Annotated in this window: 52 protein-coding genes and 1 pseudogene (2 of these 53 cut by a window edge); 15 read left to right on the forward strand and 38 right to left on the reverse strand. The window is 48.0% G+C overall.

The annotated features are described in order from the left end of the window. Together uvrA and BN102_RS08495 are read right to left on the reverse strand one after the other, a co-directional pair. Window positions 1–760, reverse strand: the beginning of a protein-coding gene (gene uvrA, locus BN102_RS08490) for an excinuclease ABC subunit UvrA (RefSeq protein WP_036787909.1). 2108 nt of this gene lie to the left of the window's left edge; only the first 760 of its 2868 coding nucleotides appear in the window; its start codon is at window positions 758–760; the stop codon falls past the left edge of the window. 490 nt (window positions 761–1250) lie between these two features. Further along, the gene (locus BN102_RS08495; RefSeq protein WP_036787813.1) at window positions 1251–2075 is read right to left on the reverse strand and encodes an alpha/beta hydrolase; all 825 of its coding nucleotides are present in this window, start codon (window positions 2073–2075) and stop codon (window positions 1251–1253) included. A 236-nt stretch (window positions 2076–2311) separates the two neighbouring features. Here BN102_RS08495 and BN102_RS08505 point away from each other — a divergent pair, with 236 nt between their 5' ends. After that, on the forward strand, window positions 2312–4060 hold the full coding sequence (locus BN102_RS08505; RefSeq protein WP_019208705.1) for an amino acid ABC transporter substrate-binding protein: 1749 nt from the start codon (window positions 2312–2314) through the stop codon (window positions 4058–4060). After that, window positions 4060–4752 (forward strand): porin family protein, encoded by a 693-nt coding sequence (locus BN102_RS08510; RefSeq protein ID WP_019208706.1) that lies wholly within the window; start codon window positions 4060–4062, stop codon window positions 4750–4752. The genes BN102_RS08505 and BN102_RS08510 overlap by 1 nt, the downstream gene beginning before the upstream one ends. Window positions 4753–4774: 22 nt before the next feature. Here BN102_RS08510 and BN102_RS08515 read toward each other — a convergent pair whose 3' ends face one another. The 3 genes from BN102_RS08515 to BN102_RS08525 all read right to left on the reverse strand — a co-directional run bounded on the left by BN102_RS08515 (window position 4775) and on the right by BN102_RS08525 (window position 6495). Beyond that, window positions 4775–5224 carry a DUF4293 domain-containing protein gene (locus BN102_RS08515; RefSeq protein ID WP_019208707.1) on the reverse strand — a complete coding sequence of 150 codons (450 nt, stop codon included), beginning with the start codon at window positions 5222–5224 and terminating at the stop codon, window positions 4775–4777. Between the two features lie 72 nt (window positions 5225–5296). Beyond that, the gene (locus BN102_RS08520) at window positions 5297–5632 is read right to left on the reverse strand and encodes a DNA-directed RNA polymerase subunit omega (RefSeq protein WP_019208708.1); all 336 of its coding nucleotides are present in this window, start codon (window positions 5630–5632) and stop codon (window positions 5297–5299) included. A 17-nt stretch (window positions 5633–5649) separates the two neighbouring features. After that, entirely contained in the window at window positions 5650–6495 is an 846-nt protein-coding gene (locus tag BN102_RS08525) for an outer membrane protein assembly factor BamD (RefSeq protein ID WP_019208709.1), read from the reverse strand. Window positions 6496–6654: 159 nt separating this feature from the next. Between BN102_RS08525 and uvrB the strand changes: the two genes are divergently transcribed. Then, complete coding sequence (uvrB, locus tag BN102_RS08530; protein ID WP_019208710.1) at window positions 6655–8697, forward strand: excinuclease ABC subunit UvrB; 2043 nt, start codon at window positions 6655–6657, stop codon at window positions 8695–8697. Window positions 8698–8771: 74 nt separating this feature from the next. On the opposite strand, the gene BN102_RS08535 is transcribed toward uvrB, so the two are convergent. From BN102_RS08535 to BN102_RS08630, 20 genes are all read right to left on the reverse strand, one after another. Further along, complete coding sequence (locus BN102_RS08535; protein WP_019208711.1) at window positions 8772–9374, reverse strand: IMPACT family protein; 603 nt, start codon at window positions 9372–9374, stop codon at window positions 8772–8774. A 1-nt stretch (window position 9375) separates the two neighbouring features. Further along, complete coding sequence (locus BN102_RS08540; RefSeq protein WP_021311363.1) at window positions 9376–9864, reverse strand: 3'-5' exonuclease; 489 nt, start codon at window positions 9862–9864, stop codon at window positions 9376–9378. A gap of 114 nt (window positions 9865–9978) precedes the next feature. Next, complete coding sequence (locus BN102_RS08545; RefSeq protein ID WP_019208713.1) at window positions 9979–10896, reverse strand: DMT family transporter; 918 nt, start codon at window positions 10894–10896, stop codon at window positions 9979–9981. 186 nt (window positions 10897–11082) lie between these two features. Next, complete coding sequence (locus BN102_RS08550; RefSeq protein WP_019208714.1) at window positions 11083–12330, reverse strand: DUF1015 domain-containing protein; 1248 nt, start codon at window positions 12328–12330, stop codon at window positions 11083–11085. Between the two features lie 61 nt (window positions 12331–12391). Next, the gene (locus BN102_RS08555; RefSeq protein WP_019208715.1) at window positions 12392–13312 is read right to left on the reverse strand and encodes a 3-phosphoglycerate dehydrogenase; all 921 of its coding nucleotides are present in this window, start codon (window positions 13310–13312) and stop codon (window positions 12392–12394) included. Window positions 13313–13323: 11 nt separating this feature from the next. Continuing rightward, on the reverse strand, window positions 13324–14400 hold the full coding sequence (gene serC / locus BN102_RS08560) for a 3-phosphoserine/phosphohydroxythreonine transaminase (RefSeq protein ID WP_019208716.1): 1077 nt from the start codon (window positions 14398–14400) through the stop codon (window positions 13324–13326). A 131-nt stretch (window positions 14401–14531) separates the two neighbouring features. Continuing rightward, a complete protein-coding gene (locus BN102_RS08565; RefSeq protein ID WP_019208717.1) occupies window positions 14532–15851 on the reverse strand; it encodes a DEAD/DEAH box helicase in 1320 nt (439 codons plus the stop codon). Between the two features lie 514 nt (window positions 15852–16365). Next, a complete protein-coding gene (locus tag BN102_RS08570) occupies window positions 16366–16947 on the reverse strand; it encodes a porin family protein (RefSeq protein ID WP_019208718.1) in 582 nt (193 codons plus the stop codon). An 85-nt stretch (window positions 16948–17032) separates the two neighbouring features. Further along, window positions 17033–18307, reverse strand: a complete 1275-nt coding sequence (gene nqrF / locus BN102_RS08575) for an NADH:ubiquinone reductase (Na(+)-transporting) subunit F (RefSeq protein WP_019208719.1) — start codon at window positions 18305–18307, stop codon at window positions 17033–17035. A gap of 17 nt (window positions 18308–18324) precedes the next feature. After that, window positions 18325–18951 (reverse strand): NADH:ubiquinone reductase (Na(+)-transporting) subunit E, encoded by a 627-nt coding sequence (gene nqrE, locus BN102_RS08580; RefSeq protein ID WP_019208720.1) that lies wholly within the window; start codon window positions 18949–18951, stop codon window positions 18325–18327. A gap of 27 nt (window positions 18952–18978) precedes the next feature. Next, window positions 18979–19614 carry an NADH:ubiquinone reductase (Na(+)-transporting) subunit D gene (locus BN102_RS08585; RefSeq protein WP_019208721.1) on the reverse strand — a complete coding sequence of 212 codons (636 nt, stop codon included), beginning with the start codon at window positions 19612–19614 and terminating at the stop codon, window positions 18979–18981. A 14-nt stretch (window positions 19615–19628) separates the two neighbouring features. Then, window positions 19629–20306 carry a Na(+)-translocating NADH-quinone reductase subunit C gene (locus tag BN102_RS08590; protein WP_019208722.1) on the reverse strand — a complete coding sequence of 226 codons (678 nt, stop codon included), beginning with the start codon at window positions 20304–20306 and terminating at the stop codon, window positions 19629–19631. Between the two features lie 12 nt (window positions 20307–20318). Next, on the reverse strand, window positions 20319–21506 hold the full coding sequence (locus BN102_RS08595) for an NADH:ubiquinone reductase (Na(+)-transporting) subunit B (protein ID WP_019208723.1): 1188 nt from the start codon (window positions 21504–21506) through the stop codon (window positions 20319–20321). Between the two features lie 22 nt (window positions 21507–21528). Then, window positions 21529–22878: a Na(+)-translocating NADH-quinone reductase subunit A gene (locus tag BN102_RS08600; protein ID WP_019208724.1), complete on the reverse strand. Its 1350-nt coding sequence runs from the start codon at window positions 22876–22878 to the stop codon at window positions 21529–21531. A 224-nt stretch (window positions 22879–23102) separates the two neighbouring features. Next, window positions 23103–24479 (reverse strand): C1 family peptidase, encoded by a 1377-nt coding sequence (locus tag BN102_RS08605; protein WP_019208725.1) that lies wholly within the window; start codon window positions 24477–24479, stop codon window positions 23103–23105. Window positions 24480–24933: 454 nt separating this feature from the next. Next, complete coding sequence (locus tag BN102_RS08610; RefSeq protein WP_019208726.1) at window positions 24934–26385, reverse strand: tryptophanase; 1452 nt, start codon at window positions 26383–26385, stop codon at window positions 24934–24936. Between the two features lie 493 nt (window positions 26386–26878). Continuing rightward, a complete protein-coding gene (locus BN102_RS08615) occupies window positions 26879–27280 on the reverse strand; it encodes a rhodanese-like domain-containing protein (RefSeq protein WP_019208727.1) in 402 nt (133 codons plus the stop codon). Between the two features lie 7 nt (window positions 27281–27287). Next, on the reverse strand, window positions 27288–28703 hold the full coding sequence (locus BN102_RS08620) for a DUF1080 domain-containing protein (protein WP_021311357.1): 1416 nt from the start codon (window positions 28701–28703) through the stop codon (window positions 27288–27290). 5 nt (window positions 28704–28708) lie between these two features. Next, complete coding sequence (locus BN102_RS08625) at window positions 28709–29101, reverse strand: DUF4891 domain-containing protein (protein ID WP_019208729.1); 393 nt, start codon at window positions 29099–29101, stop codon at window positions 28709–28711. Window positions 29102–29107: 6 nt separating this feature from the next. Beyond that, window positions 29108–29749, reverse strand: a complete 642-nt coding sequence (locus tag BN102_RS08630) for an HdeD family acid-resistance protein (protein ID WP_019208730.1) — start codon at window positions 29747–29749, stop codon at window positions 29108–29110. Window positions 29750–29930: 181 nt separating this feature from the next. Between BN102_RS08630 and BN102_RS08635 the strand changes: the two genes are divergently transcribed. Beyond that, window positions 29931–30194 (forward strand): YtxH domain-containing protein, encoded by a 264-nt coding sequence (locus tag BN102_RS08635; protein WP_035455907.1) that lies wholly within the window; start codon window positions 29931–29933, stop codon window positions 30192–30194. 267 nt (window positions 30195–30461) lie between these two features. After that, window positions 30462–31508 (forward strand): annotated as a pseudogene (locus tag BN102_RS08640) (asparaginase). 29 nt (window positions 31509–31537) lie between these two features. Here the strand turns inward: BN102_RS08640 and BN102_RS08645 are convergent. After that, window positions 31538–33631 carry an outer membrane beta-barrel family protein gene (locus BN102_RS08645; RefSeq protein WP_019208734.1) on the reverse strand — a complete coding sequence of 698 codons (2094 nt, stop codon included), beginning with the start codon at window positions 33629–33631 and terminating at the stop codon, window positions 31538–31540. 159 nt (window positions 33632–33790) lie between these two features. Here BN102_RS08645 and BN102_RS08650 point away from each other — a divergent pair, with 159 nt between their 5' ends. Together BN102_RS08650 and BN102_RS08655 are read left to right on the forward strand one after the other, a co-directional pair. After that, on the forward strand, window positions 33791–35335 hold the full coding sequence (locus BN102_RS08650; protein ID WP_019208735.1) for a sensor histidine kinase: 1545 nt from the start codon (window positions 33791–33793) through the stop codon (window positions 35333–35335). Between the two features lie 3 nt (window positions 35336–35338). Further along, window positions 35339–36034: a response regulator transcription factor gene (locus tag BN102_RS08655; RefSeq protein WP_019208736.1), complete on the forward strand. Its 696-nt coding sequence runs from the start codon at window positions 35339–35341 to the stop codon at window positions 36032–36034. Between the two features lie 288 nt (window positions 36035–36322). Here the strand turns inward: BN102_RS08655 and nhaD are convergent, their stop codons facing one another. The 10 genes from nhaD to atpD form a co-directional block, all read right to left on the reverse strand. Next, window positions 36323–37675: a sodium:proton antiporter NhaD gene (gene nhaD / locus BN102_RS08660; RefSeq protein WP_019208737.1), complete on the reverse strand. Its 1353-nt coding sequence runs from the start codon at window positions 37673–37675 to the stop codon at window positions 36323–36325. Between the two features lie 160 nt (window positions 37676–37835). Continuing rightward, window positions 37836–38717 carry a F0F1 ATP synthase subunit gamma gene (locus BN102_RS08665; RefSeq protein ID WP_019208738.1) on the reverse strand — a complete coding sequence of 294 codons (882 nt, stop codon included), beginning with the start codon at window positions 38715–38717 and terminating at the stop codon, window positions 37836–37838. A gap of 2 nt (window positions 38718–38719) precedes the next feature. Continuing rightward, the gene (atpA, locus tag BN102_RS08670) at window positions 38720–40306 is read right to left on the reverse strand and encodes a F0F1 ATP synthase subunit alpha (protein WP_019208739.1); all 1587 of its coding nucleotides are present in this window, start codon (window positions 40304–40306) and stop codon (window positions 38720–38722) included. A 49-nt stretch (window positions 40307–40355) separates the two neighbouring features. Beyond that, window positions 40356–40910, reverse strand: a complete 555-nt coding sequence (locus tag BN102_RS08675) for a F0F1 ATP synthase subunit delta (protein WP_019208740.1) — start codon at window positions 40908–40910, stop codon at window positions 40356–40358. A 6-nt stretch (window positions 40911–40916) separates the two neighbouring features. Continuing rightward, a complete protein-coding gene (gene atpF, locus BN102_RS08680; protein WP_021311306.1) occupies window positions 40917–41417 on the reverse strand; it encodes a F0F1 ATP synthase subunit B in 501 nt (166 codons plus the stop codon). A 6-nt stretch (window positions 41418–41423) separates the two neighbouring features. Further along, the gene (atpE, locus tag BN102_RS08685; RefSeq protein ID WP_035455814.1) at window positions 41424–41678 is read right to left on the reverse strand and encodes an ATP synthase F0 subunit C; all 255 of its coding nucleotides are present in this window, start codon (window positions 41676–41678) and stop codon (window positions 41424–41426) included. Window positions 41679–41717: 39 nt separating this feature from the next. Then, window positions 41718–42791: a F0F1 ATP synthase subunit A gene (atpB, locus tag BN102_RS08690; protein WP_019208743.1), complete on the reverse strand. Its 1074-nt coding sequence runs from the start codon at window positions 42789–42791 to the stop codon at window positions 41718–41720. Beyond that, complete coding sequence (locus tag BN102_RS08695) at window positions 42784–43218, reverse strand: hypothetical protein (protein ID WP_156810963.1); 435 nt, start codon at window positions 43216–43218, stop codon at window positions 42784–42786. The genes atpB and BN102_RS08695 overlap by 8 nt, the downstream gene beginning before the upstream one ends. Window positions 43219–43230: 12 nt before the next feature. After that, complete coding sequence (locus tag BN102_RS08700; RefSeq protein ID WP_021311290.1) at window positions 43231–43488, reverse strand: ATP synthase delta/epsilon subunit beta-sandwich domain protein; 258 nt, start codon at window positions 43486–43488, stop codon at window positions 43231–43233. Between the two features lie 11 nt (window positions 43489–43499). Beyond that, window positions 43500–45029, reverse strand: a complete 1530-nt coding sequence (gene atpD, locus BN102_RS08705) for a F0F1 ATP synthase subunit beta (protein WP_019208746.1) — start codon at window positions 45027–45029, stop codon at window positions 43500–43502. A gap of 338 nt (window positions 45030–45367) precedes the next feature. Between atpD and BN102_RS08710 the strand changes: the two genes are divergently transcribed. Genes BN102_RS08710 through BN102_RS08720 form a run of 3 tightly spaced genes read left to right on the forward strand, consistent with a single transcriptional unit; the run spans window position 45368 to window position 47918 of the window. After that, window positions 45368–46978, forward strand: a complete 1611-nt coding sequence (locus tag BN102_RS08710; protein WP_019208747.1) for a 4Fe-4S binding protein — start codon at window positions 45368–45370, stop codon at window positions 46976–46978. A 14-nt stretch (window positions 46979–46992) separates the two neighbouring features. Then, window positions 46993–47406, forward strand: coding sequence for a DUF1893 domain-containing protein (locus BN102_RS08715; RefSeq protein ID WP_019208748.1), 414 nt, complete (start codon window positions 46993–46995; stop codon window positions 47404–47406). Between the two features lie 2 nt (window positions 47407–47408). Next, window positions 47409–47918, forward strand: coding sequence for a hypothetical protein (locus tag BN102_RS08720; RefSeq protein ID WP_019208749.1), 510 nt, complete (start codon window positions 47409–47411; stop codon window positions 47916–47918). Between the two features lie 838 nt (window positions 47919–48756). Here the strand turns inward: BN102_RS08720 and BN102_RS08725 are convergent. Both BN102_RS08725 and BN102_RS08730 read right to left on the reverse strand, forming a co-directional pair. Further along, entirely contained in the window at window positions 48757–49392 is a 636-nt protein-coding gene (locus tag BN102_RS08725) for a 3'-5' exonuclease (protein ID WP_035455904.1), read from the reverse strand. Beyond that, a complete protein-coding gene (locus BN102_RS08730; protein WP_019208751.1) occupies window positions 49392–49967 on the reverse strand; it encodes a DUF5063 domain-containing protein in 576 nt (191 codons plus the stop codon). Before BN102_RS08730 ends, BN102_RS08725 begins: the two co-directional genes overlap by 1 nt. A 118-nt stretch (window positions 49968–50085) precedes the next feature. Here BN102_RS08730 and BN102_RS08735 point away from each other — a divergent pair, with 118 nt between their 5' ends. The 5 genes in view from BN102_RS08735 to BN102_RS08755 are tightly spaced (at most 25 nt apart) and all read left to right on the forward strand, a layout consistent with a single transcriptional unit that may run on beyond the window. Continuing rightward, on the forward strand, window positions 50086–52527 hold the full coding sequence (locus BN102_RS08735; RefSeq protein ID WP_036787916.1) for an FtsK/SpoIIIE family DNA translocase: 2442 nt from the start codon (window positions 50086–50088) through the stop codon (window positions 52525–52527). A gap of 5 nt (window positions 52528–52532) precedes the next feature. Then, the gene (gene lolA1, locus BN102_RS08740) at window positions 52533–53147 is read left to right on the forward strand and encodes an outer membrane lipoprotein periplasmic chaperone LolA1 (protein WP_019208753.1); all 615 of its coding nucleotides are present in this window, start codon (window positions 52533–52535) and stop codon (window positions 53145–53147) included. Between the two features lie 25 nt (window positions 53148–53172). Beyond that, window positions 53173–54120: a thioredoxin-disulfide reductase gene (gene trxB, locus BN102_RS08745; protein WP_083867236.1), complete on the forward strand. Its 948-nt coding sequence runs from the start codon at window positions 53173–53175 to the stop codon at window positions 54118–54120. A gap of 17 nt (window positions 54121–54137) precedes the next feature. After that, window positions 54138–56969 (forward strand): M16 family metallopeptidase, encoded by a 2832-nt coding sequence (locus tag BN102_RS08750; protein ID WP_036787823.1) that lies wholly within the window; start codon window positions 54138–54140, stop codon window positions 56967–56969. A gap of 14 nt (window positions 56970–56983) precedes the next feature. Continuing rightward, a protein-coding gene (locus BN102_RS08755) for a DUF5687 family protein (RefSeq protein ID WP_021311336.1) crosses the window boundary here: on the forward strand, window positions 56984–57671 show its start. The gene runs 797 nt beyond the window's last position; 688 of the gene's 1485 nt are visible here — the first part of the coding sequence; it begins with the start codon at window positions 56984–56986; its stop codon lies off the right edge, out of view.

A 57671-nucleotide genomic window follows, 5' to 3' on the forward strand; every position in this document is an offset into this window, starting at 1 on the left:
TCAACCGCTTGCTGTAATGGCGAACTTGGCCGGTATCCACATTCAGAATCATCAGCAAGCCTTCGCCCTGCTTCATCGCAACGGCCACGCTGTCGGCTAACCGTTTATCGTCTCTCTCGCCTACCGTCAATTTATCGACGACTATCTCTATATCGTGATTCTTGTAACGATCCAATTTCATCCCATGGAGCACTTCTCTTATTTCCCCGTCGATCCGGACGTAGAGGTAGCCCTTTTTGCGAATCTGTTCGAACAATTCCCGATAATGCCCCTTCCTCGAACGCACTGCGGGGGACATTATATAGATCCGTTTACCGATATAATCGCGATGAATCAGGTCGAGGATCTGCTCTTCCGTATACTTCACCATGCGTTCGCCCGACAGATAGGAATACGCTATTCCGGCCCTGGCGTAAAGCAGACGGAGGTAATCGTAGATCTCGGTCGTCGTGCCTACCGTCGAACGGGGATTTTTGTTCGTCGTCTTCTGCTCGATGGAGATCACCGGACTCAAACCGGTAATTTTATCCACGTCCGGACGTTCCAATCCCCCCAAAAAGTTTCGTGCGTACGCCGAGAAGGTCTCGAGATACCGGCGTTGACCTTCTGCGAAAATGGTATCGAAGGCAAGCGAAGACTTGCCGCTGCCGCTCAATCCGGTGATGACCGACAAGGCGTTTCGCGGTATCCGAACATCTATGTTTTTTAAATTATGTACGCGGGCTCCGTATACGTCAATATAGGCTGTTTCTTTATCCATATCCCATTTTTGAACCGGTAAAGGTAATGCAATTCGTAAACAGAAACAAGATTTCTCTTGATATTCTTTAGAAAACAGAAGTGAAGAACGGCAACGGAAAACACGGTACAGCGGACGGGTATGAAAAAGGATTTTCAGTGCCGCCGTTCCGATCAGCAGCATCTGAAACGGAGTTTTACTCCCGCTGACAGGGGCAGCAGCGTTTAAAACGGATTTTCATGCACGACGATCCAATCAGCAAGACCTAAAATGGATTTTTACCCAAAACTACTCGATCAGCAACGCTTAAAACGGATTTTTATGCATGCCGATTCTGTCGGCGGTACCTAAAATGGAGTTTAGCCTCCGCTGATCGGATCGACAGCGTCGAAACCGGATTCTTACCGTCGGCTACCGCCACGGCAGGAAAAAACGAAAGAGAGATCCCCGTTCGCTTTTGACCGAACGGCTTCTCGTCTGCAACAACATGTTTTTCCCTGAGAATCAACGTTTATTTCAGCTTCTTATCCATCCATACGGCTACGATTCCGGCCGGAATGCCTTCGAGGTCGGTAAATGTGTGATCGGCACCGGGAATGAGCGACAACTCGCATCGTTTGTAGAAATAAGGCAGGTACTGGCTGCACGAATAGGGTACGGATCGGTCGCCCGTACCGTGTATGGCTATCACGTCTCCCTTATACTTCTTTGCTGCTTCGAAGAGTCGAAGCCCTTGTCCGGCCAGGATATAATTCCTGCCGAGGGTAACCTTTCCGTCGAACACGCTCACTTCTTCCGGTACATTCAAGGGATCGAAGCGGGTACCGAAGCAAATTCCCTGCAACAGATTGTCGTGAATCATCAGTGCCGGCGCAAGCAAGGCAACCGTTTTGATCTGCTTTTTCCCAAGCTCGGAACTGAGCAGGATGGAGACGACGCCTCCCTGCGAATGACCGAAAATACCGATCTTTCCGATAAAGGGCAAGCTTTCGGCGAATCCGACTATCCGGCGGGCATCTTCCACTTCGTTATCGATGCTCATCCCTCTCATGGCGCCATCGCTCTCCTCGTGTCCGTTGAAATCGAACCTTATTGAGGCGATGCCGCGAGCGGCCAGGCTGTCGGTCAAGGCAATATGTATTTTCTCATTCTTGTTACCGGTAAACCCGTGAAAGATGATGACGACAGGGAGCTTTTTCCCATCCGAATTAGCGGGAATCGTTATGAACCCGCGAAGTATTCCTACGGCTCCCTGAATCTCGACAGGTTTCGTTTGGGCGTTCGTCGTCTGTACGAAATACGCCATCAGGGCAAAAAATAGAGTGCTTAATTTCATTCCGATTATGTATTAATTACTTAGTTACGCATACAAAAATACATAAAAGCAAGTGGTTGTACAAGAAGATACCTCGAAGTCGGATATTTTTTAAATTTATCTGTATCGACGATCGAAACGAACGAAATTCTTCGAAGCTAAACTCTTCGGCAAGTTTCAGCGGAATTATATCGAATAAAGGGGGATCGGCGTCGATTTTTTTTATAATTTTGTCCCAAGAATAAACAGTAATGCGCATGAAATTCTTAAAAACGTTATATGCTGTCGCCGTGCTGGCCGTCGCACCACTGGTTTCGTCGGCCCAACCGCAGGAGTCGGATCATTTTTTCCTGCACACGATTGCCAAAGGGCAAAGCCTTTATTCCATCGCGAGCATGTATCGCCTCAGCGTAGAAGACATCGTAAAGCTCAATCCGGGCAGCGAACAAGGTATCAAAGCGGGAGAAACGTTAAAAATCCCCCAGCAGACGGCACAGACGAAACAAATTTTCCACACGATACAGGCGGGCGAAACGCTATATAAGTTGACCGTCGAATACGACGTCTCGGCCGGCGCCATCTGTCTGGCCAATCCGGGATTGAGCGCAAGCAACTTCCGGGCCGGTCAGGTAATCGTCATCCCCGCGGCAAACGCCTCCCAAGAGGCGGAGGTGCAACGGAAAGCCGATACGCCACGCTCGCTCGAAAAACAGGAATCGAAATGGCAGGATATACACAAGGTGAAACGCGGTGAGACCCTGTTCAGCCTCTCCCGCCAATATCATATTACGGAAGAGGAGCTATTGGCTGCCAATCCGGAACTGAAAAAAAAGAAACTAAAAAAAGGTTCCTTCCTGGCCATCCCCTATCCTAAAAAGGAGACGGAGGAAACGAAGCATACGCCCACGAACGACGAATTATTCAGCAAGAACAAAAAAGAATTCAAGATACTGTCGACAATCAAGACGGCCGTCATCCTCCCGTTTGCGGCCGATGGCAGGATGGTGGAATATTACGAAGGCTTCCTGTTGGCCGTCGACAGTCTGAAAAAGAGAGGGACGTCGTTGGATATCTACACGTACGACAGCGGGACGACAAACGCCTCGCTGGATCGCATCCTCCGTAAGGACGAGATGAAAAAGATGGATATCATCATCGGTCCGGCGAATGCGGAACAGATCAAACCTCTGACCGACTTTGCCGAACGGCACAAGATCCGGATCGTAATCCCCTTTACCTCGAAGGATAATGAGGTATTCCACAATCCGTACGTCTTTCAGATCAATACGCCTCAATCGTACCTGTATTCGGAAGTGTACGAACATTTTATCCGCAAATTCGACCGTGCGAACGTCATATTCCTCAACGCCAACGATACCGACAAAGACAAATCGATCTTTATCAACGGACTGAAAAGCGAATTGAAAGAAAACCAAATAAAGTATACCGAGCTGAAGGGCGACCATATCGTAGCGGAATCGATGCTGGCCAGCATCGACTCGACGAAGAGCAACGTCTTCATCCCGCTGTCCGGTTCGAATATCGCCTTGATCAAGTTATTACCTCCGCTGCTCCTGTTGACCAAAGAGCATCCGACCTACCGGATTCACCTGTTCGGGTATCCCGAATGGCAGACTTACACGAAAGACTATCTGAGCGATTTTTATGAGTTGGACACCTATTTCTATTCCTCCTTCTACACGAATAATCTGTTCCCCGAAGCGATCAATTTCTCCTCTTCTTTCCGAAGATGGTACGGCAAGGAAATGGCGAATACCTATCCCAAATACGGAATGTTGGGCTTCGATACCGCGTATTACCTGCTATACGGCCTGTCGCGTTACGGAAATAAGGTGGAAGATTATTTGGGCAAGTACAGCGTAACTCCTATCCAGACAGGATTCAAGTTCGAGCGCGTGAACACGTGGGGAGGATTCATCAATAAGAAAGTCTTCTTCGTCCATTTTTCCAAATCCGGCGAACTGACTAAAATAGATTTCGAATAATGAAAAAGGTCTGTACCCTATTATTGACGATCGCTTCGCTCGTTTCGCTCCCCGTTCGCGCCCAATTGGGAGAAGAGAAAAGCATCTTTTCTGTCGGTATCAATGGCGGAATGAACATGAGCTCCGTCAACTTCGATCCGAAAATAAAACAGAACAAGCAAAACGTTCGTTCGGGTGGCTTGACGATCCGTTACATCTCGGAGAAATACTTCAGCATGATTTGCGGAGTCCAATTGGAAATCAACTATTCACAGCGCGGTTGGAACGAAAAGATCGAGGATGGAACCGAAAACACGTACAACCGAATCATGAATTACATCGAAATTCCCTTTCTGGCACATCTGGCTTTCGGCAGCCATGTCAGAGACAAAGGCTTACAATTCTTCCTGAACGCAGGGCCGCAGATGGGCTTCTTTTTAAACGAGAAAGAAAAGATGAGCGACGGATGGGATACTTCCGCCCGATCGCCCACGGCTCAATACGGGAAAAAGGCAGAAAATAAGTTCGATTATGGCATCGCAGGAGGCACGGGCTTCGAATTGAATACGAAGATAGGACACTTCATCGTCGAAGGTAGATATTACTACGGACTAAGCGACTTTTTTAAGAACAGCAAGAAAGAGTATTTCGGCCGTTCGGCGCATTCGTATATGGGAATACGGGCCGCCTACCTATTCGATATCTTCAAGTGAACGTTCCGTATCTGTCGGAAAACTACCGCAAATGATCGTACGCCTTTACCAAGACTTCGTCTTTCCCGATAGCGCGAATGGCTAACCAATCCAGAACGATGGCGATAAAAGGCAGGCATACGCTCCAAGAGGGATGATAGGTCGCCTCGCCTTTCAACATACATATGAAGACGATCCACGTAATGTAGTAGAAAACAAGCAGAATAGCGTTGAAAATGCTCAAGCGTATCTGCAACATTCGCCTTTTGAACAGGAAAATAGCGATCAAAGCGATGAGGACGACCAGCAGGAGAATAGCGAACAGGGCCCACGGCGCATGACTGACCGCTCCGTCCGCAGAAACGATTGACAGATTAGTAAATTCGGTGAGGGAGTTATCCGCACCGATAAAGAATCCCACCGGGAGACACATACTGACGATAGCCAAAATGGAAACCGCCAACAAATAAATGGATTGTATTCGCTGTATCATATTTATCGACTACATAGTTTAAGAAGGCAAAAGAACAGACCGCTTCGACGAAACACCTTTCGGAAGTCTTCCCTATTGAAATTTATCCTTCTCCTTCGCTGGATTCCGGTAGTAAATCTTACCTTCCATATACTCTTGCGTAGCGATCAGGGCCGGTTTCGGCAACTTTTCGTAATAACGCGAAATCTCGATCTGTTCTCTATTTTCGAAAATCTCTTCCAAATTATCTGTATAGGAAGCGAATTCCTGCAATTTTTTCGACAGTTCGTTTTTCATTTCAACAGCAATTTGATTCGACCTTTTACCGATAATTGCCGCTGTTTCGTAAATATTACCGGTGTCGTGCCACATATCCGCCATGTTACGAACGACGGTATTGGTGGGGGCATTTGTCTTTTTATAATCCATAATACTTTGGTTTTGCTTTATTCTTCGTCATTTAAATTATCTACGTACTTGCTGGCATCGTGATAGATACCTTCGACTTCCTTTTTATATTTGCTTTCGGGAAATTCGTTTACAAAAGAATAATATTCGTCTATCACATCGCGCATTCGTTCGGGTTTCTTCTCCAGGATGCTCGCATTGGCCATATCGTGTTTGGCACGGAGCACCAAGACGGATAAGTCTTCGCGCAATTTCGTATAGGGATAATCCCGCAAAGCATTCTGCGCGGTGACAATGGCGGCCAAGTAATTGTTGCCGGTCGTCGTATAAGTAGCGTTGCCGGTATACATACCCAAATCATAATATAATTTAGCTGCCATATAATCTTTAATAACCAATTTATCCTGAAGTTCGAAAATCAATTGCTGTACTTCGGCATGGTACGAACTGGAAGGGAAATACTCGAGAAACAATTGTAATTCCTGAATGGCCTTATAAGTCCCCGACTGATCCAGACGAGGTTCGGGAGTATCCAAATACAACGCCTTGCCCGAATGATAACGAGCCTGTTCGGTGTACACGCCGTGCGGATAAGTGGTATAGTAGGTATTAAAATAATGAGAGGCCGTTTGGTAATCGGCTTGATTATAATACGTCATGCCCAACATATACAACGATTCTTCCGCCCTGTCGCTGCCTTTCATAACGGTAACCAAACTCTCTAACAGGGTGGCAGCCTTCGAATACTTGCCTTGCCCGAAGAAGCTCTTCGCAGCTTCATATTGATAGTCGGCATCCGTACTCTTCAATATTTTGTTATATTCTCCGCACGATGACAAGACGCTGCAAGCCATGATGAGAGCGAATAGGGTATACTTTCTCATGTGATACAAATAATGTGCAAATTTACCCCATTCGAACGAATAATACAAAATATGGACTGTTTTTTAATGCTAAAATATGAATTCGAATCTTTTTTTATCGCTAACGGATACTAATCATAGAAAATAGCTGTAACTTTATCCCTTGCTAAACGAATGCTTATGAATTTCGAACTCATATCCGACTATAAACCTACCGGCGACCAACCCGAAGCGATCGAACAACTGACAGCAGGTATACGCCATGACAGCCCTGCGCAGACTTTATTGGGCGTAACGGGATCGGGGAAAACCTTCACCATCGCCAACGTCATTCGGAATGTAAACAAACCGACGTTAGTGTTAAGCCACAACAAAACGCTCGCAGCTCAATTGTACGGAGAATTCAAGTGTTTTTTCCCCAACAACGCCGTAGAATACTACGTATCCTATTACGATTATTACCAACCGGAGGCCTATCTGCCCAATTCGGATACTTACATTGAGAAAGACTTGGCCATCAACGACGAAATCGACAAGCTGAGATTGGCCGCCACTTCCGCCCTTCTCTCCGGTAGGCAGGATGTGATCGTCGTTTCTTCCGTTTCCTGTATCTACGGTATGGGAAACCCTGCCGACTTCTATAATAACGTCATCGAAATCAAAAAAGGGAGGAAATTGGATCGAAACGTATTCCTCCGTCGATTGGTAGATAGCTTGTATGTGCGGAATGATCTGGATTTGAATCGAGGTAATTTTCGGGTAAAAGGCGATACGGTCGACGTCTATTTAGCGTACAGCGACAATCTGCTCAGAGTGGTTTTCTGGGATGATGAAATAGAAGAGATCGAAGAGGTGGAGCCTGTTTCGGGAATGAGATTGACTTCTTTTGAGGAATATAAAATTTATCCTGCCAATCTGTTTATGACCACCAAAGAAAGTCAGTTGCAGGCTGTCTATCACATCGAAGACGATTTAAAAAAAGAAGTCGCTGAGTTGGAAGAAACGGGTAAAGCGTTGGAAGCAAAACGGTTGCGGGAAAGGGTAACATACGATATGGAAATGGTTCGGGAATTAGGCCATTGCTCGGGTATAGAAAATTATTCGAGATACTTCGACGGCCGTGCTGCCGGCACCCGACCTTATTGCCTGCTGGATTTCTTTCCGGAAGATTTTTTAATAGTGATCGATGAAAGTCACGTCAGCATCCCTCAAATCCAAGCAATGTACGGCGGAGATCGGGCGAGGAAAGAAAATTTGGTGAAATATGGCTTCCGGATGAAATCTGCTTTCGACAATCGTCCGCTTAAATTCCCGGAGTTCCAGAAATTAGCCAAGCAGATTATATATGTCAGTGCAACCCCTGCTGATTATGAATTGCAACAGAGCGAGGGCGTCGTCGTCGAACAGGTGATTCGTCCTACCGGATTGCTTGATCCGGAAATAGAGGTTCGGCCGAGCATGAACCAAATCGACGACTTGATGGAGGAGATCCGACAACGGGTGGAAAGAGACGAACGCGTACTGGTCACTACATTGACCAAACGTATGGCGGAAGAATTGACGGAATTTTTACTCCATCACGAGGTTCGTTGCAACTATATCCACAGCGATGTGGATACGCTGGAAAGGGTAAAGATATTGAACGACTTGAAAGCCGGACTGTTCGACGTGTTGGTTGGAGTTAACCTGCTTCGCGAAGGGCTCGACTTGCCGGAAGTATCGTTGGTCGCTATTCTGGATGCCGACAAGGAAGGGTTTCTGAGATCGCATCGCTCGCTGACTCAAACTGCCGGCCGCGCAGCAAGGAATGTAAACGGAAAAGTGATTATGTATGCCGACAAAATCACAGATAGTATGCAACGGACCATTGACGAAACCAACCGTCGACGGGAAAAACAGTTGACTTATAACGAAGCGCACCACATTACCCCCACTCAAATAAAAAGTCGGCAGCACGCAACCCTCCTGTCGGCAACCGAAGCGCATGGCGAAAAGAAAAGAACAGCCGCAACTCCGAAAGCATACGTCGAAACGGATACGGTTACGACGGCAGCCGATCCCCTCGTGCAATATATGTCAAAACAACAGATGGAAAAAGCCGTCGACAATACGAAGAAACGGATGCAACAAGCGGCTAAAAATCTTGATTTTATGCAAGCCGCTGCTTATCGCGACGAATTAATAAAACTTCAAAACATCCTGAAAGAACGATGGAAAGAGTAAAATATTTCGCACTATCATCGTATCTCAATGAACGTTTCGCTACGTCTATCCTATCAAATCGTTTCCGCGAATACTTATTCATCCATGATATGTGCCGTTTCCACTTTCGCTAATCGGGAACGAAGCTTTTCGATCCGTGAGCGACGGATACGAAGTCTCATCAGGCAATTCATTTCGAAACGCTGTGAAACGATTTGAGGTTCTTCTTCTTTCACAATTCGCATGATATCATTCAGGAAAGGATATTCAAATGCAACCACCAAATCTTCATCAACCGTTTTCTCTACGATCTTCGCCTGAGCGATGCAAGCCGCTGCAGCAGCTTTATATGCCTGTATCAATCCTCCCGTTCCCAAGTTGACACCGCCGTAATAACGAACGACAATCACCAAAATATCGGTCAGTTCATTCGAATTGATCTGTCCTAAAATCGGTTTCCCCGCCGTACCGGACGGTTCTCCGCTATCGCTCGCCCGAAAATCTTTCCGCTCAGGTCCGATCATGAAAGCATAACAGACGTGTCGTGCATCGTAATACTCCTTTTGGTAAGACTTCAATCTTTCTTTTATTTCTTCCTGCGAACGTACGGGTATGGCAAAAGCGAGGAATTTACTCCGTTTTTCCGAATAAAAACCTGCTGTGGGCGACTCTATCGTTCTGTAAGTATCGTCAATCATGCTACAATAAGTGTTTAGCAATCCACGAACAGGCAGTTGCATCGCTCAATGCGTGATGGTGACCGGAAAGATCATATCCGAAATATGCGGCTACCGTTTGCAACTGATGATTTTCCAATTCTCTTATCTTTCGCGAAGCCTGATACGTACAATAAAAAGGATAGTTCGGATAGTCCATGCCGTACGTTTTGAATACAGCCTTTAAGCACCGTTCGTCGAAAGCTTTATTGTGAGCCACCAAAGGAAGTCCTTCGATCTTCGGTTTAATCCGTTCCCACACCGTTGGAAAGAGGGGAGCATGTTGTGTGTCGGCCTGTGTCAGTCCGTGAACTTTCATATTCCAATACAGAAAATAATCCGGCTCGGGATGGATAAGGCTATAGAATTCATCGACTTTCTCTCCTCCCCGATAGACCACCACTCCGATGCTGCAAACGCTCGATGGATAATTGTTGGCGGTTTCGAAATCAATCGCTGCGAAATCTTTCATATAATCAGGCTTGTTTCCAAACGCTCCACGCATATCGACAGATTCATTCAATCATTGTTCGACAAAGGTAAAAGAGAATCGGCTTATCTCCAACGAAACCTGGAAAAATCTGCCTTAATGCAAGGCCTGTCTGCGATGAAACAAAAGTTTTAAATGTGCCGAGATCGTCTTTTCACTGATAATAATCGACACGGCAGTAAGAATCAACACGATTCCGACGGAAATCCGGAACGTGAGGTGCTCATGAAAAACCAAGATGCCGAAGAAAATGGCTGTCAATGGCTCTAAAGCTCCTAAAATAGCCGTATTCGTCGACCCCACATGGTGTATGGCCTTCGTTAAGGCGACAAGCGAAACGATAGTCGGAAAAAGAGCTATTCCTGCGGCACACAACCAATAAAACGGTGTCGGAGGCACTTGCAAGCCTGTCGTAAAAAGAGTTCGGAGAGCAAAGACAAACGAACCGACCGACAACACATAGAAGTTCAGTTTATAGACAGGCATCGCCCTCAGTATCGAACGGTTTATACCGATCATATAGACGGCGTACGAGAGCGAAGATATCATCACCAACATCACGCCAAACATGCTGATAGGTTGACCGTTGCTTGTCTTCCCCAACAGCATGATACCCAAGATAGCGACCGACAGCGACGACCAACCGACCGGCGATACTCTTTCCTTAAAGAAAACCCTCATCAATACGGCGACCATAATGGGATAAACGAACAAAATCGTCGATGCTATCCCCGCGTCCATATAAGTATAGCTGGTAAAAAGCGCTAAAGAAGAGACGGAGAAGAGTAATCCCATGACGATTAAAGGAATCATTTCGTCATGTTTCAAAGAAAATGATTCGCCCTTACATTTCATCATGATTCCCAAGAGAATCATGGCTAACCCGTAACGGAAAAGCAAAACGCTATCCGCATTCAATCCTCCGCTGTAAAGCGGAAGTGCAAACAGGGGATTGAGTCCATAACTGGCAGCAGATACAGTTCCCCAAATAATCCCTTTTGCTTTATTACTCATCTTCGTCCTTTCTGAAAAAGTTGCGCAAAAGTAGTGCTTTCACAGCGATAAAGCAAAAGATAACAATTTTATTTATCTATTTTAAATGGTTATGTACAAAATAAAACGACTGTGCCGAAACGTTCATTTCGATACAGCCGCTTATCTAATTATTCTTTATATAAAACGAAAGAATCCGAATAAAAATCAATTCAGTTTATGAATAACCAAACCGGATCGAAGTTTCGGTTCGAACCAGGTCGTCTTGGGAGGCATGATTTTTCCGCTATCAGCGATATCCATAATCTGTTTCATCGAGACCGGATATAAAGCAAGAGCGACTTTCATCTCGCCACTGTCCACCCTACGTTTCAACTCGATCAGACCGCGAATACCTCCGACGAAATCAATTCGCTTATCCGAACGAAGATCCTTTATGCCGAGAATTTCGTCCAAGATATATTTCGAAGAGATCGTTACATCCAATACTCCGATGGGGTCGTCATCGTCATAGGTACCCTTTTTAGCCGTCAGACGGTACCACTTCCCTTCCAGATACAGTGCGAAATCGTGCAATTTATCCGGTTTGTAGATTTCCGTTCCTTTCATCTCTACGTCAAAGTGTTTGCTTACAGCCTCGAGAAACTCTTCGGGAGTCAACCCGTTCAGATCCTTCACCACTCGATTATAGTCGATGACGGTTAACTGATTGGCGGGGAAACAGACAGCCATAAAATAATTATATTCCTCATCACCTTTATGACTCGGATGCTGCTTGGCTTTCTCTGCGCCGATCAATGCTGCGGCTGCAGAACGGTGGTGTCCGTCGGCGATATACATCGAAGGAATTTGGGCGAATGCTTCCGTAATGGTACGGATATCTTTCTCGTTATCGATAATCCAAAAGCGATGGCGAAATCCGTCATCTTTCGCAGTGAAGTCGTAAACGGGTTCATCTACCGTATTCTTAGCCACCATAGCATCCAGTACCGCGTTATCCGGATAAGCGAAGAATACCGGTTCGATATTCGCATTGTTGATGCGAACATGTTTCATTCGATCCTCTTCCTTATCGCGGCGAGTCAACTCATGCTTTTTGATAACCCCATTGAGGTAGTCGGGCACATAAGCACCGACGACGAGGCCGTATTGCGTTTTACCATTCATGGTCTGCGCATAGACATAATAGCATTCTTTTTTATCTTGCACCAACCAACCTTCCTTCTGAAATTTTTTAAAGTTCTCCGCAGCCTTTTCATAAACTCTGGGATCGTCTTCCGCCGTCCCTTGAGGAAAATCGATTTCGGGCTTTATGATATGATAAAGAGATTTCTCATTCCCTTCGCATTCTTTTCGCGCTTCATCCGATTCAAGTACATCGTAAGGTCTTGAAACGACCTGCTCCACCAAGTTTTGAGGTGGACGCAGCCCTTTGAAAGGTTTTACTATTGCCATATCATCTAAGGTAATATCACATTTGCCATTTTCAGATAAGAAAAATGGCAAATGAAACGGATTATTTATTCACTCTAAACTTCTCATTGCCTTCTTTGAGAAAGCCGACAATCTGGTGTGCGGCGGCCAATCCGGCATTGATATTCGCTTCTGCGGTTTGAGCTCCCATTTTCTTCGGCGTGGAGAAATAACGACCGGCAAATTTCTCTTTAAACGCAGCGTCGGCCGCAGGCATAATATCGGTCACATATTTCAAATCTTCACGTTCGGTCATCAGTTGGATCAGTCCCGGTTCGTCAATCACTTCTTTTCGAGCGGTATTCAACAGGATACCGCCTTTCGGCAATTTGTTAACCAACGCATAGTTGATCGATTCTTTCGTCTCCGGCGTAGCAGGGATATGCAGGGAAACGATATCGCACGTTTCGAACAACGCTTCGGTAGAATCGAGGGCATGGACGTTCGCTTCTTCGATAGCTTCTTTAGGACAATAAGCATCGTAAGCATAGATGTCCATTCCAAACCCTTCGGCGATACGGGCGACGTTACGCCCGACATTTCCGAATGCGAGAATGCCTAATTTCTTCCCCATCAGCTCCGTGCCCGATTTGCCGTTATAGAAGTTGCGGGCGGCCATCACCATCAATCCGAATACCAATTCGGCCACCGCATTCGCGTTCTGTCCCGGCGTGTTCATGACGCAAACGCGATGAGCAGTAGCAGCTTCCAAGTCGACATTATCGTACCCCGCACCGGCGCGCACTACAATTTTCAAATTCTTAGCGGCATCGAATACTTCTTTGTCGATGACATCGCTCCGGATGATTACGGCGTTTACATCTTCGACTGCCTTCAATAATTGGGCTTTCGTTTCATATTTTTCCAACAAAACCAATTCGTAGCCGGCCTGATCAATGACTTTGCGAATACCGTCGACGGCTACTTTGGCAAACGGTTTCTGAGTTGCAATCAATATTTTCATAGTAATTAGCTTTAATGTTTCCTTTCGAATTCCTGCATGCAATCGATCAGCGCCTGAACGCTTTCTTTCGGCAATGCATTATAGCAAGATGCACGGAAGCCTCCTACCGATCGATGTCCCTTTACCCCCACCATGCCGTGTTCTGCAGCGAATGCAGCGAACTCGGGTTCCAGATCCTTATATTCATCTTTCATGATGAAGCAAATATTCATATACGAACGATCTTCTTCGCAGGTGACTGTTCCGCGGAACAACCTGTTCCGGTCGATTTCGCCGTAAAGCATTTCCGCACGTTCCTTCGCGCGACGTTGCATCTCCTTTACGCCTCCTTGGGCCTTCAACCAGCGCAAAGTCATCAATGCCCCGTAAATAGGCACTACGGGAGGAGTATTGAACATGGATCCTTTTTCCACATGCGTACGATAATCCAGCATGGTAGGAATGTAATGAGATACTTTGCCCAACGCATCGTTCTTCACGATCACGAAGGTAACGCCTGCCGGAGCTAAATTCTTCTGCGCGCCGCCGTAGATGCAAATGTACTTGGACACGTCTACCGGGCGAGAGAAAATATCGGACGACATATCCGCCACCATCGGCACGTTCACCTCCAAATCGTGATGGATTTCCGTGCCGTAAATCGTATTGTTAGTGGTATAATGGAAATAATCCGCATCCGCAGGGACAGTGTAGCCTTTAGGGATGTACACATAATTGTCCGCTTTGGAAGAAGCGACCTCCACCACCTCACCGAAAGCCAAGCCTTTGGCTTCTTTTTCCGCCTTGTTGGCCCACGTGCCGGTGTTCAAATAAGCAGCTTTCTTCTCCATGAAGTTATACGGCACCATACAGAACTCGAGGCTCGCCCCTCCGCCCAGGAATAATACGGAATATCCTTCGGGGATGTCCAGTATTTCTTTAAACAATGCTTCCGCTTCGTCCATAACGGCCTGAAAATCTTTATGGCGATGGCTGATCTCCATGATAGACAGCCCCGAATGATTGAAATCCAGAATGGCTTTCGCCGTATTCTCAACAGTTTCGTGCGGAAGAATAGATGGTCCTGCATTAAAATTATGCTTCTTCATTTTTACTTTGTTTTTTAGTTAAACAATAGGTTCAATACTTACTTCGGCGAATATAGACATTTAATTTCCGAACGGCAAGAAAAAAAGCAATTTTTTTAGCATAATTTGAAGACGTATTTGACAAAATGAAATTATTTTGCCGCCTCGATAAGGGCTTTAACGCCTTTTATCTTTTCGTTTTGGATCAAATTCAATGTCTGTATTAACTTTTTGCGAAGGATAGCGACGAAACAATAATGATCCTTTACGTCGATCGTTCCGATGTCGTCTCGTTTCAGATTTCCTTTTTTGCAAAGGAAGCCGACGACGTCGACCTTATTGATTTTATCCTTTTTCCCTTTGCCGATATAGAGCGTAGCGTAAACGGGTTGTACGGGTTCGGGGAGCGCCTCGGGCAGTTCGAACAGTTCCGGCTCTTCGCGAATGTAGATGGGAACGGATTCCTCCGGGCCTACGATCAGGTATGCTTCGCCTTCGGCATCCCAACGCGCCGTTCGGCCGTTGCGATGAATGTATCCGTCTTCGTCTGCAGGCAGATGATAATGCACGATGTGCCGGATCTCCCGGATATCCAAGCCTCGGGCGGCCAAATCCGTAGCGATCAATACGGGGCAGCTTCCGTTGCGAAATTTATACAAGGCTCTTTCTCGATCGTCCTGTTCCATACCGCCATGAAAGATTCCGCAGGGGAACTTCTTCGAGCGGAGATAGTCCCCTACGCGCTCTACGCTTTCTCGATAATTGCAGAAGACGAGGGTGGATCGATTGCCTAAGCAGCAAAGCAATTTATATAAGGTTTCCAGTTTGTCTTTTGCGGGCGACGATACTTTATACAATAGGATACGATCAGGAATCCGTTCGGCGGGATTGAGGAAATTGAGCTGGATGGTTTTTCCCATCCCTGTAAACAGGGGGATTTCTTTCGCATTTGTCGCCGAAAGCAGGAATCGCCGTTGCAGACGGGGCAACCGACCGATGACTTCCGACATCTCTTCCTGAAAACCTAATTCCAGGCACTTGTCGAATTCGTCGATGACCAAAGTCGTTACGGTCTCCGCATCGAAATTGCGCTTCGACAGGTGATCGTTCATTCTCCCCGGTGTGGCGAAGAGGATCGAGGGTTTCACGCTCGTTATCGTCCGGTGCTCGTCCATAGTCGGGCGACCACCGTGGCAGCAGACCGAAGCAAAAGGCGTATGCATAGCCTTAAACACCCGATCGGTCTGTAAGGCCAACTCCCGCGAAGGAAGCAATACGACGGCCTGCACGCCTTCCGCACCCTCCTGCAACGTATGTAACAGCGGCAGGAGGTAAGCCAACGTCTTGCCCGAACCGGTGGGCGAAAGCAATATCAGATCCTTCCCCTTGCTCCAGGCATCCATCGAAGCCAATTGCATGGCGTTCAATTCTTTTACGTTCAAACGATCCAATATGTTTCGTATATCCGTCATGGAATAAAATTTTGCGCAAAGATACGATATAATTTCGAATCCGTTGAAAAAACAAGGTATACGGCGGAAATATTATTGCCGCCGAGCCGCTCGGCGGGAGTTAAAATCCGTTTTAGGCGCTGTCGAGCCGCTCGGCGGGAGTTAAAATCCGTTTTAGGCGCTGTCGAGCCGCTCGGCGAGAGCTAAAATTCGTTTTAGGTGTTATCGAGCCGCTCAGCGAGAGCTAAAATCCGTTTTAGGTGCTATCGAGCCGCTCGGCGAGAGATAAAATTCGTTTTAGGCACCGTCGAGCCGCTCAGCGAGAGCTAAAATCCGTTTTAGGTGCTGTCGAGCCGCTCAGCGGAAGCTAAAATCCGTTTTAGGCACCGTCGAGCCGCTCGGCGAGAGCTAAAATTCGTTTTAGGTGTTATCGAGCCGATCGACGGGAGTTAAAATCCGATCTCGGTTATTTTTCGGCATAAAAAAACTCCTCCCTCACGCGACGGTAAGGAAGGAGCCTGTCGAAACGGATCGATTACAAGCTGAACTTATAACCGACGGTAAACTGGAATACGCTGTTCTTGGGATCAGCGCCGTCGAAGACCTTGGTCAGTCCCCAGTTATAGCGCGCATCGATGACGATGTTATTGAATTCATACGAAGCGCCTACGGGGATGGACAAATCGAGGGTCTTGGCATCTATCGGATTATCGGCCGTAGCCGTTATGCCGCCGACTTTCGCCTTGACGGAATTGTTGACGTTGAAGCCCGGTTGAAAACCTATTTTCAATGCAAAATCTTTTGCCACATACATATTAACCAAAATAGGGACGTTGATATAATCCAGTTTCAACGTACCCTTGACACCGTCTTCCGACGCCCGGATGCCTTGCATGGAATAGAGAGCGCCTGCCGAGAAACTGATCTTCTCGGCCAGCTGATATTCGAATTCGGCGCCGAGCACGGCACCGATACGCACGTCGGTATCGTCCGCACTGGTCATAGAAGCGATGTTCATACCCAACTTCGGTTGGATGGTCACTGAACCTACGACGTGTTGGGCGAACGTCGATACGGAAGCCAACATCATTACCGCTACTAATAAAACTTTTTTCATCTTTGTTTGTTTTTAAATTACACATAGGGTGAAGCTTTACTCCTCGCCCGCTTATTATTCGTTATACGAGTACTCGCGATGCCGATCAACCGAAATCGTCGAACATGATCGATTCGGGTTCGACCCCCAAGCCGTACAACATTTCCTGCACAGCCTTCGACATCGGGCCGGGGCCGCACATATAGTATTCGATATCCTCCGGCGCTTCGTGATCTTTCAGATACGTATTGTACATCACCTGATGCACGAATCCCGCCGTGTAGGGGACACCTGCTTCATCGGCCTTCGGATCCGGGCGGTCGAGCGCCAGATGGAAGTGGAAGTTGGCATATTCTTTTTCCAAAGCATGGAAATCGTCCAAGAAGAATGCTTCGCTCAAGGAACGGGCACCGTAGAAGTAATGCATCTGCCGGTCGCGCGTATGCAAGGTCTTCAGCATGTGCATGATCTGCGAACGCAAAGGAGCCATGCCGGCACCGCCGCCTACCCAGATCATCTCTTTCTTGGAATCGAAAACGGGATGGAAGTCGCCGTAAGGGCCGCTCATCATCACCTTGTCGCCGGGTTTGCAGGAGAAGATGTACGAGGAAGCGATACCGGTAGGTACCTCCTGGAAGCCGACTTGTGGGCGCGGTTTGAAAGGCGTCGTGGCAATGCGGACAGTCAGCATAATCACGTCGCCTTCCGCCGGATAATTGGCCATCGAGTAAGCGCGGATGGTATCTTCCGGGTTATGGGCTTTCAAAGAGAAGATATTGTATTTTTCCCATGTCGGCAGGTATTCGGAACCGATGTCGTGCTTATCGAAATCTTTATCGTAATCGATGCAAGCATATTTCGGAATGCGGATCTGCGCATACGAGCCGGGAACGAAATCCATGTGCTCGCCCGGCGGTAAGGCCACCTTGAATTCTTTGATAAAGCTCGATACGTTTTTATTGGAGAGGACGGTACACTCCCATTCTTTCACGCCCAACACCGATTCGGGCACTTTGATATCCAAATTGTTCTTCACTTTTATCTGACAGCCGAGACGCCAATGGTCTTGCTGCTGTTTGCGAGTAAAGTGAGAGATTTCGGAAGGCAGGATCGATCCGCCGCCTGCCATCACCTGGACCTTGCACTGTCCGCACGAGCCCTTCCCGCCGCAGGCCGATGGCAGATGCACCCCGTTGGTCACCAACGTATTCAACAAGGAGTTGCCCGATTCTACATCCAATATTTTATCTCCGCCGTTAATCGAAATCTTCACGTTGCCTGAAGGCACCAAATAATACTTGGCGACCAACAGCATCGTTACCAGCAAAAGTATCACGATAAGAAATACCGCAATGCTCGCTATGATCAAACCTGTATTCATTGTCTATAGTCCTTTCTTTACAAATTCAAACCAGAGAAACACATAAACGCCATCGCCATCAAACCTACCGTGATAAACGTAATACCCAACCCTTTCAACGGAGTGGGAACGTTGGAATAGGCCATCTTCTCGCGGATAGCGGCCAACCCTACGATGGCCAGCAACCAACCGATGCCCGAACCGATAGCGTATGCGAATGCATCTCCTATATCGCCGATATACTTCGGATCGGATTCGCCCAAACCGATGCGTTGCTGCATAAACAGCGAGAGGCCCATAATGGCGCAGTTAACGGCAATCAAGGGAAGGAAAATACCCAATGAATTGTAAAGCGAAGGACTGAAACGTTCTACAAACATTTCGACCAACTGAACGATACCGGCGATAACGGCAATGAAGAGAATGAAGCTGAGAAAACTCAGATCGACGCCGTCTACCAGCGCACCTTCCGCCAAGACTTTCGTCTGAAGCAAATAGTTGACGGGAAGCGTGACCACCATCACAAAAGTTACTGCCGCTCCCAATCCCAAAGCTGTTTGTACCGTCTTCGAAACAGCCAGGTACGAACACATACCTAAGAAGAAAGCGAATATCATATTGTCCACGAAAACGGAGCGGACGATCAAACTAAAAAAATGTTCCATAATTCTGTTTTATTTTAGCATGTAGAATTACTCTTCCTGCAATTCTTTATGACGAGCACGTTGATACCAGATGATGCAGCCTACGATGAACAACGCCATCGGAGGCATAAGCATCAACCCGTTGTTCAGATAGCCGATGTGATTCAGCGCATCGTAATTCAGCAAATTGAACCCTAACAAGGTTCCCGACCCCAACAGTTCGCGAAAAAAGGCGACAATCACCAAAATCTTCGCATAGCCTAAACCGTTGCCCACCCCGTCAAGGAACGATTCCCAAGGGCCGTTCTGCATGGCGAATGCTTCCAGACGCCCCATCAGGATACAGTTCGTAATGATCAAACCGACGTAAACCGAGAGCTGAACGCTCACATCGTAGGCATACGCTTTCAGGATCTCGCTGACCACCGTCACCAAGGCAGCCACCACCACCAACTGAACGATGATACGGATACGGTTCGGAATGGTTTTGCGAATCAACGAAATGACCAAATTGCTGAAAGCAGTGATCACGGTTACCGAAAGCCCCATTACAACGGCAGGCTCTAATTTGGAAGTTACAGCCAATGCGGAACATATCCCCAATACCTGCACCGTTACCGGGTTGTTCATGCCAAGGGGAGAGATGAATATTTCTTTATTCTTTTTGGAAAATAATGTTGTCATATTCCGAATCCTCCTTATTTATTATTTAAAAAAACCTTGTAATTCTCTAAGCAGGTCTTCAGCATGGTATCGACGCCGTTGGACGTTATAGTACCGCCGGAAATGCCGTCAACCTCATGGTCGGCATCTTGAATGCGTCCATGTTTGACCACGCTTAAGGCCACTTCGCCGTTGTTCAACACTTTCTTGCTCCTAAACTCATTTTGGAAATGTTCCGTGGCAATTTCCGCGCCTAAGCCCGGCGTTTCGCTGGTATGCGAGAAATAGGTACCGTAAACGGTATCTTTGTCGTCATTCAGGGCGACGTATCCCCAGACGGCTCCCCAAAGCCCCGCTCCGTAAACGGGGAATATATATTTGGTCGAACCCTCGACTTGCGCCACAAAGATATGCAAGCGCCCTCTCTCCTTCGCTTCCTTTTCGTAGGCAGTCGAAAAAGCTTCGTCGTTTTCGACCAACGTACCGTCTCGGTTCAATAGCATATCGGCTTTTACATATTGACTATAGGCTTCCTCGGCATTCTTCACGTTCCGGACGTTGAGCGCCGAAAGGATCTGCTTTTTGGTATCCAGCTCCATATTCTTATCCTGTTTCGATTTCAGCGCTGAGCTCACGAATGCCAGCAGGAATGCCACGATAACAACCATTACCGAAGCATAGATGATAGTATATCTGTTACTGTTCGTATTCATTTTCCGTAGGCATTAATTATTAAACTTTATCGCACGTTTTGCACGGCGATTGATGTTGCGCTGAATGACAAAGTGATCGATCAGCGGCGCGAATACGTTCATCAACAAAATAGCGAGCATCATACCCTCCGGGAAACCGGGATTCAACACTCGAATGACAATGGCCATCCCCCCGATAAGGAATCCGTACCAGTATTTGCCGGTCTCCGTCCGGGCAGAGGTGACCGGATCCGTCGCCATGAATACTGCACCGAAGCAGAAACCGCCTAAACAAAGATGTTCGTACCAAGGCATGCGGGCGACGGCCGTATCCGGCCCGATCGCATTGAAAAGAATGCCCACCAATGCCCCGCCGACGAACACGGAAAGCATCGTCTTCCAACTTGCAACGCCCGTCCATAATAAGAGGACGGCGCCCAAAAGAATGGCGATGACACTCGTCTCGCCTATCGAACCGGGAATCAATCCCGTCACCATATCCATATGGAATGCCGGGAAACCGGTTGCCGAAGCGGTCGTGGCGGCTTGCCCCAGCGCTGTGGCGCCGGAAAAACCGTCGACGACATGGCCGGCGCCTATTCCGAAAATAGCTTCTTTGGCTACCCAAACCGCGTCGCCGGACATCGTCGTCGGATAGGCAAAAAACATGAATGCCCGAGCGACTAATGCCGGATTGAAGATATTCATTCCCGTGCCGCCGAACACTTCCTTGCAGAAAACGACGGAAAAGGCCACCGCCACAGCGATGATCCACAAAGGACATTCCACAGGAACAATCAACGGAACCAACAACCCCGTTACCAAGTAACCTTCCTGAATTTCTTCGTGCTTCCATTGGGCGGCCACGAACTCGATACCCAAACCGACCACATAGGAGACGAGGATCTTCGGCAATACCGCCAAAAAACCGTAACCGAACAAGGGCCAGAACCCGGCATCCAACTGACCGATAGCCCTGAAATGCTGATATCCTACGTTGTACATACCGAACAGCATAGCCGGTATCAACGCTATCACCACCATCGACATGATTCGTTTGCTGTCTATCGAATCGTGGATGTGGACACCCGATCTCGAAGTGGCGTTCGGTACGAACAGAAAGGATTCGAATCCTTCGTATACCGAACGGAAAGCATGGTATTTTCCGCCCTCTTCGAAATCAGGCTTTATCTTGTCAAAATAATTTCTTAACGCTTTCATTAATCTTTCTTTTTTATGGGACTTAGCACAACTCTTTCCGAAGCATATCGAGACCTTGGCGAACGATACGCTGCACTTCCAATTTGCTGGAATCGACGAACTCACAAAGTGCAAAGTCTTCCGGAGCGACTTCATAAATGCCTAAGGCTTCCATACGGTCGATATCGCCCGCAAGGATGGCTTTGATCAGATATTCGGGATAAATGTCCATAGGAAATACACGGTCGTACTCTCCCGACATGATCAGATGTCTTTCACCGCCTTTGATACGGGCGTCGAGCGTATATTCTTTCTTGCCCTGCAACCAGCTGAAATAACTGCGGTTCACGCTGAACTGATTGCAGCGCGGCATGATGAATCCTAAAAATTCATCCTCCTTATCACCTTCGGGGATGACCGTCAAGCTGGTGGCATGAGCCCCGAGGAAACCGTCGGCGGGAATCTTCTTGCCCGTCAATACATTGCCGCTGATATATCGCAATTTTTTGTCGGTAGAAACCTTCCCTTTAAAGATTCCCGACAATTGAGCGCCGACCTTCAGTTTACAGTAGGCAGGCTTTACGACTTCCGAACCCGTCAACGCAACGGTTCGCGTAAAGTCTACTCGTCCCGTGTTAAATAGGCGTCCGATGAAAATCACTTCTTCCGCCCCCAATGTCCAAACGGTCTCGCCTTTGTTGATCGGACTGATATGATTGATCTGAACGCCTGCATTACCGGCAGGATTGGGACCGTCGAAGGCGGTAACCGTTACTTGCTGCGCGTTCGTCAAAGCCGAAGTTTTCTGGCTCACGCAAATATTCAAATAAGTTTTGGCTAACTTGGCCAACGCATTCAAACCTGTTTGGAAATCATTTTCCTGGCCTTGCAGAACGAATTCGAAATTCGCTGCCAGCGGATGCTTGTCGAATGCGGAGACAAAAATAGCTTTCACCTTTGCAGTCGGGTCGGCCACCACCGCATACGGGCGTTCTATGAAAAACGCGAAAAGTCCCGATTCGAGCAACGCGGTTTTCACTTCCTCTCCATTCATTTTCGAGACCTCTTTTCGACCGAAATCCACGTAGTCCTGTTCTTTCGAGGCAGCCACCGAGATGTTCAATACTTTTCGTCGTTCGCCTCTGGTCACGTTAGTCACCACACCGCTAACGGGAGAGACAAACTTCACTTCGGGATGCTTCTTGTCGACGAACAAAGTATCCCCCGCCTTCACATAATCTTGCTCTTTTACCACCACCTTGGGAATTATTCCGTGAAAATCGTCCGGAACCAATGCATACGTTTCGGGAATTTTCACTTCTAACAACTCCTCTGCGGGCTTCCCCTTCAAGTTAATGTCAAGGCCTTTGTGTAATTTAATCACATTTGCCATATTTAGTTAAAAAAGATGATTTCCATTTAACGCTGCAAAAGTAGATAAAAATTAATAGAAAAAGAAAGTTTGGGAAGTTATTCTGTCGAATTCCGACTATTTCTTTCACGCACGCTCTTCGCCCCGTAACATGTCCCAAACTTTCTCTCCACATTTCTATGAGGGTGTGTCGGAATAAAAGTCTGGACACACCTTCGCAGGGAAAGCGGAATTCCCCGTCCTATTTACTCGTCTTGCAGAAACATGGGGTCCCAGGCCGGCAACCTGATGGGCTTTTGTTTCAATATCTCCCGAATCTTTGCAGGAACATATTTCCGGTCGGCAACCAAGCGAAACATGTATTCGTCAAACCACTCGTCGGTCATGATCAGATGTCCCTGATAACCGCTCGTCGGTCCCCAGCTGTTTTCCACCATCCATTTCTTTACTTTCCCTCGCTCATCGATGTCGACGGCCATCAACGTCATGGCATGGCTGCTCATACTGGCATAGGTCTGAATACGCTGTTTCTTATTCATATTGAATGTCGTTCCCATCAACGAAACATAATCATAGTTCCGTACGTCCAGCAATCCTCGTTTGCTATCCATGAACTTGCCCACGTCGCACGAAAAATACAGCATCGTACTGTCTTTGATGGAGGCAATCGCTATTTCTTTAATCGCTTCGACGGGCAGATTGACATAGGTCCAGTTCCGGCCATCGTACACATGGCGGTCGTATTCTATTTCGTAACATCGATAATATTCGCGACTGGGATCGTTCATCAACATCACGTAGTCGTGTTTTAAGTCATTGCCTAAAAACTCTCGGTAAAACGACAAAGGCGTGTATTCCTTCTCGGAGTCGTCTTTCAACCTCCATGCAAAACGTTGGACGGGTTCGCCCAAAGTAATGGCCAGCATGCGATAAACCGTTCCCAACATTTGTGTCTTTCGTTGCTCTACATCCGTTTTGCTTGCTCCGCTGGCCATCGCTTCGCGCAAGAGCAAACCGTCTTCCTTGAGTTTCAAGGCGATTAAACTTCGCATCTTGTTCGTATTGTCGCTGCTGAATGTTTCCGGCATCGCACTTTTGGGAACGATGCCGTATTTATCGATCAGATCCGCTACGCCGGTAAACTGGCCGCCATCGCTTAAAGGATGCTGAAAGAGCCAATCGACGGTCTTGTCGTCCATTGGTTTGTCCGCCGTATCGATGATGCTTTGGAGAAAGAGATTGGCCTTTTCCAACTGATCGTAGAAAAAGAGATAATTCTGCGAGAACTCCATCTCGTCCAACTGATACCGGTTGATCATCTGTGCGCGAAGCACATTGAGTCCGGTAAAGAGCCAACAACGTCCCGAAGATTTCTGATTGGTGATGCCTTTCGAATGCACCTTATGGGAAAAGTGCGTGTCGAAGGCGGCCTGATTTTCCTGATTGAGCGCCAGCTGATCGATGCTGTTAGCACCCAAGGCATTACGAATCGCTTTCATTTCGGGAGTGGGTTGATAACTCTGTTTAATCCGGTTCAGCATTTCGGATGAAATGCCGCCCTCTTGCGCTTCGACAGTCGAAACGCTCAAAAATATCCATGCGAAGAGTGCATATTTCTTCATATCAACGAATTTTATTCACGACAAATATACGATATATTTTCGCCCAAAATATTAATTTTGTTCTCAAAAATTACAGCTATGATCGGAACGATTGTCAACACCGCTACAATTATTGTCGGTACCATTGCGGGCAGCATACTCACTGGCCACCCTGCGCTATCGCCAAACGTTCCGACGAGATCGAAGATAGATCCGTTGAGGTTAGGCAACCTCAAATTCGACGTCCCGAATCCCGTCGGATACGTTGGGGAACCTGTCCGTCGACGTTCCGAACCTCGCCGGATACGTCGGACAACCTGCCCGTTGAGGTTAGACAACCTCAAATTTGACGTTCCGGACGTATCCGAATAGGTGGTACCATCTATCCGACGGAATAAACAACCTCGCCAGCGGGATTCGGAACGTATCCAGCTACATTGTGGGACGTATCCGAAAGGCAAATCACAGGAATACGTTATTTGGAATCCCCGAAATCCACTTGAAATTTCTCGGTCAATTTCTTCTGCCAATCGCCTACCGGCTTGAGCCGACCGAAGAAGAAACGCAAAACTCTCGGTTCGTCGATCCATTGCAAGCCCCCTATCAATTCCCGATTGTCGTACACCCATTTTACGCGGTCGGCACAATATTTAATTTGCGACAGCGTAAATACGCGGCGAGGGACGGCCAGACGAACCAGCTCCAAATCGGCATACTTTTCCGTTCCATCCGGATTGCGCTGTTCGGAAAGCGTGCCGCGCTCCATGCCTCGAATTCCGCCGCCGATATAGAAGGCCGTGGCGAGCGCCGCCGCCGGATACTGGCTCTGCGGAATATGAGCCAACATTTCACCGGCATTGACGTGGGCACCCAAGCCGCCGGAGGGTTTGATCATCGGAACGCCGTACCGATCCAGTTCGTCGACCAAATACTCGATGAATCGAGGCCCTTGGCTGATATATTCCATATCCAGGGTTTCACGCAGACCCACCGCAATCGCTTCCATCGAGCGAACTTCCATGCCACCGTAAGTAAGGAATCCCTCATACAGCGGGATGAATTCCTTCATCTTCAAAATAAAATCCTCGTTATTGGAAATAATCGCACCTCCACGAGCGAACCCGAGTTTTCGCGCGGAGAAATAGATAATATCCATTGCGCCGCCCAGTTTATGCATGATCTCCTGAATGCTCATCGATTTGCACATTTCTTCGCGGGTTTTCATAAAATAGAGATTATCCTGCAAAAGCGACGCATCCAAAATGCTGAGAATACCGTTATTTCTGCAGATCTTGGCCACTTCCAGCATATTTTCCAAACTTACCGGTTGGCCGCCAATCAAATTCGTTCCCGCTTCGATGCGGACAAAAGCGATATTCTTGGCGCCCAATTCTTGGATGGTTTGTTTCAGTCGAGGAATATCGAAGTTCCCCTTAAACGGTTCATCGTTCTGCGGGGCGATTCCTTCCGGTCTGACCAGTTCGATCACGCTGCCTCCCGCTCGAGTTATATGGGCCTTGGTGGTAGTAAAATGAAAATTCATCAAGGTGAACATTCCCGGCTTTACGAAGGTCTCAGCGAGGATATTTTCGCAGGCGCGTCCCTGATGGGCCGGCAGGAAATATTTCGTTCCGAATACTTCTTCGATAGCCTTAATCAATCGGTTGCACGTTTCGGAACCGGCATACGAATCATCCGCTATAGACATGGCAGCAATCTGGTTGTCGCTCATGGCATTCACCCCCGAATCCGTAATCATGTCCATAAATACGTCTCTGTTCTGCAGCAAAAATGTATTATTACCCGCTTCTTCGATCTTTTTAAGACGTTCTTCAACCGGAAGCAGAAAGAGCTTCTGTACGACCCGCACTTTGTGCATTTCCAAAGGCACTTGCTCCTCCGGCTTATAAAATTTTACACTCGTCATTGTATTTTTGTTCTTTTTAATGAGATAAATCCTTATAAATTGTAATTGCTCGTAAAATTATAGTTTCATATTGACATAGCAACAGGGATGAATGGTTATAAATTGTTAAAAATAGAAACAATCACCCATTTTCGTATAAAACAGGTAGATAGACCAGGCGAAATTTTTCGATTCGATGATCGATAAGAACAAAACCAGCTGCATCAGACAACTTTTTCAAGCATTTTTCGGTTTTTTTCCACAAAAATAGAAAAAGATAAAAAAAACAGTGGAAAAAATTTGTTGATAATAAAAAGTGTTGTATATTTGTAACCGAAACTAAGTGGCTGTGAAGTCAAATAGTTTTGCTTAATCGAAAGATTAATGCTAAATAGAATAGTTTAGTTAAGTCTAGTTTAGTTTTTGTGTTGTAGAACGAAGTTCCCACGAGCGAGTGAGAACTTCGTTTTTTTAGTGCTGATCGGAGCGCGGGCTCGAAGTCGGGTTCAACGTTTCATGGCTTTATCGGTTTTTCCAAAGCCTCCTCTCCTCTCTTCGCTTTCCAAGCCATTATCCCTCCATCCAAATCGACCACTCGATAACCGGCGTTCGTCAACAGTTTAGCTGCATCCACGCTCCGTTTTCCGCTTCGGCAATACACGGCTACGATTTTACGTTTATCGAGCTTTTCTTTACTGTTATCCATAAAGTCGGCTTTCTTCACATCTATATTTACGGCATTTTTAAGGTGTCCCTCCATAAATTCGGCTTCCGTACGGACATCCACCAATTGAACGGCTTCTTCAGAAATAATTTTATTAAATTCGTCGACCTCTACCGTAGCAAACTTCTCCTGACTGCATGCACTCAGGCAGAACCCCATAAATACCATCAGAAAACTTAAGAACCGTTTCATACATTTGTTATTTTTTAGCATTAAAATGGTTGTAATCAACCACTTCCCGAGTATTTCGGATACTCATGGAAGGAAACCAGATATCGTCGGCAGTCAGACCGCATTCCTTGACGGCTTGAATGGCATACTCCAATTTACCGAAGTCCGCATCCACATTGTTTGTTCCGAAAGTGAACTTCAATCCGCGCGCTTTCGCTTTCTTAATGATGCTCATGCTCGGTATTTTATAGCGCGGGCTGATCTCCAAGGCAATATGATACTTCTCCATGACATCGAGCACCCGGTTTACGCGTTCTTCCGTCCAGTACTTATCGTAGTCGCTATTCATATCCTCTGGGATATAGGTGGCGTTGGCATAGATATCGACGGGTTCGTTGGTCAGGATCTTCTCTATTTGACTTACGATCAGTTCCATATATTGATCTTTACTCATCCCGTCGAGAATCACCTCTTCCGGACGATAGATGCGAACGATCCGCCCCTTGTGATCGACAATGGTCATAGCATCGGTAAACAGATAATCGAAAACGGATAACGCCTGATGCGAGAATTGGGTAGACCACCGACGACCTTCACCTTGGGCTCCGCGAAGAAACGGCAGATCTCTGACTTCGTAAAAATAACCAAATGCTTCGTCATCGTTAGCAAGCATCCTGCCTACGCCGCCTTCTCCCAGATTCGGAGCTACCCCGTAATTGATGCCGAAGTTCATGGACATGGCATGGGCCTGTTCTTTCGTGAGACCTCCCTTCAGGTGCACGTGATAGTCGATTACGGGAAAGTTTCGCTGTTGCAACCGGATGATCTCATCTCTCTGCTCATCTATCACAGGCAGCGTGTCGTTAGGATTGACTGCTTCTTTCTCCAAAGGAGTAATAGTCAGGTTCCTAAACCGAACTTCACCTTTTTTACCCGATAGCGCTATCGGTCCTTTACTCACGGTGCGATCGGCATTTTCGGGAGTACGGTACGGCTTCTCCGGTTCGGTATAGCATACGACGTCCATTCCGTTGATGCTTACTTCGATATTCTTGCCGCGAACGGCGACCAGGAAGTCGAACCACTGGCCGTCTACGGCCAAGGAACGGTAGAGGTTGCGCACGGAAGCCAAACTGCCTGTCTTTCGCGTACCGTCGATCGGCCCGTTGTGGAATAACACTTCATATCCCCGATGGAAACGCAACGAGGCCTCTCCGACAGCATCCGAACAAGCTTGGCCTCGAAGAACGAAGTTCCGGTAATCTCCTTCGGCCGTCAATTGTTCCCCTGCTTTCACGGAAATTTCCGCGCGTTCAACAATACCGTTTTCATTCGCCCACTTGTCGAGTAATCTCGGTTCACCTACCTTTTGTCCGCATGCGGCAAAAGCAAACGAAACAATTTCTATAAAAACGATCTTTAATAACAATGTCATTTTTTTCATATCGGTCATTTTATCCAATCTTCTACGTAACGCAATAGTAAATACTGTTTCCCCGGCTCTACGTAATGCTCCTCCATCACTTGTTTTCGGACGGTATACTTTTCCAATCGTTTCGCCAGATAATTTTCTACGATCATCGGTTGCTTTTTACAATAAGCGATAATTTTCACCTTTCCGAAAGGAGAAACTTCGGCATACACTTTAATATTTTTGACGACTGCTCCATTAGGAATCTCTTTACCCCTCGTGTAATCTACCCACAAAATAGCCTTTGCCTTGCAGGAATCGCAACCACCTTCTATCCCTGAGGGAGATTTATCCCGTGACATATAAAACGGAATAATCGACAGGAGGATGAGAATAAAAGTCATGTACAGGTAACGATGTTTGTGTTTCATAGATCGTCATTTTTCAGGTGTTGCGGCCTCTCCAGATCTTTCGGAAGCGGCGATATTTTCCGAATCGTTCCAGGTCGCAGGTTTGCTGTCGGTGGTGGTCGCTTCCGTACTTACATCGACTACATACGATTCCTGCCCCAGGTATTTTCGAAAGCGGACGATACGGATAAAATCGGCGACGGCATAAATAACGGCGCTTATACCTATTATAATAATAGGCACGGTACGAGCGACGAACGGATTAATCAACACCAACACGCCGGCAATCAGGACAAGCGTAGGCATGACGTAAAAGACACCCGACACAGTCGCCACGTTCCGAACGGCTACTAATCGGGAAATCTGGTGAATACCGGCCAATACCAAGACCGCCCCCAATACGTACATGAATATATTGGCGAAAAAACCGGGCATTATCATCAACCACAAACCGAAGAGCGCACTGCCGATGCCTGATAAGGGGAAAGGAGAGCCGCCCTTCCGAACATTCACGTAATAAGAAATAACGGTAAACAGTCCCGGAATGAAAAAGAGCGCTCCTATGGCAATAATGAAGTACACCGATATCTGATCGGGATAAGCCACCAAGAGCATACCTGCAACCAAGGCGCATAGGCATCTGACAATAGCATGATTCAAAAGTTTCATATATGATAATGTTTTTAAAAGGATGTGGCGAATTTATATATTTTTCTTAAATTATGACCGAATAGTTTTCTAAATATTGCAAATGAAAAGAAGAAATCATACTTTTACGCATGAACCGATCGAGGCGATGAATACCTCGCCAATAAGATTAGAAAGACGATTAATATTAAAATACAGCAAGATGAAAAAAGGTGATTTTTTATTAGGAATGGTACTCGGAACAATGGTAGGAGGAGCTTTGGGATTCTTATCGCAGACGAGAGAAGGACGTAAATTCAGAAGAGACGTGAAGCATAAATTGGGTGAGTTGCAGGATGACGTATGCGATTACCTGCAGCGTGCCAAGGATAAGGCCGTCAACGTGAAAGATAACGTGGCCGAAAAGATCAATAAACAGGCTGAAGCTATAAAGGAAAAGCTGAATGCGTCTGAAGAATACGATTGATCTTAATATCGCAAAAAACAAGAAATAAGCAGTCTCATACCGAAATGAAGACTGCTTATTTTTCTGTCCCCCTCTCCTCGCTATGATCGGCAGTAAACTTACAGTGCGACAAGAGGAATGAAAAAGCGGTGCAAAGAAAGCGATATCCTGTTTATCGAAGGGTTTGGAGCATTGAAAATAAACATTTTGTTATTTTCAGGCCATATATTTTGCATTTTACAACCTAATCGCTATCTTTGTGTCAATATTCATCAGTAAAAATATAAAATGTCATATAGTGATTATCCTTCCGTTTTGCTCATTTATACAGGTGGAACGATCGGTATGCGACGGAATCCCGAGACAGGAGCACTGGAAGCGTTCGACTTCGATCAATTGCAAGAGCATGTACCCGAATTGAAACGGTTCAACTATCGCATATCTTCCTATCAGTTCAACCCGCCGATCGATTCCTCGGATATGGAACCATCCTTGTGGACCAAATTGGTTCGAATCATCACCGATAATTACGAGGAATTCGACGGATTTGTCATCCTGCACGGGACGGATACCATGGCTTATACCGCATCGGCTCTGAGCTTCATGCTGGAAAATCTCAAGAAGCCGGTAATACTCACGGGAAGTCAGTTACCTATCGACATGCTTCGCACCGACGGAAAAGAAAACCTGATTGCCTCTATCGAAATCGCCGCAGCAAAGCATGAAGACGGAGCATCCATCGTTCCAGAAGTATGTATTTTTTTCGAAAATCAATTGTTGAGAGGAAACCGTACGACGAAAATCAATGCGGAAAACTTCAACGCTTTCCGTTCCTATAACTATCCCACGTTGGCAACGGCAGGCATCCACATCAAGTATGAGTACGACCGCATCCTGAAACCGGATTAACAAAAGTCGTTGAAATCGCACTACCTCTACGATACCAACATTGCGATCCTGACGCTCTTCCCCGGTATTCAGGAGAACATTATCAGCACCGTACTGCATGCGCCAGGACTGAAAGCTATCGTATTGAAGACGTACGGTTCGGGAAATGCACCGCAAAAACGATGGTTTATCGATTTGCTGAAAGACGCGACAACCCGCGGCATCATCATCGTCAATATTTCGCAGTGCCCTTCGGGAATGGTTGAAATGGAACGTTACGAAACGGGATTGCATCTGCTGGATGCGGGCGTCATCAGCGGTTACGACAGCACCGTCGAATCTGTCATCACGAAACTGATGTTCCTTTTGGGACACGGTAAGAGTGAGGAAGAAATCCGTCATCTCATGACCGTTCCGGTAGCCGGCGAATTCACCATCCCAGTCTGACAGCCCGAAAACACCCCGGAACGATTCGATTATTTGAACCTTGACGTATCGACGTCGGCACGCGATTTCGCCTTGTACCCCCCGAAGGCGTAAGTAAATGAAACGCCCGTTTCGCGGAAGTCGGAATAATGCATCCTGTAGCGCTGATTCGCCCAACGAATGGTCGGATAGATCGCATTGCTTTCCAGGATATTCGTTCCGTACAGCCTCACCGTAGCCCGATTATTCATGAATTTATACCGAAAGGCGATATCCAAGTTGTGCGATTCGGGCAGGTTATAATTGCCTTGTATCGCCTTGCTGCGGATCATCCCGTTGACGGTCAAGCTCAGGTCGGGCTTCGACGAGAGGACGAGGGTATTCCGTACCATCCCCATCGTCCACAAAATATCCCGATCGAAAGGGATATCGTAAAAATCGGAATCCTTATCTCGTTGCCACACGCCGATAAGCATGAAATGGGTTTGCCACCATTTGGCGATCTTCACCGGAACGGATGCCTGAAAACCGATTTGCTCGGTATAGTCGAAGTTGCAGTATTTATATTCCATCAACAGACGGTCGGGACGCTGATAAGCCAATTGCGTAAACTTGTCTTTCTGGTAATCATACCATGCGATGAACGTATATTTGTTCTTCAAAACATACACCGATTGCAGTCGATAGTCGCTCGAGGGTTTCAGGAAAGGATTCCCGACAATAGCCCCGTACCCCCCCTTATTATAAGAGACGAAACTGTGCACAGCCCAATATTCGGGATACGTTTTGTTACTGCTCAGACTCAGTTGGAGGGTATGTCCGTCCTTCGGCAGATAGGTTAGGTTGAATACGGGATACCAATCCCATCGATTCCATACGATGCTATGGTAATACTCTGCTGCCAACGAAGCGTCGAGCATCAGTTTTTTCCCAAAGCGCTTGCTGCCCCCCGCATAGAGATTGATGTTGTCTTCCGTTTGTCGGAACGAGGAATCGTCCGGCAAATCGGCCGACTGCTCGCTCGTTTTAACATAGTACTGATAGCTGTGGTCGACGCTGGTATCATAAATCACGCCGTAATTCAGTCCCCATTCGCTTTTCAACCGATGTTCCTGCGAAAGAAAGAACTTCCAGCGGTCGATTTTTTGATCGCTGTTGCTTTCGAAATGATAGGCTTTCCCACCGTATTCGCTGTCGAAGAGCTGTTTCTCAGGCGATTTATAGTAGGTGAATTCCACGCCCGCCTTCAAACCGAAGGGCGTTTCATAATCCAATCGCAGATTGTGCAGCCAGTGAGTGAAATCCTTGTGCGAGGCGGAACGAACGGCTCCCTCGACCGTCTGATTGTTATGATAAGAGCTGTAATTTCCGTTATACACCAAGCTCAACTGATGATTTTCCGTAAAACGATAATCTGCTCCCATGCGGAAAGCATGCTCCTGAGACGGGGCGTGGGTGTAAGCCGTCGTATTCATTTCGTGCCGTGTACCGTCCCTGAGCGTATGCAGGGACTGTTCGTCGCCAATATGATAAAAGGTGCCGTGCGAGTGATCGTAAAGAAGATCGACGGAAAATTTCTTGCGGTTGTATTGCAGGCTCGTCCGTTCTTCGTAAGCCGTGTGATGTCTTTGTTTCAGCAAACCGTAGACCTCGCCCTGGAGGCGAGAAAGATTGTCGGCATCACGATTCAGGACAACATTGATCATCGCGCCGCGGACTTGATATTTCGCCGGAGCGCTGTACATCACCTCCACATGTTTGATTCGCTTTGCAGGCATGGTTTTCAGCAGAGCCATCAGTTGGGACGTATTCATGTTCGTCACTTTCCCGTCGAGCACGATGGTGACCCCCAACCCTCCTAAGGTAATGGATTCATTCTGTTCGACAACTCCCGGAAGTTCTTTCAGCGCTTCGTAGATATTGTCGACCGGCTTGTTGACGATCAGACGCGGCACATCGTAGACCAGTTTCCCGGGTTCCGCCCGTACTGCGGGGCGTTCTCCGGTGATCATCACTTCGGGTAAAGTTCGGAATATGCTGTCCAATTGCACATCGTCAGTCGACAGGGAGTCGGTTTTCACCTCTTGCGCACCGCCATTCGTGGCGAGCAGCACTACGTAGAGAGCAATCCATAATCTTTTCATGGCGTTTTCTGTTTTTTAACGGCACAAAGATAAGCACATGCCGTCTTCGCAAGCCACATTTTTCCGTTACCAAGTCTTATCGGAAGTGTTATCTAATCTTAACGAATAGACGACGTTCCGGGAATCCGCACTATCTTTAAACCGCTAAAAGGAAGAGGGATGAAAATATCGTTCAAATATATCATCTTGCTGGTAATATTGGCGTTGAGTTGTATTTTCAGCTATCAGGCCCATTGGCTGCTCGGGGTATATCGTACGCAGAAAGAAGAGATGGAGCTGCACGTCACAGATGCTATGATATCGGCGGACATCGCGGAAATGATGCTCCGCGTAAAACGAATGGAAGCCGACTCCGCCCAAGCGGGAGCCATCGAGGTCGGCTCGGGTCTGTTGGGCGACCATCGCTCGTATACCAAGGTGAATACGTTCTACCAGCATCGCGACTCCGTGCTGTACAATTCGAGAAAAACGATCTACAGTTCCAAACAGACGGTGATCGTCGATAACAAGAAGAGGAAAAACAAGGATACGATGGTCATCAACGAAGCCGATACCACTCCCTTTGCGACCGACGAGCGGAAGATGCAATTGGAACTCTCGAGAGAGAGTTTCGGCGACATGGCCACGCGCATCCAGCAAGCCTTGCACTCGGGTCTGGACCATATCTCGAAAGTGAATATAGCGGTTTACGACAGCATCCTCGACCGGCAGCTGTACCTGTACCGCATGTATCGGCCGCATCGGGTAGAGCTCGTCCATTATACGGACAGTTCGCTGAAGCACTACACCGTCATCGCCCGCACGCAGACCAACGGCTACCGCCCTTCGCTGAAGGCGAAAACGTTCGAGTACTTCACGGACATCGATGCGATGAGACAGTACCGTGTGACGATGGAACCGCTGACGACCGTCGTCCTGAAACAGATGGGGGGCGTGCTCTTCGCCGCCTTCGTGACCTTTTCGATCCTGCTGCTGACGTATTGGTATTTGGTACGGACGCTCTGGAAACAAAAGACGCTCGACGAGATGAAGAGCGACTTCACCAACAATATCACCCACGAGCTGAAAACGCCGATCGCCATCGCCTACGCCGCCAACGATGCCCTGCTCAACTTCCGAGCAGCCGAAAATCCGGAGAAAGCGAAAGAATACCTACGCATTGGGCAGGAACAGTTGCAACGACTCGGCGGCATGGTGGAACAAATCCTCGCCATGAGCATGGAACGCCGTCGAACACTGGAATTAAAGAAGGAACCGATCCTCGTAAAAAGCGTTTTAGAACCCTTAGTCGCACAGTACAAGCTAAAAACCGACAAACAAGTGACGATCCTCCTGACGGTTCACCCCGAAGCGCTGACGCTCCTCGCCGACCGCCTCCACTTTTACAACATGATCGGAAACCTGATAGACAATGCCGTCAAATACTCGAAAGAATACGTCGATATTCGTATCGATTGCCGGAAAAGGCCGGAGGGGGAAGGAGTAGAAATCAGCGTTGCGGACAACGGCATCGGCATCACACAGGAAAAACAGCGCTATATCTTCGACAAATTCTACCGAATACCGAACGGAAACCGCCACGAAGTGCAGGGATACGGACTCGGCCTGTTTTACGTGAAGCAGATGGTGGAACGGCACGGCGGAACGATTGCCGTGAAAAGCGTGCCGAACAAAGGGACGACATTTCACCTTCAATTCCGTTGAGCGATGGAAAAAATCCATGTTCTATTGGTAGAAGACGAGCAAACGCTGGCCATGATTATCAAAGACACGCTCGAAGTGCAGGATTTCGACATCCGCACGGCGAAAAACGGGGAGGAAGGCCTTCGACTGTTCTTCGACAGTCGCCCCGACGTGATAGTCGCCGACGTGATGATGCCTCGAATGGACGGCTTTACGATGGTGAAACAGATCCGACAGACGGACAAGACCACGCCGGTGCTCTTCTTGACCGCCCGTTCGGCCGTCACCGACGTCGTAACGGGATTCGAGATCGGCGCCAACGATTATCTAAAGAAACCCTTCGGCATGCAGGAGCTGATGATCCGGATCAAAGCCCTCGCCGGGAGGGCGTTCGTGCAGGAGCAGCCGGCAGAACGACCGATCGATTGGTTGGAAATCGGAAATTACCGGTTCAACCCCACCTGGCAACGATTGCAGCTGGCCGGGAAAGACGAAGTCCTTTCGTTCCGCGAATCGGAAATACTGAAAAGACTTTGCCTACACAGAAACCAGGTGGTGAACATGCAAAACATCCTCATGGAACTTTGGGGCGACGATTCTTTCTTCAATACGCGCAGCCTGCACGTGTTCATTACGAAATTGCGGCATAAACTTTCGGAGGACGAACGCATCCGCATCGTAAACATCCGTGGCATCGGTTATAAACTGATCGTCGAATGAGGAATTTCCCTTCCCGCCGTTGCCGAGCCGCTCAGCGGGAGCTAAAATCCGTTTTAGATGCTATCGAGCGGCTCAGCGGGAGCTAAAATCCGTTTTAGATGCTATCGAGCGGCTCGACGGGAGCTAAAATCCGTTTTAGATGCTATCGAGCGGCTCGACGGGAGCTAAAATCCGTTTTAGACGCTATCGAGCCGCTCGGCGGGAACGAAAATTCGTTTTCATTGCAGGCGACCGCCCGGCGGCTACTTCCCCCGTCCACCATCGCGCGGAGGCATCGATCTCTCGACGCTATATTTGAAAAATAAAGTTGCGAATGAAATAATAACTCAATATGCCGGCGATATACCCCACGAAGACGATCCACGTCATGTGACGCATATACCAACCGAAGGTGATCTTTTCCAAGCCCATCACAATCACGCCGGCCGCACTACCGATGATCAGCATCGAACCACCCACGCCGGCACAATAAGCCAACAACTGCCAGAAGATGCCGTCGACAGCCATGTCACCCGTTGCAGCGATGGGATACATCCCCATGCAACCGGCCACCAAGGGTACGTTATCGACGATACTCGACAAGATACCGATCACGCCGGTCACTATATAATGATTGCCACCGGAGGCCGCATCGAGCGACTTGCCCAAGGCCGTCAGCACGCCCACCTCGGCCAAGCAGGAAACCGCCATCAGGATGCCGAGGAAGAACATGATGGTGGGCAAATCGATTTTGCTGAGCAACCGCGACACCCGGTTCACGAAACTGCCTTCCTTCAGCTTGTCGTTCCGATAGAAAATCTCCGTCGTGATCCACAGCACGGACAACACCAGCAGAATGCCCATGAAAGGGGGCAAGTCAGTCAGATAGCGGAAGACGGGAACGAACATCAAACCTCCCACACCCAAGAAGAAAATAACCCGTCGCTGGAAGCTGGTGAAACCCTCTTCCTCCGTTTCGCTCCGTTCCTCGGGGAGCTCCAACTTACCTTTCAGCATAAACTGAATGAGAAAGGCCGGCACCACCATCGATACGAGTGAGGGCAGGAAGATTTCCTTGATTACGCCGGCGGAGGTGATCATATTTCCGATCCACAGCATGATCGTCGTCACATCTCCTATCGGCGAGAAAGCACCGCCGCTATTGGCGGCGATAATGACCAGCGAGGCGTAGATGATCCGGTCTTTGCGATCATACACGAGTTTCCGCAACACCATGATCATGACGATGCTCGTAGTCAGGTTATCCAAAATAGCCGAAAGAACGAAGGTCATGAAAGCTATCTTCCAGAGTAGCGACCGCTTGTTCGTCGTTTTGAGCGCATTCCGTACGAAGTTGAAGCCGCCGTTCGAATCGACGATCTCGACGATGGTCATGGCTCCCATGAGGAAGAACAAGGTTTCGGCCGTTTCGCCGAGATGTTCCTTAATCACTTCGGCGACCTTCGCTATGACTCCCTCCTCTCCGCCGGTATATCCCAATGCGGTGAGGAATGGAAGGGGATTGAGCATATAAACGGTCCAACACAATACGCACATAAGCAATGCTACGGCGGCTTTATTCACTTTCAAAGCGCTTTCGAGCGTGATGCACAGGTATCCGAGAACGAATATGACCACAATGGCAATGGTTAACGAAATCATGATTTGTTTATTATTAAACGTTTAGAACGCAAATGTAGTAAAATCCGTTCGACGACAAAGCGTTCTGCCGCAGTTTAACAGTTTGCGGTTAAACTTTTCCCGCGCACGAGGATCCCCTCGGTCTCGTGCCGACCCGATACACCCTCCTTCGCTTTGCGATTTAATTCTGGACGCCTCCCATAATGTCCAACAATTCGTTGGTGATGGCTTGTTGCCGCGTCTTATTGTACATCAACGTGAGGTCGTCCAACAGTTCGTTGGCGTTATCCGTCGCCGTTTGCATGGCGATCGTCCGCGCGGCGTGCTCCGCCGTATTCGTATCGAGCAAGACCGTATAGATTTTCAGGTGCAACACTTTCGGCAGCATACGCTCCAGCAGCACGTGTGCCGAAGGTTCCAGAATATAATCGTAAAACATCTTCTCCTCCTTTTCCTGTGGTCGCGATACTTCTAACTTCAGAGGAAGATACGTTTCATCGAGCAGCATCTGGGAAGAGGTAGAGTGGAAATGATGGTAAATTAACTCCACCTTGTCGAGCTCTTTACGGAGATACTTTCCCATCAGGGCTTCCGCCAAACTCGCCGCATCGTTAAAGGAAGGCTTGTCAGCCATCCTGACGAAATTGCCTTGCGGTCGAATACCCATCTTGACGACCGCTTCAGATATTTTCTTTCCTACCGGATACACGAGTACGTTTTCCCGTCCTAAAGCCTTATATCTTTCAACTGCCTTTTTGAATGCCTTGACCACATTCGAATTAAAAGCTCCGCACAAGCTGGAGTTGGACGAGAAGACGACGATCGCCACCCGTCTCACCTCCTCGCGTTCCGTCAGGAAGGGTGACTGAAGATTTCCTTCCCGACTGTACTGCAAAAAATCGTCCATCATCTCATGCAGTCTCCGCTCATACGGGAGCATGCTTTCCACCGTTTTCTGCGCTTTGTGCAGCTTCGCAGAGGCGACCATCTTCATCGCCGAGGTAATCTTACTCGTGCTCTTGACGGAGGCGATTCTTCCCTTAACTTCTTTCAGCGAGGCCATAACTATGCTTTATAAGTGGATACCGTATCTGCGGCGATCCGCTGAATAACGGCTATCACCTCGTCCGTCATTTTTCCCGAGGCCAACACATCCAATACATCTTCCTGATGTTCCGCGCGCAAACGCTGCAAGAACGTATCCTGAAAAGCAGCGATCCGGTCGACGGCAATCTCGCGCATCAAACCGTGTACGCCGCAATACAAGATAGCCACCTGTTCGCCCACAGGCATGGGACAGTATTGCGGCTGTATCAGCAATTGATTATTCTTTCGCCCCCGATCCAAAGTCATTGCAGTAACTTTATCCATATCGCTGCTGAACTTGGAGAAAGATTCCAGCTCGCGGTACTGAGCCATGTCGATCTTCAAGGTCCCGGCTACCTTTTTCATACTCTTGATCTGCGCGCTGCCTCCGACACGAGATACGGAGATCCCAACGTCGATAGCCGGCCGAAAGCCCTGGTTGAACAAGTTTGTATCCAAGAAGATCTGTCCGTCCGTGATCGAGATCACATTGGTAGGAATGTAGGCCGAAACATCGCCCGCTTGCGTCTCGATAATGGGCAAGGCCGTCAGCGAGCCTCCGCCCCTTACCTTATTCTTCATGCTTTCGGGCAAGTCGTTCATCTGTTCGGCTACCTCCTGTTGACCGATAATCCGCGCGGCGCGTTCCAGCAAGCGGGAATGCAGGTAGAATATATCGCCAGGATAGGCTTCTCGACCGGAAGGGCGGCGAAGAATCAAAGAGACTTCTCGGTAGGCGACCGCCTGTTTCGACAAATCGTCGTATACCACCAAGGCGTCACGCCCACTGTCTCGGAAATATTCGCCGATCGCCGCCCCCGCAAACGGTGCGAAATATTGGAGCGCTGCCGGATTGGCTGCGGTGGCAGAAACCACGATCGTATAATCCATTGCTCCATGGGCTTTCAATATATTGACGAGCGTGGCCACCGTCGACGCCTTTTGACCGATCGCTACGTAAATGCAATAGACGGGTCTTCCGGCTTCGTAATTCGCACGCTGATTGATAATGGTATCGATGGCGATGGCGGTCTTTCCCGTCTGTCGGTCTCCGATGATCAATTCCCGCTGCCCGCGTCCGATAGGAATCATGGCATCGACGGATTTCAAGCCGGTCTGCAAAGGCTGATTCACCGGTTGCCGGAAGATAACGCCGGGAGCCTTGCGCTCCAAAGGCATTTCGCATAGGTCTCCATCGATCTCCCCGCGTCCGTCCAAAGGTTCTCCCAAGGGAGTTATGACGCGTCCCAACATGCTTTCTCCCACTCGGATAGAAGCGATGCGTTTGGTACGTTTCACGATCATACCTTCTTTAATTCTATCGGTCGGTCCCAGCAATACAGCGCCTACGTTATCCTCTTCCAGATTCATCACAATGGCCTTAATACCATTGTCGAACTCGAGCAATTCCCCAGACTCCGCATTCTTCAATCCGTAGATACGCACTACGCCGTCGCTTACTTGAAGGACTTCCCCCACTTCATCGAACTGAAGAGAGGTATCGATTTCCTTCAACTGGCGAAGCAATATTTCGGAAACTTCACTGGGTTTTATTTTTTCAGACATAGCTTTTATTTAATAATTAATCAATAACATCCTGAAAGGCTTCTCCCTTTCAGCGTATACTTCTGTTCTTTTCGACGAACTGCTTCCTGACGAGTTGTATCTGATGGGCGAGGCTGGCATCCAACCGATACGTTCCGAGCTGAAAGATAAAGCCTCCCCAGATATTCGGGTCTACTTTCGCGGTAAACTCCGCTGTCCCTTTCGTCTGGTCGGTCACCATCTTGCGAATACGTTCGATCACCGCCGGCGAAGCGGGTGTAGCGGTAATAAGACTACCCACGTTGATATTTTTCTGCTTTCTATACAAACCGATATAGGACGTGAGCATAAACAGTAGCATGTTTTCCCGCCTTTCATGCAGCACAAGTCGAACGAAACGCCGGAGCTCGGCCGTTATCTTTCCGCCGAGCGCCTCCTCTATCAACGCGGATTTCTTAGCCGGCGCCAAAAGAGGGTTATTCATCGCGGTCTGCAACGCAGAAACAGCCATCCATGTATCTTTCAGTTTCAGCGCTTCGCGATACACTTCTTCCGCCTTCCCCGTTTCATCGACAAAGGTGAGCAATGCTTTGGCGTAACGTACTGCAATCGATCCGACAGTCATGGCTTATCAGTTTTTAGAAAGATTCACTTCGTCCAGCAAGCGTTCTATCATTTCCGTTTGCCTGGATTCGTCGTCGAGATTCTTACGCAACACCTTTTCGGCAATATCTACGGACAAGAGCGCAACTTGTCGGCGAATATCGCGAATAGCATCTTCTTTTTCTGCTCGGATCTGTTTCTTGGCTTCCTCCAGGAGCTTGTTTCCTTCCAGGCGTGCTCGATCCTTCGCTTCCGCCAGCATCTGCTCGCGTGTCTTCGAGGCTTCATTCAGGATGCGTGCCTGTTCTTCGTGAGCTTTAGCCAAGATCGTTTCCCCCTCGACTTTCAGATTGGCAAGCTGTTCGTTGGCTTCCTTGGCAGCAATCAATGAATGGTCGATATACGTCTTGCGTTCGTTCACCATTCGGGTGATGATGGGAAATCCGAATTTGGCAAGCACGAAGAATACCACCAGAAAAGCTAAAAGCATCCAGAACAACAGACCGGTATCGGGCATTAACAATGACATGGTCTTTTATCTCAATGCAAGGAAACATACGACGATCGCAAACAAGGCTACTCCTTCGATCAAGGCCGCAATGATAATCATATTCATACGAATATCGGAAGCGGATTCCGGTTGACGGGCGATAGCTTCCATGGCGGAGCCGCCGATCTTACCAATACCCAACCCTGCTCCGATGGCAGTAATACCAGCACCGAGCGCTCCACCTACTTTACCTAAAGCTGCACCGGCGGCAGCTTGCAACAACATACTTGATAGTAACATAATTCTTTAATTTAAATTGTTTTTATGGATGTAATTAATTTATTCTGTTTCTTCCTGACGCGACAATCCGATGAATACCGACGACAACATGGTAAACACGTAGGCTTGGATAAAGGCAACCAGCAATTCCACGCAATTCATAAAAACCACGAAGAATACGGAAAGAACCGTCATCGAGCCGCTGACGACTGCCCCCATGCCGGCTGTCACGAAAATGATGCTTGTCAAGGCCAAGATTGCCGAGTGGCCGGCCATGATGTTGGCAAACAGTCGGATCATCAAGGCGAATGGTTTGGTGAAAATACCGAAAAGCTCGATGGCAGGCATGATCGGCACCGGAAACTTCAACCACATAGGTACGTCGGGCCAAAGGATGTCTTTCCAATAAGTTTTGTTTCCAAATACGTTAACCGCCACGAAAGTACACAAGGCCAACACAAAGGTGACGGCGATATTGCCCGTTACGTTCGCTCCGCCAGGGAAAACGGGAATGATTCCCATAAGGTTATTGACGAAGATGAAGAAGAAGGCCGTCAACAGATAAGGAGAATATTTCTTATAGTCTTTGCCGATGCATGCCTTAATGATATCCTCTTCCACCATCATGATAAACATTTCCATGAATCCCACGAATCCCCTGGGAGCCGCATCGTCGGCTTTCTTATGTTTATACCAATGTGCACACCCCAAGACGAGAAAGATCAGTATCAAACTGTTGATCCACAATGCCAAGACGGTCTTGGTAACGGAAAGATCGAAAGGTCTTTTCTCTTCGCCTGTCGAGGTTTGCTCGACGATCTTTCCGGCGTACTCACCTTCGGTTGCAATGCGCAAGCCTTCGTATTCGGTTCCCCGCGGATAGAGTTTCGAGGAAGCGAATACGTGCCATCCGCTGCGGCTGCTGTAAACGATCACCGGCAAGGGGACGACGACATCCGTTTTGCCGATCTTGATAATATGCCATTCGTATGAATCGCTGATGTGCTCCATCACGATTTCGCCGGCATTCACGTCTTCTTCCTGCGGCCTCTCCGCCGTTTCGTCCGGTTGTGCCGACGAAGCGATGAAAGTCAGCAGGCAAAGCGCCGCAAGGATATATTTCAGTCTATTCATTCTCTTTTATCTTTTGGTTGTTTACCCTTCTTTTCCGCCGTTCATACGATACGAAAAACAAGGTTTCGAATATGACGATAAAGAAATAAAATACACAACTGGTCAAAACAAAATCGATTCGATGCATGCTTTCGCTCAGCATGATTCCGAACCAAATACAGAGAAAGAAGATAAAGCGTGCCACTACGTTTCCCAGATATACGATAAGCAAATCTTTTTTACCCGCCTGACGAACTTTCTCGAATATCCCAATGAAACCGACGCCGTACACATAAAACAATACAGGAATCCATGGGAACGAAGAAAAATAATGCAACGGATAGCAGTACCTCAACGTCACATAAACGATTACGGCTGTCGACATCAAAACGATGGCACTGTAGATCAAATATTTCTTTACGACGACTGTCGATGAAAGGGACATCATAACCTCCTTAACCTATATTTCTACACAGACTGACACTTCATTGCTCTTTACCTGTACGAACCCGCCTTTTATTTCCACTTCTCGCGCAACTTCTCCTCTTGTATAGGTAACGACTCCCTGATCCAGAGAGGAAATGATCGGCGCATGAAACGGCAAGACCGTAAAAGCTGACTTGGTGCCGGGGAACTTGACGCTGTCGGCAGCTCCTTGATAGAGTATTCCTTCAGGAGTTGCGATCGTCAGTTTCAGTACTTCGTTTTCGTTCGTCATCTGCATTCGTTTTATTGATTGGCCGACTCCATGATTTTCTTTCCTTTGGCAATGGCGTCTTCGATCGTACCGACATTCAGAAACGCCTGCTCGGGAAGATCGTCGACTTCACCGTCCATGATCATATTGAACCCCCGAATGGTATCTTCGATAGACACGAGGATGCCTGGAACGCCGGTAAACTGCTCGGCTACATGGAAAGGTTGCGACAGGAAACGTTGTACTCGACGGGCGCGGTTGACGGTCAATTTGTCTTCGTCCGACAATTCGTCCATGCCTAAGATGGCAATGATATCCTGCAGCTCTTTGTTGCGCTGGAGGATTTGTTTCACGCGCTGCGCCGTTTCGTAATGTGCTTTCCCGATGACGTTCGGATCGAGAATGCGGGAAGTGGATTCCAACGGATCGACTGCCGGGTAAATACCCAACTCCGTGATTTTTCTGCTCAACACGGTGGTGGCGTCCAAATGCGTAAAGGTGGTGGCGGGAGCCGGGTCGGTCAAGTCGTCGGCCGGAACGTATACGGCCTGCACGGAAGTAATCGACCCGTTCTTCGTAGAAGTGATCCGCTCCTGCATCTGCCCCATTTCGGTAGCCAAGGTGGGTTGATAACCTACGGCCGAAGGCATGCGCCCTAACAGAGCCGATACCTCGGAACCCGCCTGTGTGAAACGGAAGATATTGTCGATAAAGAACAGGATGTCACGCGGCGCATCCGGATCACCGCTCTTTCCGTCGCGGAAAGACTCGGCGATGGTCAGACCGGATAAGGCTACGGAAGAACGCGCTCCCGGCGGTTCGTTCATCTGTCCGTAGACCAAGGTGGCTTGCGACTTGGCTATCTCGTCGTAATCGACTTTCGAAAGATCCCAATTACCTTCTTCCAAACTCTTCTTAAACTCTTCTCCGTAGCGGATCACTCCCGACTCTATCATTTCGCGAAGTAGGTCGTTGCCCTCGCGGGTACGTTCTCCCACGCCGGAAAAGACGGAGAAACCGTTGTTCGCTTTGGCGATGTTATTGATCAGTTCCATGATCAGTACCGTCTTACCTACGCCGGCACCACCGAAGAGACCGATCTTGCCGCCTTTCGCATACGGCTCCAACAGATCGATCACCTTGATACCCGTGAACAAGACTTCCTGTGTAGGGGCCAATTCTTCAAACTCAGGAGGTTCGCGATGAATAGGCAATGCGCCTTCTTTTGAGAGGGGACGCATCCCGTCGACGGCTTCCCCCACCACATTCATCAGTCGCCCTTTGATTTGAGTGCCTACCGGCATCGTGATAGGTTGCCCCATCGGCGTCACTTCCATCCCGCGGGTTAAGCCGTCGGTACTGTCCATTGCTACGGTGCGCACCATATCTTCTCCGATATGCTGTTGCACTTCAAGGATCAAGGTTCTGCCATCCGTACGTTTCAATGTCAATCCCTCGTGAATACGCGGGAGCAACAACTCGGCATCCATATCCTTGTCCGAGAAAGCCACATCGACAACCGGTCCGATGATTTGAGAGATATGTCCAACAATCTGTGACATAAGCATTATTATTATGAATTTATTACGTCGTATGAATTTATCGGAGCTTCAGCGCTCGCTTTTCTTCCGCGAAGGCAAAGTTAGAAATTATCCGTCACATATCAGCATGATCCTGTACTTTTTTGCGCAAAAATGACGTTTTACCGCAAACAACGGAAAAAATAACGCATTCGAAAACCTCCCCACATCAACGGCAAGGCTCGGAGGTCGGTGGCACGGGATAAGTTCGTACGAAAAAATCGACACATTAATCCGTAAATATGGTTACAATTCTTTAAGGTTCGAAAAACTATCCATCTTTCTTTTCGTATATTTGCCACATCACTAATAGAAAAGATATGTTACGTAAAATCAGACTGACCCTTGCCGTCGTTTTTTGGGCAGGTATTACGTTGCTGTTTCTCGACTTCACGGGAATATTCCATACATGGTTGGGGTGGATGGCTAAAATCCAATTCTTGCCGGCGCTGTTGGCTGCGAACGTCGTCGTGATTACCGTTTTGGTCGCAGCCACGCTGCTTCTGGGGCGCATCTACTGTTCGGTCGTATGCCCGATGGGAGTCGTGCAGGATATGATGTCTCGTATCGGCCGACTGTTCAGATCGAAAAGCAAGCGGAAATCGCCCTACTCTTATTCTCCGGCCGTTTCATGGTTACGTTATACGGTATTAGGCCTATTTATCGTCGCTTTCATAGCGGGCATAGGAGCGTTGGTCGCCTTACTGGCTCCATACAGTTCCTACGGGCGTATGGCAAGCAATCTATTCCAGCCCGTCTGGCTGTGGGGAAATAACGTCTTGGCCGCTCTGGCCGAACGTGCCGAGAGTTATTCGTTCTACCACGTCGATATCTGGATGAAGGGATTGTCCACATGGCTAATTGCCGCAGCGACTTTTGCGATCCTCTTTTTCCTTGCCGTCCGCAACGGTCGTACCTATTGCAATACCGTTTGCCCGGTAGGGACAGTTCTCGGCCTGCTGGCAAAATATGCCTGGTTTAAACCGGTCATCGATCCCGATAAATGCATTCAATGCGGCAAGTGTTCGCGTAATTGCAAAGCCTCGTGCATCGATTTTCAAAAATACGCATTCGATTACAGCCGTTGCGTAACCTGCGGAGATTGCATATCCGTCTGTCGTTCGGACGCATTACACTATCAGCACTTATCGAAGGCGCAACATCGCTCTCTCCTTCATGCCGCTCAGGCAAACGCGGAAAAAATCGCAGCGCGCAAGGCAGCAGTTAGAAAACGAACTGAGGAGAAGGCCAACCCAGCTGTCGCAGCAAAGAAAGAAGCGGTGGATACCGCCCGCCGTACACTCATCACCGCCACGACGATCATGGCTGCGACCTCGCTGGCGAATGCACAGCGCAAAGCGGAAGAAGAAGTCGTTAAAATGGACGGCGGTTATGCCGACATCATCGAGAAGGTCGCTCCCAAGCGCGGAACGCCCATCACGCCGCCGGGAGCCAAAGGAGCTCGCAATATGGCACTGCATTGCACGGCTTGCCAGCTGTGCGTATCGGAATGTCCCAACGGCGTCTTGCGTCCGTCAACGGGATGGACGACGTTCATGCAACCCACGATGTCGTACGAAACAGGTTATTGCCGTCCGGAATGCAACCGCTGTTCCCAAGTTTGCCCTACCGGTGCCATCCGTCCCCTTACGGTGGAAGCCAAGACCGCCGTGCAGATTGGACACGCCGTTTGGAACAAAGCCTATTGCATACCTCTGATCGACGGTGTAAGCTGTGGAAACTGCGCCCGTCACTGCCCGTCCGGCGCCATTCAGATGGTGCCGTCCGATCCCGACGACGCGAATTCGCTATCAATCCCCGTGGTCAACGAAGAGCGCTGCATCGGCTGCGGCGCTTGTGAAAATCTCTGTCCTGCCCGCCCCTTGAGCGCCATCTACGTGGAAGGTCATGAAATGCATCGCGAAATTTAATAAATAAAGCCAGGATGGATAAAGAACTCATCGATATGCTTCACGAAAGCAATTACTCCTGCGTGATAAGGAAAGGAAAGGTAACGCGAACCTTTGTCCGGCGCGGGATTAAGGATCTGTACGAGCTGATCGCACACGAGAAATCCTTTTTGAGCGGAGCAAGGGTCGCCGATAAGGTAGTGGGAAAAGCAGCCGCCGGCCTGATGATCATCGGAGGAGTAAAAGAAGTGTATGCCGACGTCATCAGCAGCCCTGCCCTCGCCCTCTTTCAGCAATACGGCCTGCCGGTTTCTTACGGCAAGGAAGTGGATCACATCGTCGACAGGACGGGAACCGACTGGTGTCCGATGGAACGGGCTACGTTCTCAGCCCGAGACGCCGCCGAAACCTATCGATTTATCACCGATTTTTTAAACCAAAATAAATAAAGATGGATACAACAGTTAAATTTTATTCGTTGGATTATCGCGAATCGCGAACATACCTGTACGCCGCATTGTTCCTTATAGGGAACATCGTTTTACCGCAATTGATTCACCTTCTGCCTCACGGCGGGCTGATTTGGCTACCCATTTACTTCTTCACCTTGATCGGTGCGTATAAATACGGATGGCAAGTCGGCCTGCTCACAGCAGTAGCCTCTCCGTTAGTCAACCACGGGTTATTCGGCATGCCTGCAGCACCCATGCTCGTTCCCATCCTGGTCAAGTCGGTCGTATTGGCATTGGCGGCAAGCTATGCCGCACACCGATATCAAAAAGTCTCCGTTCCGGTATTGGCGGCAGTGGTGCTCGCCTATCAGGCAATAGGATCGGCGGCCGAATGGATGATCGTCGGTAACCCGATCGCCGCATTGCAAGATTTCCGTATCGGTATCCCCGGTATGATGTTGCAGCTGTTCGGTGGTTATGCGACCATTAAATACCTTCTGAAGAAGTAAGGACATCTCGCCGGACACGTCTCACAACGTAGCTGGACACGTCCCATAACGTAGCTGGACACGTCCTACAACGTAGCCGGACACGTCCCATAACGTAGCCGGACACGTCCCATAACGTAGCTGGATACGTCCCATAACGTAGCTGGATACGTCCCATAACGTAGCTGGATACGTCCCGAACCCCGTCGGCGAGGTTGTTTATCCCGTCGGATAGGTTGTACAACCTATCCGGATACGTCCCGAACGTCAAATTCGAGGTTGTACAACGTATCCGGCGAGGTCCGGGACGTCAAATTCGAGGTTATCCAACGTATCCGACGGGGTTCAGGACGTCAAATTTTAGGTTTCCCAACGTATCCGACGGGGTTCGGGACGTCAAATTCGAGGTTATCCAACGTATCCGACGGGGTTCGGGACGTCAAATTCGAGGTTATCCAACGTATCCGACGGGATCCGGGACGTCAAATTCGAGGTTATCCAACGTATCCGACGGGATCCGGGACGTCGACATCGTTATTTTCCGTAAGTCTGACGGCGAATCAGTAAGAGTAAAACGAGATTTCCGCTGGGACATATATAAAATAAAGAAGGGAATCCTCACGAATTCCCAATCTCACTTAACCTTAAAATCTAATACCATGAAAAACACGATGCAAATATAGTCGTTTTATGTTATTCAGCATAATTTATTCGTATAAAATCATCCGTTGTTAACAACATTTAACAACAAGGATGTCGTTCATCGGGATTTTCGCCAGTCCGAGCGCCTCTGGCCCACCCCTTCCTTTCCCGGTTTAAGCAATAGCTCTCACCCCTCATCTGAATACGCTCCTTCTGCTCAAGGTGCCGAATCTTTCGTTTTCGTGACCATCAATCGATAACCGTTTGTCTGATCCAGTTTCTGCAGTTCTTCGTAAATTCTCAAACAGGCCCAGGCATCGGTGGCGGCGTAAAGCGCCTGATTCTTAGAGAGTGTATCGGCCTCCCAGTTAGTCAGTTGTTGCGATTTGGCTATCCGCTGTCCGAACAAATTGGCATAAATTTTTTGCAGGCTCAAATCCTTGATGCCGAAACGTTGCACATACAGTTGCAACTCTACCCATTCGCCCTTGGTCGGGTTCATTTTTTTTCGTCTCGTCAACATGATAAAGTCGTCTTTCAGCGATAACCCGATCTTCAACACGCCGTTTTGCAGAAAATCGGCCAATTTGTCAGGAATTCCGATCTTGTTCAGCCGGAATAAAAAGCAAACGTCTTCCGTCGATAATTGCAGCAAAGCCACTTTGTGGCGTAATCCCGGTCTAAACGACGGACGCGTTTCGGTATCCACTCCCACCCGTTGTTGTCCGTTCAAATAATCTACAGCCTTGTTGGCGTCCGATACGCTGCTGACGACGATGACCCGCCCTTTGAAAAGCACTTGCGGCATCGCGGTGATGGCTTGTTTCGTTACAAAATCTTTGATCTGTTTCATCATAACTCCGTTTCGTTCTCAGGATAGTCAGCCTGTGCATCACGACTTTCACCCTCCTCACACTGATTGTATTTCGCATCGTGCAGAGCCCGCATCGCATTCACCAGTCGTTGCCCCCAATAAGTAGAAAAATGTTCTTTACAAACGGCAAGGGCATCGTTCATAATCAGATTGATTCCACATTGAAAAACTTCGATAAAGTTTCTCACATCCTGGTAAATATCGGCCAGATCCTCGGAAATGGTACAGGTAAGCGGGCCTTCGCTATAGATCATGTCGGGAACGAACACTTCCAGATAATCGTCCTGCGAGCCCATCACGGCTTTGACCGCCATGCGGACATATTCATAGTCAGCTTCCGAAACCGATTGCGCGGGCTCATCGATGCCCAATCGCTCGCAAGGAGGTATCAAGGACGCTTTCAGATAAAGTAAAGGAAGCAACTTGAGCGCAGTATCCACCCATTCATCCCGCCGCTTCTCCCGCGCTCTTTCCATAAAAGCGCAGTATTCCGCAGCGACGGTAACAAACTCAATGGTATTCTTATCGAATATGACTTCCCTATCCTTTTCCATAAATACTAATTTGAATTGCAAAGTTATGAAAAAACTGAAAAAAGCACTTCTTTATTCAGCTTTTTCCTGTATTTTTGTGGAATAAACCGTAAACGTAAAAATGGCAAATAAAAAAGATATATCGACCAAGAAAAATAAAAAAGAACGAAACGACAGCACGCAGACGGGCAATTCGCTGATCGGATTCTTCAAGAGCGAGACGACGCATTTCGCAATAGGACTGATCTTCCTCATTATTGCCGTATATTTGCTGTTGGTATTTACTTCGTTCTTCTTTACGGGGGCGGCAGATCAAAGCATCGTGGAGAACCCGGTAGAAAATATCAATCAGGCGATGAGCGAAGTGCAAAATTACGGAGCCCTGGGAGGTGCGCATATCTCTTATTTCTTTATCAACAACGGCTTTGGCCTGGCTGCTTACTTCATCGTCCTGTTTTTGGCGGTAGCCGGTCTCAAACTGATGCGCGCTTATAAGTTTCTGCTGTGGAAGTGGTTCCTATGCTGTACGATCCTGTTGATTTGGTTTTCCGTAGCGCTCGGTTTTTTCTTCGAAAATCCGATGGCGGACAGTTTTTTCTATCCCGGCGGCATGCATGGACACAATATCAGCAACTGGTTGGAAGGATTGATCGGGCAACCGGGCGTCATATTGCTCCTGTTGGTGGTAGCTTTGCTCTTCCTCGTCTATGTCAGCAACGAGACCATAACCATCATTCGTAAAATTCTACATCCTCGTTTTAAACACGCTCTCCCAGCGGAATTATCCGACGAAAAGGAAAATGCAGGAAATAAAACCGCAAGGGTAGAAGAGGAATATGCCGATCCTCAGCCGACGGTGGTCGATTTCGATTTGAATGCAAATAAGGCCAAATCGGAGACCTCCGAAAACGAAATGTTCGAACCCCCTCATTACGATTTCGGCATTTCGCCCCGGCGAAGTCCGAATTCGAACAGGGCCGAAATTGCAGATAAAGACGAACCGGATTTCACGATCACCAACGATATTTCCGAAGAAGACGAAGCATACAGAGGCAAATTGACGATACCTTACAACCCGCGTCTCGACTTGGAAAATTATCACTTCCCTACGCTCGACTTACTGAACCCATGCGATGACGTTCGCCCGGACATCGACATGGAAGAACAAAATGCGAATAAGAACCGTATCATCGACGTACTGCGCAGTTTCGGCATCGAGATCAATTCCATCAAAGCCAGCGTCGGACCGACCGTTACCTTATACGAGATTACCCCTGCGGAAGGCATCCGCATCGCTAAGATCAAAAATCTGGAGGATGACATCGCCTTGAGTCTCTCCGCATTAGGCATCCGCATCATCGCTCCGATTCCCGGAAAAGGAACGATCGGTATCGAAGTGCCCAATGCCAACCCCCAAATTGTACCTATGCGATCGGTTCTCGCCAGCAAGAAGTTTCAGGAAACGACGATGGAACTGCCTATCGCCATGGGCAAAACCATTACCAACGAGGTGTTCCTGGTCGATTTGGCCAAAGCGCCTCACATGCTGGTTGCAGGTGCTACCGGACAAGGAAAATCGGTAGGGTTGAACGCGATCGTCACTTCGTTATTATACAAAAAACATCCGGCTGAGTTGAAATTCGTCATCATCGATCCCAAGAAAGTCGAATTCTCAGTCTATGCCCCCATTGAGAATCATTATTTGGCTAAGCTTCCCGAGTGGCAGGATGCCATCATTACCGATGTTACGCAAGTGGTCAACATATTGAATTCGCTTTGTAAAGAGATGGATACGCGTTACGATTTGCTCAAGAAAGCCATGTGCCGCAACATCAGAGAATACAACGCCAAGTTCGTCAATCGGAAACTCAATCCGGAGCACGGACATCACTTCCTACCCTACATCGTCATTATCGTAGACGAATTCGGCGACCTGATCATGACGGCTGGCAAAGAAATAGAATTGCCCATTTGCCGTATTGCGCAACTGGCACGCGCCGTCGGCATACATGCCATCATCGCTACCCAACGGCCTACGACCAATATCATTACCGGCACAATCAAAGCGAATTTCCCCGCACGCGTGGCCTTCCGCGTTGCCGCCATGATCGATTCGCGCACCATACTCGATCGCTCCGGAGCGCAACAGTTGATCGGCAAAGGAGATATGCTTTATCTTCAAGGGAACGATCCTGTCCGCGTGCAGTGCGCTTTCGTCGATACGCCGGAAGTAGAAAGAATAGTAAATCATATCAAGGATCAGCAGGGGTATCCGACTCCGTTCATTCTTCCGGAATGCGATACCGCCGAAGAAGGCGTGCAAAACGGCGAAGTCGACATGAACAAACTGGATCCGATGTTCGTGGAGGCTGCCCGGTTGATCGTATATAACCAACAAGGGTCGACTTCGCTCATCCAACGCAAGTTCGCCATCGGCTATAATCGGGCGGGACGCATCATGGATCAACTGGAAGCCGCAGGTATCGTTGGACCTACCCAGGGAAGCAAGGCGCGCGACGTGCTATGTATGGATGAAACTGATCTGGAAACGAAATTGAGTACGATGAATATCAAATTTTAACAAGTATGAAAAAATATTGCCTTGCCTTATATTTCCTTTCTCTCTGGCTTGGTTACACGGAAACATTTGCCCAACAAAACGCGAAGGCGAGAGAAATATTGGATAAAACCGCCGCGACCATCAAGAGTTCCGGGGGGATCCGGGCGACCTTCGACGGCACGCAGGAAGGCACTATCTTATTGGAAAACGAAAAGTTCTACCTAAACAATGGCGCCGTAGAAACTTGGTTCGATGGAAAAACGCAATGGAGCTATGTAAAAGCCAATGAGGAAGTAAATATCAGTTATCCGACACCCGAAGAACTGCAGGATACGAATCCGTATTTCCTCGTGTACTTCTATAAACGAGGTTATGATTACAGCTACGGCGGCATAAAAAAAATAAACGGCAAATCGGGATACGAAATCCTTCTAACCCCACAGGCTCCAAGTAATATCACGGCTATCACATTGCTTATCGCCGATGATTACTTGCCTTTCCACCTCCGCATAGAAGCGAAAAACCAACCGATACAAATCATACATATCCGATCGTACCGGCTGCATCAAAATTTTAATAAGGACACGTTTAAATGCGACCTGAAAAAATATCCGCAAGCCGAAACGATCGATTTGAGATAGATAAATAAAAATAAGAATGGAAATGATGAATACAGAAAAAGTAAAATGTCTGATTATCGGGTCAGGACCAGCCGGCTATACCGCCGCCATCTATACGGGACGTGCCAACATAGTACCGGTCATATACGAAGGATTGGAACCCGGAGGACAATTGACCACGACCACGATGGTGGAAAACTTCCCGGGATATCCCGACGGCGTAGAGGGCACCCAATTGATGGACGACCTGCGGAAGCAAGCCCTCCGATTCGGTGCCGATATTCGAAACGGCATCATCGCCAAAGCGGAGTTGGATAAACATCCTTTTGTACTGACTACCGACGGAGGTAAAACAATTGAAGCGGACGCCGTAATTATCGCAACCGGCGCATCGGCAAAATATTTAGGATTGGCGGATGAGAAAAAATATGCCGGCGAAGGTGTCAGCGCCTGCGCTACTTGCGACGGATTCTTTTACCGGAAGAAAGTGGTAGCGGTAGTCGGCGGAGGCGATACGGCTTGCGAAGATGCTACCTATTTGGCCGGATTGGCGAAAAAGGTTTACCTTATTGTAAGAAAACCTTATCTGCGCGCATCGAAAATCATGCAAGAGCGCGTCATGAACCAGCCAAATATCGAAATTTTATTCGAACACAATGCCGTAGGTCTGTTCGGAGAGAACGGTGTAGAAGGAGTGCATTTGGTCAAACGAAAAGGAGAACCGGATGAGACATATTATGACCTGCCCATCGACGGATTCTTCTTAGCTATCGGGCATAAACCGAACTCCGACATATTTAAACCGTATCTCAAAACAGATGAAGTGGGCTACATCATAACGGAGAAAGGAACGCCGAAAACGAATATCCCTGGAGTATTCGTAGCCGGCGACGTGGCAGACCCTCATTATCGCCAAGCCGTTACTGCCGCAGGAAGCGGCTGTCAAGCCGCCATCGAAACAGAACGATACTTATCCGTAAATAAATTAATATAATCTTAAAATAAAAGACAATGAAATCTCTAATGAAAAAAATCGTATTCAGCGTATTGCTGATGAATTTTGTGATGTACGGATGGGCTCAAGGGCAAATGCCGCAATTGCCAATCGATCCCAATGTACGAATAGGCAAGCTCGATAACGGACTTACCTATTATATCCGTCACAACGAATTGCCGCAGCATCAAGCGGACTATTATATCGCCCAAAAGGTAGGATCCATACTCGAAGAAGAAACCCAAAGAGGATTGGCTCACTTCCTCGAACACATGTGTTTCAACGGAACTCAACATTTCCCCGGCAAGGGAATTATCAATTACCTCGAAACGATCGGGGTGAAATTCGGCGAAAATCTGAATGCCTATACGAGTATCGACGAAACGGTTTATAATATCTCAAACGTGCCTACTACCCGCGAAGGGATAGCAGACTCATGCCTGCTGATCCTGCGCGATTGGGCGGACGGCTTGACGCTCGACCCGAAAGAAATCGACAGCGAACGAGGCGTTATCCATGAAGAATGGCGTACCCGCCAAGGCGCAATGATGAGAATGTACGAAACGATTCTCCCCGAGATCTACCCGGATAGCAAATACGGTCATCGCCTACCGATCGGCTTAATGTCGGTGGTCGATAATTTCCCGCACCAAGCCTTGCGCGATTATTACGAAAAATGGTACCGTCCAGACCAACAAGGCATCATCGTAGTCGGCGATATCGATGTCGACCTGATCGAAGCGAAAATCAAACGTACGTTTGCCGATATCAAAATGCCGGAAAATCCGGCAGAACGCGTATATTTCCCCGTTCCCAACGTCAATAAGACGATCGTGGGGCTCGCCAAAGATAAGGAACAGCAAATGACACAAATTCTCACCATGTTCAAACACGAAGCGATCAAACCGGAAGAAAAAAGAAATATCGAATACCTGGTGATCGACTATATGAAAGAAATGATTTCGACCATGCTCAACGATCGTCTTTCCGAATTGACGCAAAGGGCAAATCCTCCTTACTTGAGTAGCGGCAGCGGCGACGGAAACTATATGCTCTCGAAAACAAAAGATGCTTTCACCGTTTTTGCAGCAAGTAAAGACGACGGCATCGATACTGCCTTCGTCACCGTGCTGCGCGAAGTGAAACGTATGGAAGACTTCGGTTTTACCGCTTCCGAATATGTGAGAGCTAAGGCAAATTTCCTACGCTCTTTGGAAAAACGGTACAACGAACGCAATAAAACTCAGAATGCCAACTACGTCAGGGAATATGTTCGGAATTTCCTTGACGGCGAACCGATCCCGGGAGTCGAAAACGAATACACACTCTATAATCAGATCGTTCCCAATATTCCCTTAGAAGCGATCAATCAGTTCATCCCTGCGCTGGTAAACGATTCGAACATGGTCGTCGTCTTGTTTATGCCCGAGAAGGAAAGCATGAATTATCCTACGAAAGACCATATCGGCGACCTGATCAATGAAGTAAAGACAGAAACGTTAACCGCCTATCAGGATAAGGTTTCCGATGAACCCCTGTTGAAAGACAAACCTCTGTCCGGTAAAATCGTGAAGACCGAAGAAGGTAAATTCGGCTCCAAAATCCTGACCTTGTCGAACGGCGTACGCGTGATCGTGAAGACTACCGACTTCAAAGCGGACGAAATATCGATGAAGGCCTTCAGCCCGGGTGGCTCCAACTTATATCCGGACAAGGATATCATCCAGGTCAATCAACTGAACAAAGTAGTCGGGTTAGGCGGACTGGGCAATTTCAGTACAATCGATCTGGAAAAAGCGTTGGCAGGAAAAGATGTGGATGTGAATGCCAACATCGGTAATCTGACCGAACAGGTGAGCGGCAAGTGTTCCCCTAAAGACTTGGAAACGATGTTGCAACTCACCTACCTTGCATTCACTGCTCCTCGCATGGATCAAGAAGCTTTCGAATCGTACAAGACTCGCTTTAAGACTCAACTGCAGAATATGAAAGGTTTACCGCGCAAGGCCTTTTCCGATACGCTTCAGGTAGCGTTATACAACCATCATCCGCGCGCCATCGATTTCACTCCCGAAATGGTCGACCAGATCGATTACGGCAAGATCATGGAAATGTACAAGGACCGTTTCAAGGATGCGAGCGATTTCACCTTTATCTTTGTGGGAAACATCGACCTCGATACGGCTGCCCCGTTGATAGAAACCTACTTAGGCGGTCTGCCTTCCATCGATCGGAAAGAAAATTACAAAGATGTCGACATGGATATCCGAAAAGGTAACTACCGCAATGTGTTTCACAAAGACCAGGAAACGCCCAAGGCGACCGTATTGATTATCTCTACCGGCAAATGCCCGTACAACTTAGAAAACAGTTTGAAAATGAGCATGCTTACCCAATTGCTCAACCAATCTTACTTGGAAAGCGTACGCGAAAAAGAAGGAGCTTCGTACGGCGTATCCGTATACGGAAAAATCAGTAAATATCCCGAGCCGAAAGAAGAAGCCTTCATGCAAATCTATTTCGACACGGATCCCGATAAACGAACAGCCATGACCGACATCGTGTTGAAAGAACTGGATCATTTCGTGCAAAACGGAGCACCCGAAGAAAACCTTGTCAAAGCAAAGGAATTCCTGCATAAGAAGCATAAGGAAAACTTAAGACTGAATAATTATTGGGTGAACCAATTGTTCGAATACTATTGGTACGATACTGACATGGATATGGACGCGGCCTATGACAATATGGTGGACGCCATTACCATGAAAGACGTTCAGGATTTTGCCGACACCCTATTTAAACAAGGGAACCGCATCGAGGTTTGCATGACATCAGGCAACCTCGATTAATACCGAAGTAGCTTATGCTATTCTCCATCATACGAAACAATAAGAAACTTGCCACAAAACGAAATCCGGCATTCGACACGAATCGTTTTGCCAAGTTTCTTATTTATTTCATGGTTGCTTATTGGGCGGCTTTCCTCCTCTTTATGGGAGTGATCCTACCTGCTGCTTTCGAAGAAATATCTCCCGCCATGGAACCGTACCACCTCCTGAATCAGGGATTGATTTACATACTTTTGGCAGACTTCGTATTGCGTTTTACGCTTCAACCTCCGATGTCGTCCGAATTGAAACCGTATCTGCTCTTACCCGTAAAGAAAAACAAACTGATCAATATCTTTCTTTTGCAAAACGGATTGAGTGGGTACAACTTCTTCTGGTTTTTCTTTTTCATACCGTTTGCATTCCTGACGATTGTCAAGTTTTACGGGTTTGGGGGACTATGCTTATATTCCATAGGCATCTGGTTGCTTATCGTTATGAACAGTTACTGGCACGCCTTGTGCAAGATGCTTTATAACGAGCACCAGGTTCTGATCGTCGTTCCCATCCTCTTTTATGCCTGTTGCGGATGGGCCGAATTCTGGCTGCCGCATCGCGTCAGTACGTTCACGATGAACTTAGGCGAAGGATTCATGCAAGGGAATGTTTCGTGCTTCCTGTTGATCATACTTGTAATACTCTTCTTATTCTGGTTGAACGGGA

This window comes from Phocaeicola abscessus CCUG 55929 (assembly GCF_000312445.1).
GTDB classification, from domain to species: domain Bacteria; phylum Bacteroidota; class Bacteroidia; order Bacteroidales; family Bacteroidaceae; genus Phocaeicola; species Phocaeicola abscessus.

Coding starts and splice junctions, on each gene's coding strand:
- BN102_RS08495 (WP_036787813.1), bottom strand. CDS start 2,075: ATGAAATTAAGCACTCTATTTTTTGCCCTGATGGCGTATTTCGTACAG.
- BN102_RS08505 (WP_019208705.1), top strand. CDS start 2,312: ATGAAATTCTTAAAAACGTTATATGCTGTCGCCGTGCTGGCCGTCGCA.
- BN102_RS08510 (WP_019208706.1), top strand. CDS start 4,060: ATGAAAAAGGTCTGTACCCTATTATTGACGATCGCTTCGCTCGTTTCG.
- BN102_RS08515 (WP_019208707.1), bottom strand. CDS start 5,224: ATGATACAGCGAATACAATCCATTTATTTGTTGGCGGTTTCCATTTTG.
- BN102_RS08520 (WP_019208708.1), bottom strand. CDS start 5,632: ATGGATTATAAAAAGACAAATGCCCCCACCAATACCGTCGTTCGTAAC.
- BN102_RS08525 (WP_019208709.1), bottom strand. CDS start 6,495: ATGAGAAAGTATACCCTATTCGCTCTCATCATGGCTTGCAGCGTCTTG.
- uvrB (WP_019208710.1), top strand. CDS start 6,655: ATGAATTTCGAACTCATATCCGACTATAAACCTACCGGCGACCAACCC.
- BN102_RS08535 (WP_019208711.1), bottom strand. CDS start 9,374: ATGATTGACGATACTTACAGAACGATAGAGTCGCCCACAGCAGGTTTT.
- BN102_RS08540 (WP_021311363.1), bottom strand. CDS start 9,864: ATGAAAGATTTCGCAGCGATTGATTTCGAAACCGCCAACAATTATCCA.
- BN102_RS08545 (WP_019208713.1), bottom strand. CDS start 10,896: ATGAGTAATAAAGCAAAAGGGATTATTTGGGGAACTGTATCTGCTGCC.
- BN102_RS08550 (WP_019208714.1), bottom strand. CDS start 12,330: ATGGCAATAGTAAAACCTTTCAAAGGGCTGCGTCCACCTCAAAACTTG.
- BN102_RS08555 (WP_019208715.1), bottom strand. CDS start 13,312: ATGAAAATATTGATTGCAACTCAGAAACCGTTTGCCAAAGTAGCCGTC.
- serC (WP_019208716.1), bottom strand. CDS start 14,400: ATGAAGAAGCATAATTTTAATGCAGGACCATCTATTCTTCCGCACGAA.
- BN102_RS08565 (WP_019208717.1), bottom strand. CDS start 15,851: ATGACGGATATACGAAACATATTGGATCGTTTGAACGTAAAAGAATTG.
- BN102_RS08570 (WP_019208718.1), bottom strand. CDS start 16,947: ATGAAAAAAGTTTTATTAGTAGCGGTAATGATGTTGGCTTCCGTATCG.
- nqrF (WP_019208719.1), bottom strand. CDS start 18,307: ATGAATACAGGTTTGATCATAGCGAGCATTGCGGTATTTCTTATCGTG.
- nqrE (WP_019208720.1), bottom strand. CDS start 18,951: ATGGAACATTTTTTTAGTTTGATCGTCCGCTCCGTTTTCGTGGACAAT.
- BN102_RS08585 (WP_019208721.1), bottom strand. CDS start 19,614: ATGACAACATTATTTTCCAAAAAGAATAAAGAAATATTCATCTCTCCC.
- BN102_RS08590 (WP_019208722.1), bottom strand. CDS start 20,306: ATGAATACGAACAGTAACAGATATACTATCATCTATGCTTCGGTAATG.
- BN102_RS08595 (WP_019208723.1), bottom strand. CDS start 21,506: ATGAAAGCGTTAAGAAATTATTTTGACAAGATAAAGCCTGATTTCGAA.
- BN102_RS08600 (WP_019208724.1), bottom strand. CDS start 22,878: ATGGCAAATGTGATTAAATTACACAAAGGCCTTGACATTAACTTGAAG.
- BN102_RS08605 (WP_019208725.1), bottom strand. CDS start 24,479: ATGAAGAAATATGCACTCTTCGCATGGATATTTTTGAGCGTTTCGACT.
- BN102_RS08610 (WP_019208726.1), bottom strand. CDS start 26,385: ATGACGAGTGTAAAATTTTATAAGCCGGAGGAGCAAGTGCCTTTGGAA.
- BN102_RS08615 (WP_019208727.1), bottom strand. CDS start 27,280: ATGAAACGGTTCTTAAGTTTTCTGATGGTATTTATGGGGTTCTGCCTG.
- BN102_RS08620 (WP_021311357.1), bottom strand. CDS start 28,703: ATGAAAAAAATGACATTGTTATTAAAGATCGTTTTTATAGAAATTGTT.
- BN102_RS08625 (WP_019208729.1), bottom strand. CDS start 29,101: ATGAAACACAAACATCGTTACCTGTACATGACTTTTATTCTCATCCTC.
- BN102_RS08630 (WP_019208730.1), bottom strand. CDS start 29,749: ATGAAACTTTTGAATCATGCTATTGTCAGATGCCTATGCGCCTTGGTT.
- BN102_RS08635 (WP_035455907.1), top strand. CDS start 29,931: ATGAAAAAAGGTGATTTTTTATTAGGAATGGTACTCGGAACAATGGTA.
- BN102_RS08645 (WP_019208734.1), bottom strand. CDS start 33,631: ATGAAAAGATTATGGATTGCTCTCTACGTAGTGCTGCTCGCCACGAAT.
- BN102_RS08650 (WP_019208735.1), top strand. CDS start 33,791: ATGAAAATATCGTTCAAATATATCATCTTGCTGGTAATATTGGCGTTG.
- BN102_RS08655 (WP_019208736.1), top strand. CDS start 35,339: ATGGAAAAAATCCATGTTCTATTGGTAGAAGACGAGCAAACGCTGGCC.
- nhaD (WP_019208737.1), bottom strand. CDS start 37,675: ATGATTTCGTTAACCATTGCCATTGTGGTCATATTCGTTCTCGGATAC.
- BN102_RS08665 (WP_019208738.1), bottom strand. CDS start 38,717: ATGGCCTCGCTGAAAGAAGTTAAGGGAAGAATCGCCTCCGTCAAGAGC.
- atpA (WP_019208739.1), bottom strand. CDS start 40,306: ATGTCTGAAAAAATAAAACCCAGTGAAGTTTCCGAAATATTGCTTCGC.
- BN102_RS08675 (WP_019208740.1), bottom strand. CDS start 40,910: ATGACTGTCGGATCGATTGCAGTACGTTACGCCAAAGCATTGCTCACC.
- atpF (WP_021311306.1), bottom strand. CDS start 41,417: ATGTCATTGTTAATGCCCGATACCGGTCTGTTGTTCTGGATGCTTTTA.
- atpE (WP_035455814.1), bottom strand. CDS start 41,678: ATGTTACTATCAAGTATGTTGTTGCAAGCTGCCGCCGGTGCAGCTTTA.
- atpB (WP_019208743.1), bottom strand. CDS start 42,791: ATGAATAGACTGAAATATATCCTTGCGGCGCTTTGCCTGCTGACTTTC.
- BN102_RS08695 (WP_156810963.1), bottom strand. CDS start 43,218: ATGATGTCCCTTTCATCGACAGTCGTCGTAAAGAAATATTTGATCTAC.
- BN102_RS08700 (WP_021311290.1), bottom strand. CDS start 43,488: ATGACGAACGAAAACGAAGTACTGAAACTGACGATCGCAACTCCTGAA.
- atpD (WP_019208746.1), bottom strand. CDS start 45,029: ATGTCACAGATTGTTGGACATATCTCTCAAATCATCGGACCGGTTGTC.
- BN102_RS08710 (WP_019208747.1), top strand. CDS start 45,368: ATGTTACGTAAAATCAGACTGACCCTTGCCGTCGTTTTTTGGGCAGGT.
- BN102_RS08715 (WP_019208748.1), top strand. CDS start 46,993: ATGGATAAAGAACTCATCGATATGCTTCACGAAAGCAATTACTCCTGC.
- BN102_RS08720 (WP_019208749.1), top strand. CDS start 47,409: ATGGATACAACAGTTAAATTTTATTCGTTGGATTATCGCGAATCGCGA.
- BN102_RS08725 (WP_035455904.1), bottom strand. CDS start 49,392: ATGAAACAGATCAAAGATTTTGTAACGAAACAAGCCATCACCGCGATG.
- BN102_RS08730 (WP_019208751.1), bottom strand. CDS start 49,967: ATGGAAAAGGATAGGGAAGTCATATTCGATAAGAATACCATTGAGTTT.
- lolA1 (WP_019208753.1), top strand. CDS start 52,533: ATGAAAAAATATTGCCTTGCCTTATATTTCCTTTCTCTCTGGCTTGGT.
- trxB (WP_083867236.1), top strand. CDS start 53,173: ATGAATACAGAAAAAGTAAAATGTCTGATTATCGGGTCAGGACCAGCC.
- BN102_RS08750 (WP_036787823.1), top strand. CDS start 54,138: ATGAAATCTCTAATGAAAAAAATCGTATTCAGCGTATTGCTGATGAAT.